General features: G+C 63.2%; 44 protein-coding genes. 30 read left to right on the forward strand and 14 right to left on the reverse strand.

Going from position 1 to position 57,671, the window contains the following annotated elements:
- Positions 1 to 313 (forward strand): autotransporter outer membrane beta-barrel domain-containing protein (locus NTD88_RS01535; RefSeq protein ID WP_262155907.1); only part of this gene is annotated, 313 nt, incomplete at its 5' end.
- Between the two features lie 95 nt (positions 314 to 408).
- On the opposite strand, the gene dmpG is transcribed toward NTD88_RS01535, so the two are convergent.
- From dmpG to NTD88_RS01555, 4 genes are all read right to left on the reverse strand, one after another.
- Entirely contained in the window at positions 409 to 1,431 is a 1,023-nt protein-coding gene (gene dmpG / locus NTD88_RS01540) for a 4-hydroxy-2-oxovalerate aldolase (RefSeq protein ID WP_095158401.1), read from the reverse strand.
- A gap of 10 nt (positions 1,432 to 1,441) precedes the next feature.
- Positions 1,442 to 2,365, reverse strand: a complete 924-nt coding sequence (locus NTD88_RS01545) for an acetaldehyde dehydrogenase (acetylating) (RefSeq protein ID WP_262155906.1) — start codon at positions 2,363 to 2,365, stop codon at positions 1,442 to 1,444.
- A 22-nt stretch (positions 2,366 to 2,387) separates the two neighbouring features.
- Entirely contained in the window at positions 2,388 to 3,179 is a 792-nt protein-coding gene (locus tag NTD88_RS01550; RefSeq protein WP_095158403.1) for a fumarylacetoacetate hydrolase family protein, read from the reverse strand.
- A gap of 77 nt (positions 3,180 to 3,256) precedes the next feature.
- Entirely contained in the window at positions 3,257 to 4,030 is a 774-nt protein-coding gene (locus tag NTD88_RS01555) for a glucose 1-dehydrogenase (RefSeq protein ID WP_262155904.1), read from the reverse strand.
- A 174-nt stretch (positions 4,031 to 4,204) separates the two neighbouring features.
- On the opposite strand from NTD88_RS01555, the gene NTD88_RS01560 reads away from it, so the two are divergent.
- From NTD88_RS01560 to NTD88_RS01585, 6 genes are all read left to right on the forward strand, one after another.
- Complete coding sequence (locus tag NTD88_RS01560) at positions 4,205 to 4,660, forward strand: REP-associated tyrosine transposase (RefSeq protein WP_262155903.1); 456 nt, start codon at positions 4,205 to 4,207, stop codon at positions 4,658 to 4,660.
- A gap of 231 nt (positions 4,661 to 4,891) precedes the next feature.
- Positions 4,892 to 6,079, forward strand: a complete 1,188-nt coding sequence (locus NTD88_RS01565; RefSeq protein WP_262128613.1) for an acyl-CoA dehydrogenase family protein — start codon at positions 4,892 to 4,894, stop codon at positions 6,077 to 6,079.
- 65 nt (positions 6,080 to 6,144) lie between these two features.
- The gene (locus NTD88_RS01570) at positions 6,145 to 7,167 is read left to right on the forward strand and encodes a ferredoxin--NADP reductase (protein WP_262155902.1); all 1,023 of its coding nucleotides are present in this window, start codon (positions 6,145 to 6,147) and stop codon (positions 7,165 to 7,167) included.
- 14 nt (positions 7,168 to 7,181) lie between these two features.
- Positions 7,182 to 8,789, forward strand: coding sequence for a FadD3 family acyl-CoA ligase (locus NTD88_RS01575; RefSeq protein ID WP_262155909.1), 1,608 nt, complete (start codon positions 7,182 to 7,184; stop codon positions 8,787 to 8,789).
- 87 nt (positions 8,790 to 8,876) lie between these two features.
- Complete coding sequence (locus NTD88_RS01580) at positions 8,877 to 10,529, forward strand: DUF1302 domain-containing protein (RefSeq protein ID WP_262128612.1); 1,653 nt, start codon at positions 8,877 to 8,879, stop codon at positions 10,527 to 10,529.
- Between the two features lie 61 nt (positions 10,530 to 10,590).
- On the forward strand, positions 10,591 to 11,820 hold the full coding sequence (locus NTD88_RS01585) for an NADH:flavin oxidoreductase (RefSeq protein WP_095158409.1): 1,230 nt from the start codon (positions 10,591 to 10,593) through the stop codon (positions 11,818 to 11,820).
- A gap of 329 nt (positions 11,821 to 12,149) precedes the next feature.
- Here the strand turns inward: NTD88_RS01585 and NTD88_RS01590 are convergent, their stop codons facing one another.
- Positions 12,150 to 13,136 (reverse strand): ribonuclease T2 family protein, encoded by a 987-nt coding sequence (locus NTD88_RS01590; RefSeq protein WP_262155900.1) that lies wholly within the window; start codon positions 13,134 to 13,136, stop codon positions 12,150 to 12,152.
- A gap of 137 nt (positions 13,137 to 13,273) precedes the next feature.
- Positions 13,274 to 14,107, reverse strand: a complete 834-nt coding sequence (locus NTD88_RS01595) for an alpha/beta fold hydrolase (protein WP_262155898.1) — start codon at positions 14,105 to 14,107, stop codon at positions 13,274 to 13,276.
- Positions 14,108 to 14,362: 255 nt separating this feature from the next.
- Between NTD88_RS01595 and NTD88_RS01600 the strand changes: the two genes are divergently transcribed.
- The 3 genes from NTD88_RS01600 to NTD88_RS01610 are packed head-to-tail and all read left to right on the forward strand — an operon-like array spanning position 14,363 to position 16,512.
- Positions 14,363 to 15,097 carry an SDR family NAD(P)-dependent oxidoreductase gene (locus NTD88_RS01600; RefSeq protein ID WP_095158412.1) on the forward strand — a complete coding sequence of 245 codons (735 nt, stop codon included), beginning with the start codon at positions 14,363 to 14,365 and terminating at the stop codon, positions 15,095 to 15,097.
- Positions 15,098 to 15,106: 9 nt separating this feature from the next.
- Positions 15,107 to 15,880: an SDR family NAD(P)-dependent oxidoreductase gene (locus NTD88_RS01605; protein WP_262155896.1), complete on the forward strand. Its 774-nt coding sequence runs from the start codon at positions 15,107 to 15,109 to the stop codon at positions 15,878 to 15,880.
- Positions 15,877 to 16,512 carry a nuclear transport factor 2 family protein gene (locus tag NTD88_RS01610; protein ID WP_095158414.1) on the forward strand — a complete coding sequence of 212 codons (636 nt, stop codon included), beginning with the start codon at positions 15,877 to 15,879 and terminating at the stop codon, positions 16,510 to 16,512. Before NTD88_RS01605 ends, NTD88_RS01610 begins: the two co-directional genes overlap by 4 nt.
- Positions 16,513 to 17,090: 578 nt before the next feature.
- Here the strand turns inward: NTD88_RS01610 and NTD88_RS01615 are convergent.
- Together NTD88_RS01615 and NTD88_RS01620 are read right to left on the reverse strand one after the other, a co-directional pair.
- Positions 17,091 to 18,278 carry an acyl-CoA dehydrogenase family protein gene (locus NTD88_RS01615; RefSeq protein WP_262155894.1) on the reverse strand — a complete coding sequence of 396 codons (1,188 nt, stop codon included), beginning with the start codon at positions 18,276 to 18,278 and terminating at the stop codon, positions 17,091 to 17,093.
- Positions 18,275 to 19,441, reverse strand: coding sequence for an acyl-CoA dehydrogenase family protein (locus tag NTD88_RS01620; RefSeq protein WP_262155893.1), 1,167 nt, complete (start codon positions 19,439 to 19,441; stop codon positions 18,275 to 18,277). Before NTD88_RS01620 ends, NTD88_RS01615 begins: the two co-directional genes overlap by 4 nt.
- 361 nt (positions 19,442 to 19,802) lie before the next feature.
- On the opposite strand from NTD88_RS01620, the gene NTD88_RS01625 reads away from it, so the two are divergent.
- The 15 genes from NTD88_RS01625 to NTD88_RS01695 all read left to right on the forward strand — a co-directional run bounded on the left by NTD88_RS01625 (position 19,803) and on the right by NTD88_RS01695 (position 42,820).
- Positions 19,803 to 22,106, forward strand: a complete 2,304-nt coding sequence (locus NTD88_RS01625; protein ID WP_262155892.1) for a M66 family metalloprotease — start codon at positions 19,803 to 19,805, stop codon at positions 22,104 to 22,106.
- Between the two features lie 125 nt (positions 22,107 to 22,231).
- Positions 22,232 to 26,275 carry a hypothetical protein gene (locus tag NTD88_RS01630; RefSeq protein ID WP_262155891.1) on the forward strand — a complete coding sequence of 1,348 codons (4,044 nt, stop codon included), beginning with the start codon at positions 22,232 to 22,234 and terminating at the stop codon, positions 26,273 to 26,275.
- Complete coding sequence (locus NTD88_RS01635) at positions 26,272 to 30,624, forward strand: RHS repeat-associated core domain-containing protein (RefSeq protein WP_262155890.1); 4,353 nt, start codon at positions 26,272 to 26,274, stop codon at positions 30,622 to 30,624. The genes NTD88_RS01630 and NTD88_RS01635 overlap by 4 nt, the downstream gene beginning before the upstream one ends.
- Before the next feature lie 622 nt (positions 30,625 to 31,246).
- Positions 31,247 to 32,221, forward strand: coding sequence for a hypothetical protein (locus NTD88_RS01640; protein ID WP_262155889.1), 975 nt, complete (start codon positions 31,247 to 31,249; stop codon positions 32,219 to 32,221).
- Positions 32,222 to 32,283: 62 nt separating this feature from the next.
- On the forward strand, positions 32,284 to 33,051 hold the full coding sequence (locus NTD88_RS01645) for a sulfite exporter TauE/SafE family protein (protein ID WP_262155888.1): 768 nt from the start codon (positions 32,284 to 32,286) through the stop codon (positions 33,049 to 33,051).
- Positions 33,052 to 33,152: 101 nt separating this feature from the next.
- Positions 33,153 to 34,049, forward strand: a complete 897-nt coding sequence (locus NTD88_RS01650; RefSeq protein ID WP_262155886.1) for a VOC family protein — start codon at positions 33,153 to 33,155, stop codon at positions 34,047 to 34,049.
- Position 34,050: 1 nt separating this feature from the next.
- Positions 34,051 to 34,926 (forward strand): CoA transferase subunit A, encoded by an 876-nt coding sequence (locus NTD88_RS01655; RefSeq protein ID WP_262155884.1) that lies wholly within the window; start codon positions 34,051 to 34,053, stop codon positions 34,924 to 34,926.
- 12 nt (positions 34,927 to 34,938) lie between these two features.
- The gene (locus NTD88_RS01660; protein WP_095158426.1) at positions 34,939 to 35,736 is read left to right on the forward strand and encodes a CoA-transferase subunit beta; all 798 of its coding nucleotides are present in this window, start codon (positions 34,939 to 34,941) and stop codon (positions 35,734 to 35,736) included.
- Between the two features lie 15 nt (positions 35,737 to 35,751).
- Positions 35,752 to 36,669, forward strand: a complete 918-nt coding sequence (locus NTD88_RS01665) for an enoyl-CoA hydratase (protein WP_262155872.1) — start codon at positions 35,752 to 35,754, stop codon at positions 36,667 to 36,669.
- A complete protein-coding gene (locus tag NTD88_RS01670; protein WP_262155869.1) occupies positions 36,666 to 37,781 on the forward strand; it encodes an NAD(P)H-dependent flavin oxidoreductase in 1,116 nt (371 codons plus the stop codon). Before NTD88_RS01665 ends, NTD88_RS01670 begins: the two co-directional genes overlap by 4 nt.
- A complete protein-coding gene (locus NTD88_RS01675) occupies positions 37,778 to 38,530 on the forward strand; it encodes an enoyl-CoA hydratase family protein (protein WP_095158429.1) in 753 nt (250 codons plus the stop codon). Before NTD88_RS01670 ends, NTD88_RS01675 begins: the two co-directional genes overlap by 4 nt.
- A gap of 9 nt (positions 38,531 to 38,539) precedes the next feature.
- A complete protein-coding gene (locus NTD88_RS01680) occupies positions 38,540 to 39,703 on the forward strand; it encodes an acyl-CoA dehydrogenase family protein (protein ID WP_262155867.1) in 1,164 nt (387 codons plus the stop codon).
- A 9-nt stretch (positions 39,704 to 39,712) separates the two neighbouring features.
- Positions 39,713 to 40,771 carry an acyl-CoA dehydrogenase family protein gene (locus NTD88_RS01685; protein WP_262155865.1) on the forward strand — a complete coding sequence of 353 codons (1,059 nt, stop codon included), beginning with the start codon at positions 39,713 to 39,715 and terminating at the stop codon, positions 40,769 to 40,771.
- A gap of 3 nt (positions 40,772 to 40,774) precedes the next feature.
- Entirely contained in the window at positions 40,775 to 41,926 is a 1,152-nt protein-coding gene (locus tag NTD88_RS01690; RefSeq protein WP_262155863.1) for an acetyl-CoA C-acetyltransferase, read from the forward strand.
- Positions 41,927 to 41,941: 15 nt separating this feature from the next.
- On the forward strand, positions 41,942 to 42,820 hold the full coding sequence (locus NTD88_RS01695) for an SDR family oxidoreductase (protein WP_262155862.1): 879 nt from the start codon (positions 41,942 to 41,944) through the stop codon (positions 42,818 to 42,820).
- A gap of 141 nt (positions 42,821 to 42,961) precedes the next feature.
- Here NTD88_RS01695 and NTD88_RS01700 read toward each other — a convergent pair whose 3' ends face one another.
- The gene (locus NTD88_RS01700) at positions 42,962 to 44,113 is read right to left on the reverse strand and encodes an acyl-CoA dehydrogenase family protein (protein WP_095158434.1); all 1,152 of its coding nucleotides are present in this window, start codon (positions 44,111 to 44,113) and stop codon (positions 42,962 to 42,964) included.
- 16 nt (positions 44,114 to 44,129) lie between these two features.
- The gene (locus NTD88_RS01705) at positions 44,130 to 45,215 is read right to left on the reverse strand and encodes an enoyl-CoA hydratase/isomerase family protein (protein WP_262130341.1); all 1,086 of its coding nucleotides are present in this window, start codon (positions 45,213 to 45,215) and stop codon (positions 44,130 to 44,132) included.
- A 340-nt stretch (positions 45,216 to 45,555) separates the two neighbouring features.
- Between NTD88_RS01705 and NTD88_RS01710 the strand changes: the two genes are divergently transcribed.
- From NTD88_RS01710 to nahK, 3 genes are all read left to right on the forward strand, one after another.
- A complete protein-coding gene (locus NTD88_RS01710; protein ID WP_095158436.1) occupies positions 45,556 to 46,737 on the forward strand; it encodes a porin in 1,182 nt (393 codons plus the stop codon).
- Between the two features lie 193 nt (positions 46,738 to 46,930).
- A complete protein-coding gene (nosP, locus tag NTD88_RS01715) occupies positions 46,931 to 48,094 on the forward strand; it encodes a nitric oxide-sensing protein NosP (protein WP_095158533.1) in 1,164 nt (387 codons plus the stop codon).
- Positions 48,024 to 50,669 carry a hybrid sensor histidine kinase/response regulator NahK/ErcS' gene (nahK, locus tag NTD88_RS01720; RefSeq protein ID WP_262130343.1) on the forward strand — a complete coding sequence of 882 codons (2,646 nt, stop codon included), beginning with the start codon at positions 48,024 to 48,026 and terminating at the stop codon, positions 50,667 to 50,669. The genes nosP and nahK overlap by 71 nt, the downstream gene beginning before the upstream one ends.
- On the opposite strand, the gene NTD88_RS01725 is transcribed toward nahK, so the two are convergent.
- Complete coding sequence (locus tag NTD88_RS01725; RefSeq protein ID WP_095158438.1) at positions 50,647 to 51,654, reverse strand: aldo/keto reductase; 1,008 nt, start codon at positions 51,652 to 51,654, stop codon at positions 50,647 to 50,649. The two genes, nahK and NTD88_RS01725, sit on opposite strands and share 23 nt — an antisense overlap.
- 122 nt (positions 51,655 to 51,776) lie before the next feature.
- Positions 51,777 to 53,105: an MFS transporter gene (locus tag NTD88_RS01730; RefSeq protein ID WP_262155860.1), complete on the reverse strand. Its 1,329-nt coding sequence runs from the start codon at positions 53,103 to 53,105 to the stop codon at positions 51,777 to 51,779.
- Between the two features lie 161 nt (positions 53,106 to 53,266).
- Here NTD88_RS01730 and NTD88_RS01735 point away from each other — a divergent pair, with 161 nt between their 5' ends.
- Together NTD88_RS01735 and NTD88_RS01740 are read left to right on the forward strand one after the other, a co-directional pair.
- The gene (locus NTD88_RS01735; RefSeq protein ID WP_095158440.1) at positions 53,267 to 54,364 is read left to right on the forward strand and encodes a sugar diacid recognition domain-containing protein; all 1,098 of its coding nucleotides are present in this window, start codon (positions 53,267 to 53,269) and stop codon (positions 54,362 to 54,364) included.
- Positions 54,365 to 54,533: 169 nt separating this feature from the next.
- Positions 54,534 to 55,673, forward strand: a complete 1,140-nt coding sequence (locus NTD88_RS01740; protein ID WP_262155858.1) for a glycerate kinase — start codon at positions 54,534 to 54,536, stop codon at positions 55,671 to 55,673.
- Position 55,674: 1 nt separating this feature from the next.
- On the opposite strand, the gene NTD88_RS01745 is transcribed toward NTD88_RS01740, so the two are convergent.
- Positions 55,675 to 56,631, reverse strand: a complete 957-nt coding sequence (locus NTD88_RS01745; RefSeq protein ID WP_262155857.1) for a site-specific integrase — start codon at positions 56,629 to 56,631, stop codon at positions 55,675 to 55,677.
- Entirely contained in the window at positions 56,628 to 57,521 is an 894-nt protein-coding gene (locus NTD88_RS01750) for a LysR family transcriptional regulator (RefSeq protein ID WP_095158443.1), read from the reverse strand. Before NTD88_RS01750 ends, NTD88_RS01745 begins: the two co-directional genes overlap by 4 nt.
- Positions 57,522 to 57,671: the final 150 nt, after the last annotated feature.

Here is a 57,671-nt window from a genome sequence, read left to right on the forward strand (position 1 = left end):
CTTCACCACTGTCGGCCTGCGCGCTGGCAAGCAATTCACCTTGGGTAACGGCACCACCCTGACCCCGCGCGGCAGCCTCGGCTGGCGGCATGCCTTCGGCGACACCACGCCGGACGCCGACCTGCGCTTTGTCGATGGTGGTGCGGCGTTCAGCACCCAAGGCGTACCGATCGCCAAGGATGCGGCGGTGGTCGAGGCGGGGCTGGATGTGAGTGTTGGCGCAGCGGGCAAGCTGGGTGTTGGCTATTCGGGACAATTGTCCAGCGATAGCCGGGACCATGCAGTGACCGTGAGCTTCAGCATGGGCTTCTAGGGCCTAAATCGCTGGCAAGCCCGGCTCCCACAGATTCAGCACTGAACTTGAGACTTGTGCAGTATCTGTGGGAGCCGGGCTTGCCGGCGATGCTCTTAACCGCGCTGCCGCGCCAGCGTCATCGCGGTGTCTTCGATCATGTCTTCCTGCCCGCCGACCATCCCGCGTCGGCCCATCTCCACGAGAATCTCCCGCGCCGACACGCCGTATTTCTTCTCGGCACGCTTGGCAAACAACAGGAACGAACCGTAGACCCCGGCAAAGCCCATGGTCAGGGCATCGCGGTCGCTGCGGATCGGGAAGTCCATGATCGGCACCACCAAATCCTCGGCCACGTCCTGGATCTGGAACAGGTTGACGCCGGTCTCGATCCCCATGCGTTCACACACCGCGACCAACACTTCCATCGGCGTATTGCCGGCACCGGCACCAAGTCCGGCGCAGGCGGCATCGATGCGGGTAGCGCCAGCGGCGATGGCGGCGATGGAGTTGGACACGCCCATCGACAGGTTGTGGTGGCCGTGGAAGCCGATTTCGGTTTCCGGGTTGAGCGCGGCACGCAGGGTGGCGACGCGCACGCTCACGTCCTCGGGCAACAGGTAACCCGCCGAGTCGGTGAGGTAGATGCAGTTGGCACCGTAGCTCTCCATCAACTTGCCCTGTTTCGCCAGGCCCTCGGGGCTGTTCATGTGGGCCATCATCAGGAAACCGACTGTATCCAGGCCCAGCTTGCGGGCGTGGGTAATGTGCTGCTCGCTGACATCGGCCTCGGTGCAGTGGGTGGCCACGCGAAGGGTGGAAACCCCGAGTTCATGGGCCATCTTCAGGTGATCGACGGTGCCGATGCCGGGCAGTAGCAGGGCGGAGACTTTCGCTTGCTTCATCAGCGGGATCACCGCGGACAGGTAGGCTTCGTCGCTGTGGGCCGGGAAACCGTAGTTCACCGAGCTGCCGCCGAGGCCGTCGCCGTGGGTGACTTCGATCAGCGGGATGCCGGCGGCATCGAGGCCGCAGGCGATGTCTTTCATCTGTTGCAGGCTGATCTGGTGACGCTTGGGGTGCATGCCGTCACGCAGGCACATGTCGTGTACGGTGATGCGCTTGCCACGAAGGTCCATGGTGTTCTCCTTAGGCGTGGGCGGGCTGGACGGCGCGCAATTGCAGCTCGCCCTTGAGGATGGCTTCGGCGTACATCTCGGCGGTGCGGGCGGCGGCGGCGGTCATGATGTCGAGGTTGCCGGCGTACTTGGGCAAGTAGTCGCCTAGGCCCTCGACCTCCATGAACACCGAAACCCGGTTGCCGTCGAACACCGGCCCGTTGACCAGCTTGTAGCCCGGCACATAGCGCTGAACCTGGGCGATCATCGCGTCGATGGCCGCGCGGATGGCGTCCTGGTCAGGCTCGTCTTCGGTCAGGCAGTGCACGGTGTCGCGCATGATCAGCGGCGGCTCGGCCGGGTTGATGATGATGATCGCCTTGCCTTTTTTCGCGCCGCCGACCTGTTCGATGGCACTGGCGGTGGTGCGGGTGAATTCATCGATATTCTTGCGCGTGCCCGGGCCCACCGATTTCGACGCCGCGGTGGCGATGATCTCGGCGTACGCCACCGGCTGCACGCTGGACACCGCCGCCACCAGCGGGATGGTGGCCTGGCCGCCGCAGGTGACCATATTGACGTTCATCGCGCCCAGGCCGAGGTTGGCCTTGAGGTTGACCGGCGGCACGCAGTACGGGCCGATCGCCGCGGGCGTCAGGTCGATCATCAGCACGCCGAGTTCATTCAGCTTGCGGCTGTTTTCCGCGTGGACGTAGGCCGAGGTGGCGTCGAAAGCGATCTGGATGTTGTCGTCGAGCACGTGCGGCAGCAGCCCGTCGACGCCGTCCGCGGTGGTTTTCAGGCCCAGTTCGCGGGCGCGCGCGAGGCCTTCGGAGGTGGCGTCGATGCCGACCATCCACACCGGTTCCAGTACCTCGCTGCGCTTGAGTTTGTACAGCAGGTCGGTGCCGATATTGCCCGGCCCGATCAGCGCGCATCTGATTTTCTTGCTCATCGTCTGTGGCTCCCCAGGGTGCTCAAGGTATGAAGCGCAGGCTGGACTGGCCCAGCCCGCTCATGGAAAGGCTGATGCGATCACCGGCGGTGACCGGCACCAGCGGCGCCAGAGCGCCGGAAAGAATGATTTCGCCACGGCGAAACGGAATGCCCAGCTCGCCCAGGGTGTTGGCCAGCCAGGCCACCGCCGCGCAGGGATGCCCCTGTACCGCCGAGCCGAAGCCGCTGCCGGCGGGTACGCCGTTCTTCAGCAGGTGCATTTCGACGCGGGCCAGGTCCAGCTCGCGCGGGTCGATACGCTGGGTGCCGAGGGCGAATACGCCGCAGGAGGCGTTGTCGGCGACCGTGTCCTGGATGCGGATCTGCCAGTTGTCGATCCGCGAATCGACGATCTCGAAGCACGGCATCACCGACTCGGTCGCGGCGAGCACGTCGTCGGCGCTGATCCCGGGACCGTGCAGGTCCTCGGCGAGGACAAAGGCGATCTCGCCCTCGGCCCGGGGCTGGATCAGGTGGTAGCGGGCCAGGCTGACATCGCTGCCATCGGCCACTTGCATGGCGTTGGTGAGGAAACCGAAATCGGGCTGATGCACGTCGAGCATCTCTTGCACGGCGCGGCTGGTGACGCCGATTTTCTTGCCCACCACCTGCTCGCCGAGGGCTTCGCGACGTTGCAGGAAACGCAGGGAAATACGGTAGGCGTCATCCAGGGTGATATCTGGAAAGCGCTCGCTGAGCGGCGCGAGGGTCTTGCGGCTGCGTAGCGCGTGGAACAGCTCGGCGCCGAGGGCATCGATCAAATGGGCGTCCATGACGTGGCTCTTTCTGAAGGAAGAAAAAAGGCCGGCCCCAACGGGTTCAAGGTGCCGGCCAAAAAGGGGAAGCGGTGTCAGCCGACCCAGACGCTGGAGTCGGCGCCGCCATCGACATCGATGATCTTGCCGGTGACCCAGGCCGAGGCCGGGCTCGCCAGGTACAGCGCGGCGGCGGCGATGTCCTCGGGGGTGCCCAGGCACTTGAGCGGGGTGTTGGCTTCCATGCTCTGGCGCATGGCGGCGGGCATGACCCCGGCGAGTGCGTCGGTCAGGGTCGGGCCCGGCGCCACGGCGTTGACCCGCACCTGCGGGGCGAAATCCTGGGCCAGTAGACGGGTCAGGTGGCTGAGGGCGGCCTTCGCGCTGCCGTAGGCGCTGAAGTGACGCTGCGAATAACGCGCCGCCACCGAACTGACGTTGATGATGTTGCCGCCGCCGGCCTCGCGCATCAGCGGCACACAGAGCTGGCAGAAGGCGTAGGCAGTGGACACGTTGAACCGCAGGATCTCGTCGAACTGTTCCGGGCTCAACTGCAGCGGGTCATTGGGCCCGCCGCCGCCGACGTTGTTCACCAGATGGGTAATGCGGCCCAGTTGCTCGTGGCTCTGGCGGACCAGGGCCTGGCGTTGTTCGCTGTCGTTGACATCGCAGGCGATGGCCAGGGCGCGCCGACCGAGGGCGCGGACCTCCGCGGCGACCGCCTCGACGTCCGCCAGCGAGCGCGCCGAGCAGACCACATCGGCCCCGGCCTCGGCATAGGCCAGGGCAATGGCCCGCCCGATTCCACGGCCACTGCCGGTGACAATGGCGACGCTACCGTCCAGTTGGAATCGCTTGAGGATAGTCATGGGCTGTCCCTTCTCCTGTGGTTTGGATGATGGAAGGGACTATGGCCGGGGCGGGGATTTGGGGGCATCGTCTCAATGGACTAGCGGGATGGCGCGAAATAGCTGGAACCACTGATTTGGGGCAGGTGAGTTGTTGGCGCGCTAGGTTGAGGTCTCTATTGGCAGGAGGCTGATATGGATCGTCCACACAACAAGCGTTTACGACATGGCCGTTTTTCCGAACAGGGGCGTTTGTATCTTCTGACCACTACGGTTGCGAACAGGGTCCCGATTTTTCGGGAGATGTGCCTGGCGAGACTGGTAATTGGACAGTTCCGGCAAGTGCAGGATGAGGGGCTGGCGAATTCGTTGGCCTGGGTTGTAATGCCTGACCATATTCACTGGTTGATAGAACTGCGGCAGACCAGCCTAAACACGCTGATGCAGCGCTTCAAGTCGCGTAGTGCGCGCAGCGTCAACGCGGCATGCGGGCGACAGGGCCGGCTGTGGCAGCCGGGCTTTCATGATCGGGCGTTGCGCCGGGAGGACGATATTCTCGAGGTTGCGCGGTACATCGTGGCCAATCCTTTGAGGGCCGGGCTTGTGCAGCGCTTGGGTGATTATCCGCATTGGGATGCAGTGTGGTTGTAGGGCCATCGCGAGCAAGCTCGCTCCTACAGGTTTGGGGGTGGGGGGGTAGGAGCGAGCTTGCTCGCGATGCGCCGCGCGGGCGGCGCTCGATCTCAAGAGCACTGAAATCCCCCGCCATGCCCTCGATACCAAAAAGCCCTAGTCCGCTTTGACGATGAACGACCCCGCCCGCGAATCCGATCATCACCCTCAGCTTGCGCAAGGGCGCAACCAGATCGGGAGAGTCGAGCGATGTACAGCATGCGTGACAAGAATGAAGAAGAAGTCGAGCTGATCGAGCGGGCACGACGCCTGGTGCCGTTGCTCAAGGAGCGCGCCGCGCAGGCCGAGCGCGAGCAGCGGGTGCCGGACGAGAGCATCATCGAGCTGCAATCCGCCGGTCTGTTGCGCGCGCTGCAACCCCGCGCTTTCGGCGGCTACGAGGTCGACCCGCGGACCTTTTTCGAAATCCAGATGATCCTCGCCGAGGGCTGCATGTCCACCGCCTGGATCTACGGTGTGATGGGCGTGCACCCCTGGCAATTGGCGCGCTACCCGATCGAGGCGCAACGCGAGGTCTGGGCCAATGACCACGGCGCGCTGATTTCTTCCACCTACATGCCGGCGGCCAAGGTCACGGTGGTGGAGGGCGGCTACCGCATCAGCGGGCGCTGGGGCTTCTCCAGCGGCAGCGAGCACTGTCAGTGGGTGTTCCTCGGCGGCATCCTGCCGGCCGACGGCGATTTCACCAGCGAGCACGGCACCTTCCTGCTGCCGCGCCAGGACTACCGCATCGAGCACAACTGGGACGTGTTGGGCCTGCGCGGCACCGGCAGCCACGACATCGTGGTCGAGGACGCGTTCGTTCCGGCGCACCGCGTGCAGCGCACCAACAACTGGCGGATCGAAGCCACCCCGGGCCGCCTGGTCAACACCAACCCGATCTACGCCATTCCCTTCGCCCAGGTGTTTTCCCGCGCGGTTTCGACTTCGGCCATCGGCGCGCTGCAAGGGGCGATCAACGAGTTCCGCGCCAATGCCGCCGCGCACATCGGCAAGCACGGTGCGCGCACCGCGGACGATCCGGTGGCGCAAATCTCGGTGGCCGAGGCGGTGATCACCGTCGATGCCCTCAAGCTGGTGCTGGAGCGCAACTACGACCACCTGATGAGCCTGGCCTGCGCCGGCGAGTACCCGGACACCGAAACCCGCCTGCTGTATCGCTATCAATCGTCCTATGTGACCAACGTCTGCGCCGACCGGGTCAACGACCTGCTGCGCAGCATGGCCGCGTCCGGGCTGTACAACAGCAACCCGGTGGCGCGGCTGTTCCGCGACCTGCACCAGGCCCGCGGCCACATCGCCAACAACTTCATGGCCTACGGGCGCAGCTTCGGCGCGGTGCAACTGGGCCTGCCCAACCCGGACCCGTTCGTCTGAGGCCCATCCCATCGCGCGTTCGCCTGCCTGTGCCGCACAGGCAGGTCGCCCGGAGTACCTGAACCATGAATGACTATCTGAGCTTGCGCGTGGCGCGGGTGATCGAGGAAACGGTCGACGCCCGCTCGCTGGTGTTCGACATCCCCGAGCACCTGGCCGAGCGTTTTCGTTATCAACCCGGGCAGTTTCTGACCCTGCGGGTGCCGTTCGAAGGCGGCTGGCTGCCGCGTTGCTATTCGCTGTCGAGCACGCCGTTGCTGGACGAGCCGTTGCGGGTGACGGTCAAGCGCGTGCGCGAGGGCCGCGCCTCCAACTGGCTGTGCGAAGAACTGCAGGAAGGCCAGACCCTGGAAGTGCTGCCGCCCGCCGGGGTGTTCGTGCCGCGCTCGCTGGACAGCGATCTGCTGCTGTTCGGCGGCGGCAGCGGCGTGACACCGGTGCTGTCGATCCTGCGCTCGGCCTTGCTCGCCGGCACTGGCAGGATCCTGCTGATCTACGCCAACCGCGACGAGCAGTCGGTGATCTTCCGCGACGAGCTGCGCTTCCTCGCCAACGCCCATCCGCAGCGCCTGCAGATCGTCCATTGGCTGGACTCGGTGCAAGGCGTGCCGGCCACGGCGCAACTGGCCGAACTGGCGCGTCCGTTTATCGATGCCCAGGCCTTTATCTGCGGCCCGGCGCCGTTCATGGATGCCGCGGTGGCCGCGCTGAAAAGCCTCGGCATGCCCACTGGCCGGGTGCATGTCGAGCGTTTCGTCTCGCTGCCGGGCGAAGGCGAAGCGTTGTCGCTGGTGGTCAGCGAGGCGGCGATGGCCGCGCAACTGGCGGTGCGTCTGGACGGCGAGGACTACGAGTTGCCCTGCGACAGCGGCGAAACCGTGCTCGACGCCATGCAGCGCGCCGGTCTCAACCCGCCCAGCGCCTGCCGCGTCGGCGGCTGCGCCTCGTGCATGTGCACCCTGGAAAGCGGCGCGGTCGACCTGCTGCACAACGATGCGCTGGACGCAGGCGAGCTGGCCGAGGGCTGGATTCTCGCCTGCCAGGCCGTGCCCACCACCGCGCAATTGCGTATCCGCTTCCCCGAATGATGAGCGAGTCGATGATGATCCCGAGCCAGAACCCAGTCGCAGCCGATACCGGTGCGCCCGCCAGCATCGCCCGGATGCTGTTCGACAGCGCGCGGCGTTTCGCCGGGCGCAGCGCCATCGAAGAAAACGGCGAATGCCTGGACTATGCCGACCTGCCCGAGCAGGTCCTGACCATCACCCGCGGCCTGATGGCCCTGGGCATCCAGGCCGGCGACCGCATCGGTCTGTGGGCGCCGAACAGCCGCCAGTGGATCCTCGCGGCGCTGGGTATTCACTGCGCCGGCGCGGTGCTGGTGCCGGTCAACACGCGCATGAAGGGCGCCGAGGCCGCCGACATTCTCGAACGCAGCGGCTGCCGCGTGCTGTTCGTGCAGCGGCAGTTTCTCGATGTCGATTACACCGCGCTGCTCGAACCCCATCGCCCGGCGAGCCTGGAGCATCAGGTGATCTTCGATGTCGAGCGCGCCACCGACGCCCGTGACCTCGGCTTCGGCCAGTTTCTCACCGGCGCCCTGACCATCGAAAAACTCACCGCCGAGCGCCGCGCCTTGTCGATCGGGCCGGAAGCGATGTGCGACCTGCTGTTCACCTCCGGCACCACCGGCAAACCCAAGGGCGTGATGAGTGCCCACGGCCAGAACCTGCGGGCGTTTGGCGAATACGTGCGGGTCATCGGCCTGGTGCCGGGGGACCGCTACCTGATCGTCAACCCGTTCTTCCACGCCTTCGGCTACAAGGCCGGCTGGCTGACCTGCCTGATCGCCGGGGCGACCATCCTGCCCCATGCGGTGTTCGACGCCGACGCGGTGTTCCAGCGCATCGCCAACGAACGCATCAGCGTGCTGCCGGGGGCGCCGACCCTGTACCTGTCGCTGCTGGCCCACCCACGGTTGGCCGAGACGGACCTGTCCAGCCTGCGTATCGCCGTGACCGGCTCGGCGAGCATTCCGCCGAGCCTGATCGAGCGGATGCGCAACGAGCTGGGCTTCAGCGTGGTGACCACCGCCTACGGCCTGACCGAATGCGGTGGGCTGGCGACCCTGTGTGACCCCGGCGACAGCGCCGAGACCATCGCCGGCACCAGCGGCCGGCCGCTGTCCGGCACCGAAGTGAGCATTCGCGACCCGCAGAACCAGGCGCTGGCCCAGGGTGAAACCGGCGAAATCTGCCTGCGCGGTTTCCACGTGATGCAGGGGTATTTCGAGAACCCCGAGGCCACGCGCGAGGCGATCGATGCCGACGGTTGGCTGCACACGGGCGACGTCGGCCGGCTCGACCCGCAAGGCAACCTGGTGATCACCGACCGCCTCAAGGACATGTACATCGTCGGCGGCTTCAACTGTTACCCGGCGGAAATCGAGGCGGCGTTGATCGCCCATCCGGCCATCGCCCAGGTCGCGGTCATCGGCATCCCCGATGCGCGCATGGGTGAGGTCGGCTGCGCCTGCGTGGTGTTGCGCGAAGGCCGGCAACTGGAGGAGGGCGAGCTGATCGCCTGGAGCCGCGAGCGCATGGCCAATTACAAGGTGCCTCGCAGCGTGCGGCTGTTCCCGGCGCTGCCGCTCAACGCCTCGGCCAAGGTGGCGAAGAACGAACTGCGTGCGTTGGTGGGCAACGGCTGATTTTCACCAAACGGACGATGTGCCGGCGCGGGCGCTGTTCCAGGCTGCGCCGGCAAGCCCCAAAACAACAAGAAAGGAGAAAGGAGCATGTCTTTGCCCAAGCGGATCGCCACCCGTGATGTTCGTCGTCGCAGCCTGCTGGCACTGGCCGTCGGCCTTGCCAGTGGCGCGGCCAGCGCCGGCCCGAGCTTCGAGCTGGGGGACAACACCACCCTCGACACCTCGCTGACGGTCAACTACACCGCCTCGATGCGTACCGGCAAGCCGGCCCACGAGTACCTCAACGACCTCAACAACGACGACGGCACGCGCAACTTCAAACGCGGCGCGCTGATCAACAACCGCGTCAGCCTGTTTGGCGAAATGCTGCTCAAGCACGACAACCTCGGCGCGGTGCTGCGCGGCAGCCACTTCTACGACGACGTCTATCACCAGCGCAACGACAACGACTCGCCCGGCACGGTGAACAAGGTCGGCCGCGCCGACGGTTTCAGCGACGACACCCGCCGCCTCAGCGGCAGCAAGGCGCGGCTGCTGGACGCCTATGTCTACGGCAACTTCGACATCGGCGACACCCAGTACCTGTCGGTCAAGGCCGGCCGCCACCTGGTGGCCTGGGGAGAGAGCCTGTTCTGGGCCAACATCAGCCAGGGCCAGGCGCCGGTGGACGCCACCAAATTCAACGTGCCGGGCACCGAGGCCAAGGACTCCTACCTGCCGGTGGGACAGGTTTCGGGGTCCTGGTCGCTGAACGAAGACCTGGCGCTGGTGGGCTTCTACCAGTACGAGTGGGAAAAGACCCAGCTCAACCCGGTGGGCGACTACTTCGGCAGCGACACCTTCGGCCCGGGCGCCGAGTTCTTCCGCCTGGCGCCCGGCGTGATCGCCAACCTGCCGGACAAGAGCTTCACCGGGGTCAATTACGCCGGCGAACTCAAGCCGCGCGATAGCGGCCAATGGGGCCTGGGCGTGCGCTACCGGATCACCGAGAACACCGAAGTCGGGCTGTTCCACTACCGCTACCACGAGCGCGTCGGCTCGATGTTCTTCGACTTCAGCGGCACCACCGAATACTCGTCGCTCAAGCGCCTGGCGCGGCACAGCGGCGTGGAGTCAGCGCCGGCCTATCGCCTCGGCTACTTCGAGGACGTCGCGCTGACCGGTATCAGCTTCAGCTCGAAGATCGGCGACTCGGTGCAGTACGCCGGCGACCTCAGCTACCGCGACGGCGCCTCGGTGTACCTGGACAACGGCGCGCCGACCACCGGGCAAATCTGGCAGGGCAACCTCAACGCGTCGTACATCCTCGGCCCGAGCTTTATCGCCCAGCAGACCACCTTCATGGGTGAAGTGGTGCACCAGCGCATCGAGAGCGTCGACAAGCTGGTGGTCAGCGGCGGCGGGGCGGGCGTCGATGGCGTGTACGACAACTTCGAGTCGGCCACCCAGACCCGCGGCTCGACCCTCCTCGGGATCGGCGCCTACATGGACTACCCGTCCATCGCCAACGGCCTGGACCTGACCACCAAGGTGGTGTGGACGCAGAACGTCGACGGCAGCGCCTACCAGGGCCTGGGCCGCGACGAGAAACGCCTGACCGTGGGCGGCGATTTCAAGTACTTGGGCAACTTCCAGGTCGGCCTGACCTACGTGGCCTACCTCAGTTCGCCGGATATCGCCCAGGGCCGCCTGATGGCCGACCGCGATTACCTGTCGTTCAACGCCAAATACACCTTCTGACGCAATCGGCCACGCCCTGGCGGCGTGGCCGGTTTTGTTCGTCCAAACGTCGAGGCCTGTCATGCAAACCCGTTCCGCTCCATCGCCGTTCAGCCCCGTCACCATCGGCCCGCTGACCCTGAAAAACCGCTTTATCAAGGCCGCCACCAACGAAGGCATGAGTGCCAACGGCGTGCCCTCCAAACAACTGGCGGCGTTGCACGCCAACCTCGCCGGCGGCGGCGTGGCCCTGACCACGGTGGCCTACTGCGCGGTCAGCAAGGACGGCCGCACCTTGCCCAACCAGTTGATCCTCGAACCGTCGAGCCTGCCGCACTTCAAGGCCCTGACCGAGGCCGTGCACGCCAAGGGCGGCCTGGCCAGCGCGCAGATCACCCACGGTGGTTGCTTCACCTTCATCCGCGAACGCTCGACCAAACGACCGCTGTCGGCCAGCGGCGGCTTCAACAAGATCGGCATGATGAGCGGCATGTTCCTCAAGCAAGCCATGACCGAGCGCGACATGCAGCAAGTGGTCGAGGACTTCGCCCAAGGCGCGCGACTGGCCCGCGAGGCCGGCTTCGACGCGGTGGAAATCCACATGGGCCATGGCTACCTGCTCAGCCAGTTCATCTCGCCGCTGTACAACAAGCGGCGCGATCAATACGGCGGCAACCTGGAAAACCGCCTGCGCTTCCCGCGCCGGGTGCTGCGCGCGGTGCTCGACGCGGTGGGCCACGAGCTGGCGGTGATCTGCAAATACAGCATCACCGAAGGCGTGCGCGCCGGTAACAGCGCCGAAGACGGCGCCCGCATCGCGCGCCTGCTGGAAGAAGAGGGCGCGCACCTGCTGGTGCTCAGCGCCGGGATGAACGCCGAATCCATCACCACCATGTTCGGCTCGTCCTTCCCCAAGGAAAACCGCGTGCAACAGAAGAACCCGGTGATCGCCCTGGCCATGGCCATCCAGCGCATGACCGACCCGGTGGTGGAGTTCCGCGAGCTGTACCTGCTGGAACACGCGCGCAAGGTCCGCGCCGCGGTGAAAATGCCGCTGGCGTACCTGGGCGGCGCCAAGAGCCTGGGCAGCATTGAACAACTGATGAGCGAAGGCTTCGACCTGGTTGCCATGGGCCGGGCGCTGATCGCCGAGCCGGGGTATGTCAACAAACTGGCCAATGGCGAGGGGCGCAGCAACAAATGCACGGCGTGCAACCGTTGCGTGGCGATGATGTATACGCCGGGCGGGACCTCGTGCGTGTTGGGGCAGCCGGGGGATGCTGCGTTGAATCGGGTGCCGGCGGCGGGCTAGGTGGTGGGGCTGGGGCTGTGGGCTTATCTATTCGATAAAGTCTGGGGAAGCTGAGGACGCTATCGCCGGCAAGCCGGCTCCCACAGGGGGGCCCGGAGCGCAGCGTAGGGCCGGATGCAGGAGCCAGCGGTTTTCGTCTATTTTGCCAAGACAAAATGGACTCGCCGTAAAGGCGAAAGGGGCCGGCGGCTTCGCCACATTGAATGGATAAGCTCACAGCCCTAGCGCCAACACCCAGGCCCAAGGTGGTCGCCTTATCGCGAGCAAGCTCGCTCCTACACATACATGCATATGCATGCACATGCATGCGCGTTCAGGCGCTGCGGCTATCAAGCGCCCGAACCACTGGCCTCGATCCGGATCCGGTCCGCTCGGCACTCACCGCGGTCAGTCGCCTGGCGGGGCAGGAATGCCTGGCCGATAACGCCCTTCAACGTGCGCTCGCCCTTGAAGTCCTTCGGCAGCGACACCCGGATCTCCTCCAGGTAGTCACCGCTGCAGATCAGCAGAAAATTATTGCCCACGTCTTTGCTGCCAAACTCATCGGCCAGTTTCGAATAGAACTGCTCCCTGGACACTTCTCCACCCACGTTGCCACGGATGTATTCACCGGCCTGGGAGTCATTGAAGGATTTCAGCAAGTCCACCGCGAACCGGAAGTACGCGTCATCGGTCATGGCCGTCTGGCACACGCCGTGTTTCTTCCATTCGTAGTTGCCGAACTGCGTGCCGTAATGAAAGTTCGGCATCCACGGCGTGATGTAGTCCACGGTGTCGGCGGTCAGATCGAGGTCGGCGCCGTCGCATTTGCCGTAGTCAATCCCGCATTCCTGCTTGTTCGGCCACAGCCCGTGCAAGGTGAAGTGGTTGACCGTCAGCGCGCCGTCTTTCATGGCCTCGCACTCCGGTTTCGCCGGGCCGCCCTGGTCATGCTCGCAAAAGCCCGGCTGCCAGGTCACGGCGAGCACATAGCTGTCGTATTGGTCGGGAATCCGGCACGCCTGCGATCCCGCTTCGGAGATCACCAGCCCGTCGACCTGGCCACAGTCGGCGGAAACCCAGCGCAGGTCGTTCTTCCCCGCGCCGACCTTGACCCTGATCCACTGGTACTGCTCGCGGTTGACCTCGGCGATCTGGTAGGTCTGCCCCGGCTCGACGGAAAGGTCGCCAGGGTTGGTCCTGTTCTTGAACGATTGAAAGGCTTCGCAGCGCTGCGAGACGGAAAAGGTGCCCGCGCTGGTTTCCACGGCCAGGGCGTTATCGACGTTGACGAAGGTGAGCAAGGTTGCGAGGGCGAGTAAGGCCAGACGATCCATGGTTAGGTCCTGTGTCAGCAAACGGGTGCCTGTTGACGCGGGAGATTACCGTAGTCGTGGCCTGATGGCGCGGAGAAACCAAGGGGAAAAGGGGTGTGCCCGAGAGCAGTGTTTGCTGCTCCGGGCGGTGTCCTGACTCAACCGAACTGGAGGAATTCCACGCAACTGCGGTTGAACAACGTCCGGTGCTCGACCTGCACCCAGTGTCCGCACTGGTTCAGCACGATAAAGCGTGCCTTGGTTGCGCCATCGATGATGCGCTGGGCGCCGCTGACCGGGTTGAAGTTGTCGTTGCTGCCCCAGAAACCGAGGATCGGGCACTGGATCTCGCCCAGCCGGCTTTCCATGTTCGGCACCATCATGGTGCTGAACAGGTTTTTCGGCTGAGTCACTGCCACCGCCACCCGTTCCTGCAGCAGGTCTTCCGGCAGGATTGAAGGGTCGAACAGTTGCAGGCTCATCATGCTGCGCATTTCTTCCATGCCGATCGGGCCGGCATTGAACAGGCTGACCATGCGCAGGATGCCCGGCATCTGGAAGTAGGTTTCGCGCTCTTCGACGCCGCCTGGCGCCAGCAGGATGAGTTTTTCCGCCAGCTCCGGGTGACGCAGAGCCAGGCCCAGGGCGATGGCGCCGCCCAGCGAGTTGCCGAGCAGGGTGCAGCGACTGACGCCGATCTGCTGCAGGAACGTCCCCACGCAATCGACGAAGAAATCCAGGTTGTACTGCACGTCATCAGGCTTGTCGGAGCGGCCGAAGCCGGGCAGGTCGAGGAGGATGTTGCGGTAGCCGGCGGCGACAAAGTCCGGCGCGTTGCCTTTGAAGTTGCTGTAGCCGCTGGCACCCGGGCCGCTGCCATGCAGCCAGAGCACCACGGGACCTTCGCCCTGGTCCAGGTAGTGCAGGCGCAGCCCGCCGGGCAGGGTCTGGTAATGGCCGACGGGCAAGGGCAGGTCTACGGATTGGTTCATGAGGTTCTCCAGGTCTGCGGATGGACGCGCAGACCGGCCGGGTGTGGTGGATGAGCGAAGGGGTAAGCCACACCCGGCCAGTGTGCGCCAGGGGATGCTCGGCCCTGCGCGGCGTCGCCACATCGTCCGTTCAGACCACATGGCCCGACGGCGGCGCTAGTCCTGTTGGACGATGTTCGCCCCGGGCGCCGGGCCAATCATGCCGGGGAGGGCTCGCTGTCTGCGGGTCGCGTCGAACATTCCAAGGAGAACGCTATGAAGCTGCAGAACAAGGTGGCCTTTGTCACCGGCGCCGGGCAGGGCATGGGCCAGGCCATCGTGCGCCGGTTCGTCGCCGAAGGGGCGAAAGTGGTGGCGGTGGACCTCGATCAACAGGCCCTGGCCGCCAGCCTGGCGGACCTCGGCGAGAACGTCCTGGCGCTGTCCTGCAACGTCGCCGACAGCGCGTCGGTGGCCGATGCGATGGGCCAGGTCGAGGCGCGTTTCGGCGGCCTCGATATCGTGGTCAACAACGCCGGCGTCGGCGCCCTCGACAGCTTTCTCGATACCCCCGACGAAAGCTGGGCGCGGGTCATCAACGTCAACCTCGGCGGCACCTTCCTGTGTGCCCGCGAAGGCGCGCGGCTGATGCTCAAGGGCAAGCGCCAGGGCGCGATCATCAACCTCTCCAGCACCGCCGCGCTGACCGGCGAAGGCCCCAGCCATTACTGCGCGTCGAAGGCCGCGGTGATGGGGCTGACCCGCTCCATCGCCCGCGAACTCGCGGCCAGCGGCATCCGCGTCAACACCCTGGTGCCGGGCCCGACCAACACGCCGATGATGGCCGGCATCCCTGATGAACACATGCAGGCGCTGCTCAAGAACGTACCGTTGGGGCGCATGTGCGAAACCGACGAGATCGCCCGGGTGGCGGTGTTCCTGGCCAGCGAAGACGCCAGTTTCATGACCGGCCAGAACATCGCCGTCAACGGCGGCATGGCCTTTATCTGAGGAGTTTCCATGAGCAAGCGTCTGCAAGGAAAAATCGCCTTCGTTACCGGTGCCGGCTCCGGCATCGGTGAAGCCACCGCCCTGCGTTTCGCCGAGGAAGGCGCCACCGTGGTGCTTTGCGGGCGGCGTCCCGAACCACTGCAGGATCTCCAGGAACGAATCCAGGCACTGGGCGGCCAGGCCGAAGTCGCGGTGGCCGATGTCAGCGACGAGCACGCTTATGTCGCCGCGCTGGAAGCCACGGCCAAGCGCCATGGCCGCCTGGACATTCTGGTCAACAACGCCATGGCCTACACCTGGGGCGGCATCGACAGCATGACCACCGCCGACTGGCACGCCAACTTCAGCACCACGGTGGACGGCACCTTCTGGGGCACCCGCACCGCCATGCGCCTGATGCAGGCCAATGGCGGCGGCGCCATCGTCAACATCGCCTCGATCTGCGGCCTGTTCGGCACCGCCTGGATGGCCGGTTACTCGGCGGCCAAGGCGGCAGTGATCAACTTCAGCCGCGCCGCTGCCAGCGAAGGCGCGCCGCACAAGGTGCGTTGCAACGTGGTCATCCCCGGCGTGGTCGACACCCCGGCCACCGCCGGCATGCTCAGCGATGCCCGGACCCGCGCCAATACCGAGAAGGTCATCCCGATGAAACGGGTCGGCCTGCCGGTGGAGCTGGCCAACGCCATCCTGTTCCTCGCCAGCGACGAAGCGTCCTATGTCACCGGCGCGAGCCTGAGCGTGGACGGCGGGCGCAGCTCCGACCTGTACACGGTGCTGGAATGAGCCAGGACGACGCCTCGCTGCTGCAGCGCATCGACCGCCTGGAATCGCTCGACGCCATCCGCCAGTTGGCCGGCAAGTACGCGCTGGCGCTGGACATGCGCGACATGGACGCCATGGCCAACTGCTTCGCCGCCGACGTGCGGGTGGGCCGCGACAAGAGCGGCCGCGCGCACCTCAAGGCGTGGCTGGACGAAACCATGCGCAAGCAGTTTCACGGCACCTCGCACCACCTGGGCCAGCACATCATCGAATTCAGCGACCCGGACCATGCCACCGGCGTGGTCTATTCGAAGAACGAGCATGAGACCGGGCCCGAGTGGGTGATCATGCAGATGCTCTACTGGGACGATTACGAGCGCATCGACGGACGCTGGTGCTTCCGCCGTCGGCTGCCGTGCTACTGGTACGCCACCGACCTCAACAAACCACCGATCGGCGGCCTGAAAATGCGCTGGCCGGGGCGTGAACCCTATGCCGGCACCTTCCATGAACTGTTCCCGTCGTGGGACGGGTTCTGGGCCAACCGGCCGGACAAGGACGCCTTGCCACAGATCGCCGAGCCAGCGCCGCTGGAGGGGTTCTTGCAGACAATGCGACGGGGGGCGGGGGACCCGAAGATTCGGGTGCGGTGAGAGAAGAGCAGAAAAGCCGTCGCTGGCTTGCCAGCGATGGCCATGGGCACCTACACAATCTATGCATGTGTCAGCCGACATGCCTTCAGCGCCCTTGAGATCGAGCGCCGCCCGTGCGGCGCATCGCGAGCAAGCTCGCTCCTACATCGGTTGCAACGTACCTATGCCTGTCAGGCCATGGTTGAACGCCTTGTTTGTACGATGCGGTATCGAGTCGACTTCAACAGCCTCCCCGCGATTCATCGCCAAGCGCCAAGGGCGGGCAACACCTCTCTGTCAGGCCATGGCACGTTGCAACCGATGTAGGAGCGAGCTTGTCGGGGCGCCGAACCGTCGCGATGCGCCGCGCGGGCGGCGCTCGATCTTGAAAGCGCTGAAAACCGAACCTGTGGGAGCCGGTCTTGCCGGCGATGAGGCCAGCCGAGGCAACGCTGTTGCCAGGGCGGGCGCCATCGCTGCATGGGTATCTACACTCTTTTCGATCATGTGGTGACTGGAAGGCGCTTGTCATAAGACCAAATAATGGCCACCAAGACCCAGGAGGCCACGTTGCAGTTGCCTCCTGGATTTCCACACCGCTACCTGCGCATCTCCCGCGGCATCCCCAGCGCCCGCTCGGCAATTACATTGCGCTGGATTTCGTTGCTGCCGCCGTAAATGGTGTCCGACCGGGTAAACAGGAACAGCGACTGCAACCGGCTCAACTCATAAGGCGCGCCGTCGAGAACCTCCGCTTGCGGTCCCAGCACATCCATCGCCAACTTGCCCAGTTCGGCATGCCAGGTGGACCAGGCCAATTTGTAGATCATTGCTTCGCGCGCCAGGCTGCCGTCCTGCGGACCGGAGAGCATGCGCAGCGAGTTGTAGCGCAGTACTTTGAGCCCGGCCCAGGCGCGGGCGATGCGCTGGCGCAGCAACGGATCGCGGCTGGCGCCGTTGTCGCGGGCGATGCGAATGACCTCGTCCAGTTCGTTGTGGAACTGCATCTGCTGGCCAAGGGTGGAGACGCCGCGCTCGAACCCGAGCAGGGCCATGGCGATCTTCCAGCCATCGCCGGGCTCGCCGACCAGGTTGGCGATCGAGGTCCGCGCCTGGTCGAAGAACACTTCGTTGAACTCGCTGGTGCCGGTGAGTTGCTGGATTGGCTGCACGCGAATCTGTTCCTGGGCCATCGGCACCAGCAGGAACGACAGCCCGTGATGACCTCTGCTGCCCGGTTCGGTTCGGGCCAGCACAAAGCACCAATCGGCTTCGTGGGCCAGCGAGGTCCAGACTTTCTGCCCGCTGATCAGCCAGTACTCGCCGCTGTCGTCGAGGCGCGCGCGGGTCTGCACATTGGCGAGGTCCGAGCCGGCGCCGGGCTCGGAATACCCCTGGCACCAGAACTCACGGCCGCTGAGGATGCCTGGCAGCAGCCGGCGTTTCTGATCAGTGTTGCCGAAGGCGGCGAGGGTCGGGCCGACCAGCCCTTCGCCGATATGGCCCATGCGTCCGGGGCCGCCGGCGCGGGCATATTCTTCGTGGAAGATCACTTGCTGGCTGATGCTCAGGCCGCGACCACCGTGTTCGGTGGCCCAGCCGACGCCGGTCCAACCGCCCGCGGCGAGTTCGCGTTCCCAGGCTTTGCGTTGCTCCGGAAAGCTGTGCTCGTCGCCCGGCCCGCCGCGAAAACGCAGGGGCTCGAACTCGCCGCGCAGGTGTTCGGCCATCCACTGGGCGACGTCTTTGCGGAAGGCTTCGTCCGCGCTGTTGAATCCGATCTTCATGGGCGTTGCTCCAGGAGTTGCGCGGCCAGGCGCTCGGCGTGCCAGGCCGGGGTGCCAAGCCACTGTTCGCCGGCCCGGGCGCGTTTGAAATACAGGTGCGGGTCGTATTCCCAGGTGAAGCCGACCCCGCCATGCAACTGGATGGACTCGGCCGCGCAATGGAAGAAGGTTTCGCTGGCGTGCAGCTTCGCCGTGGCGGCGGCGGCGAGCAGTTCACTGGCCAGCGCCGGGTCGCCCTCGACGGCAAGACGTTCGCCGGCGACACAGGCGGCGTACCAGAACGCCGAGCGTGCGCACTCGACTTGCAACATCATGTCGGCGCAGCGGTGCTTGATCGCCTGAAAGCTGGCGATAGGGCGGTTGAATTGCTTGCGTTCGGCGACGTAGGCCAGGGTCAGGTCCAGCACCTGCTGGGCGCCGCCGGTCTGTTCCGCCGCGAGGCCAATGGCGGCGATGCTCAGCACATCGCGCAACAGCGGCCAACCCTGGCCGGCGACGCCGAGCAACTGGGCATCAGCGGCGCGCACGCCATGCAGTTCGACCCGTGCCAGGCGGCGGGTCTGGTCGAGGGTGGGCAGGGCGTTGCGAATGATGCCCGGGGTATCGGCGGGCAGGGCGAACAAGCTGATGCCGTGTTCGCCCTGGCTGCCCGGTTCACGGGTGGCGACGATCAGCAGGTCAGCCAGCGCGCCGTCGAGTACCTGCGCGCAAAGCCCATCGAGGACATAGCCGCCGGCTTCGGCGCGGGCCGTGATCCGCACGCTGTCGGCGTCCATGCCCGCACCCCACGCCAGGGTGGCGCGGGTGTCACCAGCGGCGATCGCGCCGAGCCAGTGGGCCTGCAACGGTGGGTTATCGGCCAGCAGCAGGGCCGGGGTCGCCAGGCACGCGGTGGCGAACAGCGGCGAGCCGAGCAGGAAACGCCCGCACTGTTCCTGCAACACGGCCAACTCGACGAACCCCAGGCCCATGCCGCCGTACGCTTCCGGCACCATCAGCGCCGGCCAGTACAGCTCCTGAGCGATGCGCTGCCACAGCGCCGGGTCATAGTCATCGACACGCGCCATGCCCGCGCGTACGGCGGACGAGTCGCTGGCCTGGGCCAGAAAGCGCTCGGCGCTGTCGCGGATCATCAACTGCTCTTCGGTAAAGGCGAACTCCATGAGGACGGATCTCTGCGGGACGAAAGGATGCCGCAGTCTAGGGGTGGCGCTTTTACGGGCGAATCATTGAAACGGACTAGGCGCTTTGTGAAGTACGGTGATGGCGTTCCGCGGGTGTTGAACAGGCACCGCTACTAATGTGGGCCTTATGAAGTTTCAGTGTCCTCAAGTTATTTGCTGCAAGAAAAATCATTACGATGACAGTCGCCCGGTATTCCGACAACTGACAAAAATGCCAGGTAGCGTGCCGGCCATATTATTACCAAAAATTCTAAATATCAGAAGTTTGCCGGGCTAGGCTGAAACAAGCAGCGTCGCCATCAAAGTAGTTACTCTTTTCGTATGATTAACGAGGTGCGTCATGGAACGTGTCGAACCCACTGTATTTTTTAATCAGCGGCCTTTGAAAAATGATTTGGTAAATGGAATGCAAGCCAGCATAGAGTTTGCCCAGTCCATAATCATACCCTCGCAGTCGACGTCATTACCGGGTGACAAGAAGCCGAGGCTGGTTGCGCTCAGGAATACGCTGGTGATGTTCAGGCCAATAGGCACTGCTATCGATTTTAAAGAAGGAATTATAATGAAGGTCCTTCTCGAGAATAATCCATTGTATTCGGTCAAACTGCATGACTTCATGGCGAGACCAACAATGGCCGGGAAAGTTGAAGGGTTTGGTCAGGCGGATTTCATCGAGCCAGGGCAGTATGATCGGCTCATCGAAACCCAGGCAGAAATCGATTTGATCGCGCATGATCCTGAAGCTAGCCACTTCAAGACACTGCTCTCGACGCACAATACCCTGAACGTGAAACTTGCAAATGAACGTTGGGCTTCGGACTTCTATCTGCCAGGACACTCCACGTCACTGAAGGGTAAAAAGATAGTGTTTCACTCCGATGCGGTGTTTGAATCGCGGGTGCATTATGGTGGAAGTACGGTGCGCTTGAGAAGAGGCGAGACGTTGGTTTTTTTCAACAGACAGGGCGTGTGGGGGGAACGAATCGATCTTGAGTTTCAAACCATCGATTACGCGCCTGACCTCCGGAGCTGCATTATTCCCTGGCAGCATGTAAAACCCGGGATCACGCTACGCTTTGACGCCGCTAATATTAGCGGGTCGTACAACTCTATCAATATTGGCGCGCCAAGCGAACTTCTGCTGAATACGATCGATATTGGCATGTTGACACCCAATAACGATGTGTTTTCATCCCGCTTCAGCGCTGAACTTCAGCGTCAGTATTTTCAGCAGACGCCCATCAGCCGGCTGGTGGTCAACCAATATGAACCGGTGTATTGGAAGGAAATAAAGTTGCCCAGTGGCGAGGTGATAAGTGGCGCCTCCACCGATAAAGGCGATGTTCATAACGGTGACCTCAGGCAGTACACGGGAAAAGAACTGATTTCCCTGGGCATCAATAATGCCAGCTACGGCATTCACAGTTCACCGGGTTCGGGAGAGGATGGCCTGAATAAACATTTTGCGGCGGCGCAATTCACGGCGCACACGTCTGTCGGTAATTACAGTAATGGTCGGGTTGTCCATGGTCTGTCGGGCGGCGGCAGTATCGTGACGCTGGTCGATTGCGTGGGCAATGAATTCAGCCATGAGCTGGGTCATAACTACGGGATCGGTCATTACCCTGAGAAGTTCACCGGGTCGGTACACCGTTCTTCTGAAGCAATCAATTCAAGCTGGGGCTGGGATAGTAACAAACATTACTTCATCCCTAATTTCGAAAAATCATGCTTCAACCTGCCTACCTGTTATGAAGGTACATGCCAAGCGCCGTTTCACGGGCATAGCTTCGGCACCGACACCATGGCGGGTGGGTTCCCGATGTGTACGCCGACTAATGGCTATACACTTTGCACACCGCATACCCACCATCACATCCAGCAGTTTATGGAAAGCAAGGCGATCTTTGATAAAACCTCCAGTACCGGCTACCTGAAGTGGAATGAAACATCAAAAAAACTGGAGGAATGGGGTGAGTTCCATAGTGCTGCCGCTGACGAGTTTGATTTGAGTTCCATGACACGGTTGCTCAACGACTACCGACTGGTTGAAATACCCTTGTACGATAACCACCACGCACATGACGTATTCATTCCGGCCGCGGCGGCCGCCAATAAGTCCAAAGGCATACACGTTGTGCATTACGCGAGTTGGGGCGCCACGTTGCGTATAAATGGCACCTCCGTGCCGCTGGTCAGAGGGACGGTATTGAATTACGAGTCCAACGGCTCGACGTGGGTCGAGGTCAAGGACTTCTCTTTCAATGTTGTCCGCAAGCCTGCCCAACAGGGCATCCCGGTCACAACGCTGCTTGGCTACTATGACCCTCGGGCCGGATACAACAACTATATATTTCCTGCACTTCATTGCGCGTACGGGAACAGTTATTCGGCGGATCGGGACGTCGAGATAAATGCGGCCAAGTGTTATCTGGAAGTCAGGAACGCTAATAACCAGACGCTGAAGTTCGTGCTGAGGTCATCCCGTGTACAAGCCACCACACCGAACCGGTTCCATGTGAACGTCCCCTCATCCTTTTCGCCGACCAAGGCCGCTCTCTATCGAGATGGCGGTTCAGTGTGGTCAAGGAACCTCAACCCGCCCAACGGAAACACGCGCGTCACGATCACCGGGCGACAGTAGCCGTGTTCGACCTGGCGGGTTGTAGATGAGCATTTCGACGGGGCTCACCCATGAGCCCCTTTTCTACGCTGCATGGGCGAGTGCGGATGCATGTCGTACAGCGCCTGAAACGCGGAGTGCAATACATGTTGAATCATGACGCTGATGACTTCCTGCCTTCGATGGTCGGTTTCGAAGTGAGTAGTGTAGGGGCAGGTGAACACCGCTGGCGGAGCCCGGGTTATCTTTTGGCGGACCGTGACCTGAGTGTCGGAGAACGCATACATGCCTGGGTTATCAGGGAGCGTGACGGGCGGGTCATGAAAACCGTTGCCTTTACCGCAGATAAAGACAACCGGGTAGTTGCCAAATGGCCGGCCGCCTTTCTCAATGCCATCAACGCCGCGCCGGTACCCAGTGGCGAACCGCGTTATTTGATCGCGGGGAAATTCAGCAATAACGGTGCGCTTGAAGTTTCCGCCACCGGCAGCCCATCTTCAAAAGCATTCTCCGATATGACATCCGCGCAGAAGGCCGAAGTCAATCGGCTCTGGTACTACGATAGTGGTTGTCGGGTCTTTACGTCCGCGCCGTTCATTGCCAACCAGGTCATTGCAACCCCGATGCCGGACCTTGATCTGGCGGCGGGTGAAAGTATTGCGGTTCAAGTGCGTGACAGAACCAACCTGCATTTATATGAAACTTTTTTGTTTGCCCCGGCAGACACGCTACGCAAGGCAACTGACTGGCCAGAGGCACTCTGCAAGCATATCGACGAAATCAAAAAGAAAGCCGACAGTACATATGGCATGTTGCGCGCTGGTAAACAGGGCGACGACAAGGTGTCCGTTTCTCCCGGTAAAACGGGCAATACACTCTGGATACCCCAGTATTCAAATCTGTCCGTGGAACTGGAGCCTGTTACCTGGCAAAAATACAAAGCCGTGGAGACATTCAAACCCACTGACGGCGCCGTCATTCAGTTTTTCGTTTATGACCGTTATTCCAATGCGCAACTGCCAGGTTCACCGTTCAGTCACACGGTGAAGGGAAGCGACTTTGCAAGCTGCATGACCTCGCTTGCAGCCGGACTGAAGAGCTCGCCCTTGGGGAGTTACCTGCGACTGGGCGGAGCAACTGCCACTGCCGAGCCAGACTTCGGCAAGCCCAATAGTTCAAACCTATGGGTCATGGGGCTGCCCGTCAGGGTGGTGACACTGGGACTACCCGGTATCACCTCGGCACATGAAAAAGCCTTGGAAAACCTGGACGGTACAGCACTGACGCTGGGTGAGTTGTTTGACAAGTACAAAGACGGCGTACGTATCACGCTGTGTGATCGGTGGAGTGGTCAGATCGCACAGGCTTGGGCATTTGAACCGAGCGTTGCCGACAAGGCAACAAAGGATGCCTGGGTTAGGGCGCTTTGTGTATTCCTCGGTTCGAAATTCGCCACCGATGCGCCGTTTGTGGGGTGCGGTGAGAACAACGCTCAACCGAGTGTGCCCATTGATACAGATAAAAAGTTTGAAACCTGGACCCTGTGGCTGCCGCCGGAGACAGAGGGGGTACTGCATGCAGAACTGTGGGTCGCTAGGGTAAACAAAAATAAGGTAGTCCCTGTTCAATTGGGCACCAAGCTGATGTTTCTGAGAGACAAGTTGGTGGCTGAAGAAGTGTTGATTATGGGGGAAATACTAGGCCTCGCTGAACCGTATGACAGAGCGAAGTACTCGGCGGCGCACTACTTTCGTCAGCTGCACGCGTGGAGCGGTGATGAAGGATTTATACACTATGGCAAGGGCATTGCAGGGCTTAGGGTTGAAAAGATAGTCAAAGAAGCCTTGGGTGGTGATGTCTGGACAACAAAAGCTCTTTCAGATATATGGTGGAACTGTGTTTCGAATGAAATATATGCTAAGGGTATCTTTAGGTCCGAACTGGCTGAGCAAAATACTTCTGCATTGCCAGCCTCTCGCGTTGCGCGTGAAGATATCCCCTCCGAGGAAGTGGAACTTTGGCAGTTGCGGTTGCCTTCTGCATATCGGATTAAAGAGTGTCTATCTTGTACTGAGAGCCATATGGTACTGAGCGTTACTGTTTCTCATGGGCTGAGTGTTAGCGCGCTGGAACAAAGTGTCGAGATCCCGGGGGAGGATTCGCTTACACCAATAAAGTGCACACTAAGGAAAGCACTGGTAAAGTGCGCACAAAGTCAACTGTACGCGATACTGTCAAGGCTGAAATATCGCAGGGAAGAGATGATTCAATACGAGACTCTGAAGTTATTCCTATGGCTGAAGGAAGATGTTCTGCAAAGGCTAAGTGTAACCGAGATACTTGAGATGCTTGAACTTGGTTCCGTAGGGTTTAATGCCGATGGTGGTTTAAAAGGTTTCGAGGTGACGACCACGCCTGCAACGTTAGAGCTTATTCGAATTCTCAAGAAATTTGAGTTTTTTGAAACAATCACGCTGGACCTGCAATTGCTGCCAAATATCGTTGAGTCGGGCATCCGGTTTGCTTTCTGTGCTCCCGAATTGATACCAGGAACAACACCTATCAAAGTACTTCCCTTGCAGGAGAACTACCATCGAAGTGGTGGCATTCACCTCCATATCCCTGACGGGATGACGATAACGTCAAACCATCCGCTCGCGTGCGCAAATTACATCAGCGAGGCTGGTATTACCCGCGCTGCTGCTTCAGCACTTACTATCGATCCACCCATCACGGGCAAACGCTTTATTCCCAGTGATTCGCTCTGTGCCGACTACGCCAACACCCCCGGCTCAGAGGTTTATGACGTCAGTGGGGCTGTCGAGAACGGTGTCGATCCCAGAACCGGGCTGTTTCACGCGCATTATCCGGTGGGGGTGATCCGCGGGCTTTACGACACAGGCCCCAACATCGACCTCACGTTGCACTATTCGGCCACCCGGGCCAATGAAAGCGCTCTTGGGGACGGCTGGGCGTTTCGCTTCTCCTCTTATGACAATCGTCTGCACCGCCTGACGCTTGCCACAGGCCAGACGCTGACCTTGACCGCGGCCAATATCGCTGATGCGACAGATAAAAAGCGCCTGCCCATCAACGGCGTGACCTTGACGGGTGCGAAAGGCTCGTTCGACAAACTGACCGACCTCACGGTGATATTCCCTTCCGGACGACAGGAGGTGCTAGCCGTACCGGGTACCCACGACAACAAAGAGGCCAGTGAGCACTACAAGATGGCGTATGTGGAAAAGCTGGATCGCTACCGAAAGAATCTGGAGCAATGGCAGAGGGAGAGCGGCGTCTCAAGCGAATCCACTCAGGAGATCAAAGACGAGATCAAAGCACTCGGCAACCTCAAGTCAGAGATGAAGCGCACGTCCCTGATACTGGTGCCGTCCACTATCACGTCACCACAAGGCAAAAGCCTGTACCTGGCGTGGGAAGGAAAAGACGGCCATGTCCGGCTGAACACCATCAGTTACTACGGGGTCAACCTGTTGACTGCCACGCATGGCGCCCCCGTCGCCAGCGGAAAGTACACCAGCACGTTCACCGTTTGGCCGGGCACGGAGGAGGAGTACAGCGTCACGCTGGATATCACCGATTGCCTGCTGACCAGACTGACCCGCAAAGGCAAAAACGATGCCTTGCCAACGCAAACCGTAGTCTTCGGCTATTGCGATGACCCGGTACTGGACCGAGTGCTGAACTCGGTGGCTGAGGAAGACGGCTCGCTGGAGGTGGTGAGCTATGTAACGGCCTGGAAAACCTGGGATCCCAGTAAGAGTCTTCACATCCCGCTGCCACAGGTTGGGCGCCATACCCTGGTGCCGGGGGCCGGTCAGGCCGTGATCAGTCACACCTGGCAGTGGAGGGGCATTAATAACGCGCTGCAAGCAGAGGGCGATTCATTTTCCTCTACGCAAACCCTGGACCTGGGTGATGGCGTCAGCGGCCCGTTCACTCGACGCACCTGGACGCTCAAGAACAGCCATTGCCTTGAAACGGAGATTGTGGAGGAAGTTCCGGGAAGTTCCCGCACTACAACCCGCATGGAATACCCGGACAAGGTCAGTGGCGACACCTTGGCGGCCAAATACCGTTGGGCTACCCAGCCCGTCAAAGTCAGCGTGACCACGGAAGATCTGCAGACGACACCCTCGGCTCCCGCTGCGCAGGAGAAACTGTCATGAGTCAGACAACAGCAAGCACTTCAGTAACAGAAACCACCCTCGTGACCTGTGATCCTGCGCTAGGACTGCCGACGAAGGTCGTGGCAGGAGACGGCCAGACGACTCATTTTTGCTATTACCCCGTGGCTGCCACTGCGAGTAAGCCGGATCACAGTGACAAGGCCCCCCAAGTGTCAGGCCTGATCACTGGCCTGCAACTGGAAAACAGTGACGCAACGCCCTTGTCAACGGCCATGGCGCTGACGTGCCCGGTGATCCATGACACAACGCAACCGCCGCTGATGGCGCAGTATCAGTTTCTGGCATTTCCTGACGGCAGCGTGTCCGACGCTACGCTGACGGTGTACGGGTATGCCAAGGCAAGCCTGAACCAGGAAGGCGTGCTGATTCCGGATACGATTTTGAGTCTGGAGGGGGTGACAGTAGATACCACTACCGTGCCCTGGACCGTGACAAAAGCAACGGGACGAGCAGGACTGTCGGTCGGCTTGCAGCAGGTCGAGCGTAAAAAAGACGACGACGTGCGGACAACCGTGAGCACCGCCACTGCCTGGTACAAGGACAACGCGGCTCGCCAGACCCGGAAATTGGTGGAGACCCTGACAGCAGATCACGACGAAGGGACGTTGCGGGCGAAAAGTGCAACCACATTGAAGGTTGAAAATCTTGAGTTGAGCCCCGTCTTGTCACACCACATCCGGTCTGCGCGCAGCGGTCGGACAGTGCGCGAAACGCAGCAGGATGACCTGGGTCGCCCGGAAAGAATGCTATTTCACACCTACGATGCCCGAGACCGGTTGCTCGGCAGCACAACCTGTCCTTATGACGAAGAAAGCTTTCTGGACGGTTCAATGCCAGAGGAAGGGCAAACCGTCGAGACAATCACGTGGACGGATACCCACAGCGGCACCTGGGTCAGTACGACCGGCCCGGACGGTCGTTGTGGCCGAGTGCTGCTGGACGGCCTGCAGCGCCCGGTACGCTGGGAGTTGCAACGCACGGCCGGCGCTGATCACGCTGACAGCAACTATGTCTGTCTCCAGGAAATGACCTACGGTGCCGATGGTGAAGTCGCACAGCAGTGCGTGTATGACTATTTCCCCGGAGGGTTATGCCTGCGCAGTGACGGCATCGCCTTGCCGGACAACCTGCGCGACTGGTTCTGGACGTCCGAAAAAACTACCGGCAAGACCGATGCGGAGCAGGGCGATAGCCTGACGACCGAAAGGCTGACCGGCACCGTGCTCAAAGGCCCGCAGCACGCGTTGGAGACGAAGCAGCGCAATCACCGGGACGGGCAGGTGACGTTGACGCAGACCCAGAAAAGCTGGGAGGCGGGCACCGATAAATTGAAAGGCACCGGCGTGGTCACCGAAGAGGTCGTCAATGCCAAGGGGCACCGTGTCAGCCTCACGGAAACCCTGCCTGGAAGCGGTACTGAGCCAGTGACGCGTAAATGGACCACCACGTTTGACGAACTTGGGCGGCGAACAGAAGTCATTGCGCCTGATACCCGGGGGGTGCAATGGGCATATGAGGGCCTGAGCACCACGCCTACCAAAATCAGCATCAAGGGCTCCAGCGGCTCGATAGTAGTGATGGGCAAACAAACCCTGCGCGGCGCAGGTAATCAGGGCGACGAGATCAAGACACGGACGGTGGGCGCAGAGGGCTCACCACTGACTTTCGAATATGACGACGAGGGACATGTTCGCCCGGACAAAACGCGCCTCTATTGCGGGAGCAGTGAAGACGGCAACACGACCTACTGGTATGCCCAAAAACATAACGAATCAACGCTGCTGGTCAAATTCGAATACACCCCGCTCACGCGGGGGATCAAGGCTAACCGACTCGCCACCAAGGACAATCTACAAAGCGCCATTACCAGTGAATGTTTGTCGCCGCAGCTTTTGGGGCTACACCGTACCAACCGGGTGGTGCGTGGCGTTACACAATCGAGGTGCAGCCAGCATTCGCTGCGTGGGAGTGAGGCGGGAGGCTTGCACCCCAGCGGTGTTTTCAGTCGGGCCTGGACGGATAGTCAGAACCGGCGCAGCCGGGTGCGACGCGGCCAACTGGAATACCGCTACCGGTATGGCGCGCAAGGTGAGTGCGAATATGTCGCCGTCGAGGACATGCGTACCGGGCGTAAACAAACCATTGCGTACCGTTACGATGAACACGGCCGGGAGGTGGAACGCACTTACCGCCTGGACGGGATCGTCAAAAGTCGCTACGTCCAGACCTGGACCGCGATAGGGCAGTTATCCAGCAAGACGTGGTATCGAAACGGGGAAAGCACCCCTGCCAGAACGGAGAACTTTGCTTATCTGACTTGGCGAGACGAGTTGTGCTTCTGGTCCGTCAATGCAACCGCGGGCCATGAAATCAAGAATGCGCAGGGCGATGTGCTCATTAGCCAGTCGTATACCTATACGACGCTGGGAAGTCTTCTGAGCTGCGTCACAACATTCGCGAATGAAGACAAAGAAGAACAACTTTATAGTTACGGTAATCTCAAACAACCGACTCTGCGAACCCGCGTGACCGTAATACGGACCCCAAAAGATGAACCTGCCAGCCAGTCGATAGAAACGCAGTTGGACTATTACAACAGCGGTAACCAAAAAAATACCGAGCGGAAGCAGGTATTCGCCTATACCCACACGGGGCAACTGCAATCTGTCACCTCAACAGAGAACGGAGCCACGCTTGCAACCTATGAATATGACGAGTTTGGACGCCTGGCGGCCCAGTGGGATGAGGCGAACAAGCAGCGCCGGGTATTGCAATACAGCGACAATCAGTTGTGCGGCGAAGTCTGGCTGGATGCAAAGGGCGATGCTATCAAGCGGCGCGTCCTCGATGAAGAAGCAGGCCTGGTGGTGCAGATGCGTGAAGGTCAGGGTGCGAGCGAAACCACCGAGACCCTGTTCATCCTGGCCGACCCACAGAATGGCGGTGGAGAGGAGTTCTGGTTAAACGCCAAGGGCGAATGGGAAAGCCGCTTCGTCGGCTTTACCCCTTGGGGAGAGGCCCCTCTGGGAGAGCTGAACGCCATGAAAAGCGGCCTGGGCTATAACGGCCAGCGCGTTGATCCGGTGACCGGCAACTACCATCCAGGGCATGGCTACCGGGTCTATGATCCGCAACACCAGGCGTTTTATCAGGGCGACAGCCTGAGCCCGTTCGGCAAAGGCGGGCTCAATGACCGGGCCTACTGCGCCGGCAGAGACCCGGTGAACTGGTGGGACAAGGACGGGCACATCATGATCAACCGCCGGGCCCAGGCGCAAAGCCTGGCCTCACTGGACGACATGATCCTGCAGTCGACGCCACCCACTCATGAGCCGGCGGAGTGGTGGGAATGGTTACTGCTCGGGGTGTTTGGTGCGCTTGCGGTTATCGGCTCGATCATGACCGGCGGTGTGCTGGGTGTGGTGTTGTTGGCCGTTGGCGCGACGGGATTCGCACTGGGCGCAACATCACTGGCACTCAAGCAAAGCAACCCGGCGTTGTCTGACAAGCTGGGGTGGGCATCGACAGCGCTCAGCTTCTTCGATGCTTCGGGGGCGGCCTTTGCGAAAATAGCCGGGCTGATCGCCAAAGGCGTACGCGCGGGCATTCAGGCGCTGCGCAGTTTGCGCCATTTCGTGAAACTCCAGGGCGTCAGTGCGCTGTTTAAAGCGTCGCGTAGCGGGCGTTATCTGGATACTGCTCGACGTACCGGCGGGAAAGTTGCCGCCGGTGGGAGAACCGGCGCCTCGGTAACTGTATATGAAAAGATGGGGCGTGACGGCAGGAATGCCCGGCTCGCTGGTGACCTGGGGTATATATTTGAAGATACATACAAAGGGGCTCCGCGGTTGAATATACACGCCCATGGAGGCCTGGTTGGTAACAGTGGGATGATGGCGCTGGATGATGGCTTGAAGTTGGCGGATGACGTATATAGAAAGCTCAGGGGTTTTGTCAATTTTGAAAAATATCCCAATATTCGATTGATCATGTGCCATTCGGCCGATGGATTGAATAATTCCTTTGCCCAGCGCTTTGCTGACCTCACGCGTTCCAAGGTGAAAGGGTATGTGGGGGGTGTGTATTCGAACTATACGGCGAATGAAGTCGGTCAGGGGTTTGCTCTCGGGGAGTTTGGAGGTGGAAAAGTAATTAATGGATTAATTGCCAACATGGATTCGCTCAGGATTACAAAAGTGAATCCTTTTAATCCGATTAACCAGTCTCATATGTTTGATCCGGTGCAATATGACCTGTGGTTGAATTTCAGATACAGTCCTGTCAAGTTTTTTCCGCGTCCCGGCGCTTCCGGACTACATGGCGTTTAAATTAATAATTCAAGAGGTTTTTGCATGTGTCGCAATGGTTGCCAGGGCGCTGCCCTGGTAACCATATCCTGCAGGTATATTGCGTCTGCATGCTCGATAGCAACTGCTGTCGCCCCCTAAAAAACCGGTTGTTGTCGACTTGCAAGAAGCCGGCCTCGATGTAGCGCACCAATCGACTCCAGTCCCTACAGCGTATTGACCATTGTCAGGCGACATCGGCTCGCCCGGTCTCAGTCTTGGGCCAAGAGCTCTGCGTCCGTCATGACATAACCACAGGCATTGTCTGATGCGTCTCCGGATCTCGGTTACCGTCGTTGTCCTTGGTCGATCCAGGCGCAAGAATCAGCGTGTACTTCTCCTGCAGGGCGCAAGTTTTATTAAACCGCTCCGGCACTTCGACCTTGCATAAGATTCTTCGCAATCTCTCGATGGAGAAGTCTCCTACGTGATTGCGAGACATTTCATTGGTTTTTGTTCTTGTTCTCATCTTGGAGTTGGCTAGTGTTGACGCAGTATTGATGCGGCACTCTGAAGGTTTGTTAATCGTGCGGTACTGGCTTTAATGCCAGGAGTTCGAATCTTCTGCGGGTCTCTCTTTTCGATTCACTTCAAGGAGATAAGCATGAGTTCCATGTTTGAAGGGCACGGCGTTGAGGGCTTTGTGGGCGCCAAATCCATGCACGGCTTTGGGCTGAGTTTCATCAAGACGCTTCCCCAGCATATCGCCCATTTAAAAATTCCAGGACGGGCAATAACGGAAGGCATGCGCAGAGGACCCTTGCGTGCACAAATTGAGCATGTGACGAGTATCAAACAGGCAATGCGCAATGTTCTTGACGCCCCCATCACGCAGACTGCACAACGCTATGCCGAGACCGCATTCAGGGCCTTCCTGAACAAGACCGACGCTGACGACGGTGTCTTGAAGTTCTTCAATGGCTGGAATGAACTTCATAAAACGACCAGCCTGGTCTCGGCAAAAATCATCATGCGTCTATCCGCGGACGCAGTGTCCGTGCCGGTGAATGAGCAAATGAACCACAGCCTCGTAATGGCGCACATGCATGAGGTCGCCAAAGATGACTTTGGCCTCGGGCATGAGGGGCATGATGGAATGTACGCTCACATGACAGCCGCTTTTGGCGCTTCGGATTGGGTCGCCAGTCGTTACACCGTTGAGGCGTGCAACAGGTTTTCCGGTTTTCTTTATCAAACAGGGGTGGCGGCGCATGGCGCTCCAGTGCAATCCGCCAGGTATCAGCAATCGATGATGGACGCCATGCTGGTCTCCGTCGCGTCAGAGCTTTGGAATGGCCGTGAATACAATTTCCTTGCGCAGTACATCGAGGAAAAGCTGCACACCCTCAATGCCTCGTTTAGAGCGGATGCCAAAGGCATTCGTAATGCCAGGGCTTATGTCACCGGGCACTCTGGTGACGTGGAAAACAGGCATGGTCTTCATGCGCTTGCCGCCGTCCAGGCATTTGGCCGGCAGGCCGGTCTTCCCTTCGAGACTGATCGGATGCAGAACATAATGCTGGATTACAACAAACGTGTCGGAGCGGCTTTTTGCGCTTTGTGCGATGTGCTTATGTAATCCGCAAATAGCTCGGAACGTTAAAAAAGGTTTTCGTATTCCCGCGTTTGAACGAGGTTTTGATGGCGTTTGAAAATGCCCTGGTCATTCTGGCGTTATTTGCTTTCTGCGGAGGCCTGATCGATGCCGCGGTAGGCGGAGGCGGGCTGGTACAGGTTCCCGCACTCCTGCATGCGCTACCTCAATACAGTCTGGCTACCGTCTTCGGCACCAATAAGCTGGCGGTGCTGGCGGGTAACCTCGCTTCGATCTTCAGCTACGCGAAGCGCGTCAGGATCGTCTGGTGGCTCTTGATTCCCACCATGGCGTCGGCGTTCGCAGGCTCGTTTCTCGGCGCCTTTTCGGTGTCGCTGATTCCCCGATCGGTCATGGAATACGCGGTGTTCATCGTGCTGGTACTGATGGCCGTGTACACGTTTGCCAAAAAGGACCTCGGCAGGACGCATGCGCACGTTCACCGCAGCGGGCGAACCGTCGCGTGGGGCATCTGCCTCGGCGCGCTGATCGGCTTTTATGACGGCGTCTTCGGTCCCGGCAGCGGCAGCCTGCTGCTATTTGCCTTCGTGAAGGTCTTTGGTTTCGATTTCCTCAACGCCTCCGCGTCGGCGAAGCTGGTCAATCTGGCGACGTTCTGCGCGGCGCTGCTGTTCTTCATCCCGTCCGGCCATGTGCTGTGGGCCATTGGCGGGTTGGTGTGCCTCAGCAATATGGCCGGGGCTTTCGTCGGCACCTTTCTGGCGCTGCGCTATGGCAGCGGCTTTATTCGCGTGTTCTTCCTGATCCTGCTGGTCTTCCTGATCGGCAGGATGGCCTTGTCCATTTTCAGCTAGTCCGCCCGCCCAACCCGCTTAGTCTCAACGGACGATGATGCCCCCAGTGCCGCTGCGCACAATGACCTCGATACCGAATTCAGCCATCGAGGAACAGGGGCATGATCGAGATTCGCGGTTTGGGCTATTTCGTCGCACAGGTCGAAAACCTCAGCCAATGGCAGCGCTACGCCGAGGATGTGCTCGGCATGCAGGTCCGGCCGGCGCCGGCGGGCGGGCTGTATGTGAAGATGGACGAGCGGCCGTTTCGCATGCTGATCGTCGAAGGCAGCGCGGCGCGCTATGTCGCGTCGGGCTGGGAGCTGGCCTCGGAGCAGGCGTTCAACGCCGCCTTGCGCCATCTGGACGAGCAGGGCGTGGAATGGCAGGCCGGCAGCGCCGAGGACATCGACCAGCGCGGCGTGCAGGCGCTGGCGTCGGTGGTCGATCCATCCGGCAATCGCCATGAGCTGAGCTGGGGCCATCGCTCCGACTGCCTGCCATTCGTCTCGCCCCTGGGCGTGCCGCGTTTCATCACCGGCGATATGGGCCTGGGCCACACGGTCCTGCCGGCGCCGAACTTCGACGCGACCCTGGCATTCGCCAAGGATGTGCTCGGCTTCGGCCTGTCGGACATCTTCAATTTCCGCCCCGACCCGTCGGCCCCACCGGTGCGCATCCACTTCCTGCACTGCGGCAACGCCCGCCACCACAGCCTGGCCCTGGCCGAGTACCCGGTGCCGTCGGGCTGCGTGCACGTGATGGTCGAGGTCGATTCGATGACCGAAGTCGGCCGCGCCTATGACCGCCACCTGGCCCAGGGCGTGAAGCTCTCGGCCACCCTCGGCCAGCACCTCAACGACCGCATGACCAGCTTCTACATGCAGACCCCGTCCGGCTTCGACCTCGAATACGGCTTCGGCGGCCTGCAAGTGGACTGGGCGCAACACTCGGCCTTCGAGTTCACCCGCGTGAGCATCTGGGGCCATGACTTCTCGGTCGGCCAGCAAGGAGCCTGACATGAACAAACAACTGACGGCGGCCGATGCGGTCGCCCAACTGCGCGACGGCATGACCATCGGTTTCGGTGGCTGGGGCCCGCGGCGCAAGCCGATGGCGATCGTCCGCGAGATCCTTCGTTCGCCAGTGAAAGACCTCACCGTGGTCGCCTACGGTGGCCCGGAAGTCGGCATGCTCTGTGCCGCCGGCAAGGTGCGCAAACTGGTGTTCGGCTTCGCCACCCTCGACGCCATTCCGCTGGAACCCTACTACCGCAAGGCCCGCGAAGCCGGTGAGCTGGAGCTGATGGAACTGGACGAAGGCATGTTCCAGTGGGGCCTGCGCGCCGCCGGCATGCGCCTGCCGTTCCTGCCGACCCGTTGCGGCCTGGCTACCGACGTGGCGCGGCTCAACCCCGAGATCAAGGAAATCCGCTCGCCCTACGCTGACGGCGAGGTACTGCTGGCGATGCCGGCGCTGAACCTGGATGTCGCCTTCCTCCACGTCAACGTCGCCGACCGCCTGGGCAACTGCCTGGTCACCGGTCCCGATCCGTACTTCGACCACCTGTTCGCCCGCGCCGCGCAGCAGTGCTTCGTCTCCTGCGAAAAGCTCGAGGAGCGCCTGGAACTGACCGCCGAAAACGCCCGCTTCAATACCTTCGAGCGCTACCTGGTGACCGGCGTGATTCACGCACCGCTGGGCGCGCATCCGACCTCATGCCCGTCCGACTACGGCTGGGACCTGCAGCACCTCAAACGCTACGTCGCCAGTGCCAGCGAGGAGGGCGGCTGGGCGCAGTACCTGCAGACCTACGTGGCCGGCGGCGAGCAGGCCTATCAAGCGCAAAACGGCGGTGCCGAGCGCATGGGCGCGTTGCCCCTTCCCGTGTTCTGAGGAGAGCGAAGAATGTCTGCCAATTGTGATTTCACCCTCGCCGAACTGCTGATCGTCGCCGCCGCCGAAGCCTGGCGCGGCAACGGCGAGCTGATCGCCTCGGGCCTCGGCGTGATTCCGCGCCTGGGGGCCAGCGTCGCCAAGCTCAGCCACAGCCCGGAACTGCTGATGACCGACAGCGAGGCCTTCCTGGTGGAAGAGCCGGTGCCGCTGGGTCCGCGCGGGGATTATCAGCCGCGCTACTCGGGCTATATGTCCTTCGAGCGGGTCTTCGAATGCGTCTGGGGCGGGCGCCGCCACGCCATGATCGGCCCGACCCAGATCGACCGCTGGGGCCAGACCAACCTGTCCTGCGTCGGCGACTACCACAAGCCGAAGACCGCGATCCTCGGTGTGCGCGGCCTGCCGGGCAACAGCATCAACCACCTCAATTCGTTCTTCGTGCCCAATCACAACACCCGGGTGTTCGTCAGCGGCGAAGTGGACATGGTTTCCGGCGTCGGCTTCAAGGCCGATCGCTGGCCCGAAGGCGCGCGCCGCGACCTGATGGATATCCGCGTGGTGGTCAGCGACCTCTGCGTCCTCGACTTCGACGGCCCCGAGCGCGCCGTGCAGGTGCGCAGCCTGCACCCGGGCGTGAGCTTCGAACAGGTTCAGGACAACACCGGCTTCCCGCTGCTCAAGTCACCGCACCTGAAACAGACCGCGCACCCGACCGCTGAACAACTGGCGCTGATCCGCCGGCTCGATCCCCACGACCTGCGCGCCAGCGCGCTCAAGGGCAACCCGCCCGGCATCCGTACCGCCTGAGACAGGAGCGCGAACATGCACAGCAACGACAGCGAATTCGTCGTGCGCCAGGACCGGTCGGCCTACGAGACCGACGAGCCGGTGCTGTACGGGGTGGCCGACGGCATCGCCAGCGTCACCCTGAACCGGCCCAACTTCAACAACGCGCAGAACTCGCAGATGACCTACGCCCTCGACGCCGCCCTGCGCCGGGCGGTGGACGACGACGGGGTCAAGGTGATCGTGCTGCGCGGCGCTGGCCGGCACTTTTCCGCCGGCCACGATATCGGTACGCCGGGGCGCGACATCGACAAGCCGTTCGAACGCGCCCACCTGTGGTGGGACCACACCAACAAGCCTGGCGGCGAGCAGTTGTACGCCCGCGAACAGGAGGTTTACCTGGGTATGTGCCGGCGCTGGCGCGAGTTGCCCAAGCCGACCATCGCCATGGTCCAGGGCGCCTGCGTCGCGGGCGGGCTGATGCTGGCGTGGGTCTGCGACCTGATCGTCGCCAGCGACGACGCCTTCTTCCAGGACCCGGTGGTGCGCATGGGCATTCCGGGGGTCGAGTACTTCGCCCACCCCTATGAACTGAACCCGCGCATCGCCAAGGAATTCCTTTTTTGCGGCGACCGCATGAGCGCCGAGCGCGCCTACCAGATGGGCATGCTCAACCGCGTGGTGCCCCGCGACGACCTCGAAAACACCACTTACGCCATGGCCGCGACCATCGCCCGCCAGCCGCGCATGGGTCTGGCCCTGACCAAACAGGCGATCAACCACGTCGAAGACCTGCAAGGCAAGCGCACGGCCATGGACGCGGCGTTCGCCTGGCACCACTTCGCCCACGCCCATAACGAATTGCTGTCGGGCGACAAGCTCGGCGGCTTCGACGCCAAGGGCATGGCCCAGGCCAACAAACAGGCGGTCGCCGCCGGGAGCGATGGCGCATGAGCGGCTGGCTGCAGACTCCGTTGACCGAAGCGCTGGGCTGCCGTTATCCCATCGTGCAGACGGCCATGGGCTGGGTCGCCGACGCCAATCTGGTGATCGCCACCACCCGCGCGGGCGGCTTCGGCTTTCTCGCCGGGGCGACCATTCCCGCCCATGAGTTGGAGGGTGAAATCCGCAAGGTGATCGACGCCACCGGCGGCAGCAACTTCGGCCTGAATTTCCATATGTTCCAGGACAACGCCGCGCAGTGCGTCGACCTCGCCATCGCCTATCGCCTGCGGGCGGTCAGCTACGGCCGCGGCCCGGACAAACAGACCATCGCTCGCTTCAAGGCCGCCCAGGTGCTGTGCATTCCCACCGTCGGCGCGCTCAAGCATGCGATCAAGGCGGTGGAGTTGGGCGCCGACATGATCACCATCCAGGGCGGCGAGGGCGGCGGTCACACCGGCGGCGTGCCCAGCTCGATCCTGTTGCCCCAGGTGCTGGACGCGGTAAATGTGCCGGTGATCGCCGCCGGCGGTTTCGCCACCGGGCGTGGCCTGGCCTCGGCGCTGGCGGCCGGCGCGGCGGGCATCGCCATGGGCACGCGCTTTCTGATGACCCGCGAATCACCCACGCCGAAAGCGACGCTGGAACGCTACCTGAAGGTCAATGACCCGCAACGGGTGCGGGTCACCACGGCGGTGGACGGCATGCGCCACCGCATGATCGAAAACCGCTTCATCAATCACCTCGAACAGGCCGGGCCGTTTGGCCGCCTGCGTATTGCCCTCGGCAGTGCCTGGCAGTGGAAACAGCACACCGGCATGAGCCTCGGCCATATGGCCGGGGTGTTCCTGCGTGCGCTGCGGGAAGACCCGTCGGCGCTGTCGCAAGTGGTCATGGCCGCCAACCAACCGGTGCTGTTGCAGCGCTCGATGGTCGACGGCCAGCCCGACGACGGCATCCTGCCCAGCGGCCAGGTGGCCGCTGCCATCGGTGAACTGCTCAGTTGCCAAGAGGTGATCGAAGGCATCGCCCGCGAGGCCGAACAGTGCTTCGACAGCCTGTTCGCCCGACAAGGCAGCCAACGCCCAGCGAATCAGCCCATCAGTATTGGAGAACCCCTGTGACCCAGGCATTCAGCACTCAGCTTCAACAGGGGATCGCGGAACTCGTGATCGCCAAACCCCCGGTCAACGCCCTCGACAGCCAGGAATGGAACGCCCTGGCCCGTGAAATCGACAGCCTTGGGGCCAACCCCGAGGTGCGGGTCATCGTCATCCGTGCCGAAGGCCGCGGCTTCTGCGCCGGCGTCGATATCAAGGAACTGGACGCCCATCCCGAGCGCATCGTCGAGGTCAACGCCGGCAACTACGCCACCTTCAAGGCCGTGCACCGTTGCCCGGTGCCGGTGATCGTCGCGGTGCACGGCTTTGTCCTCGGTGGCGGCATCGGCATCACCGGCGCGGCGGATATCGTCGTCGCCGCCGAATGCGCGACCTTCGCCTTGCCGGAAGTGGACCGCGGTGCCATGGGCGGCGGCGCCCACCTGCAACGCTTGTTCCCGCTGCAGAAGGTTCGCTACCTGTTCTTCACCGGCGACACCATCGGCGCCCGCGAAGCCATGCAATACGGCTTTATCGAGCGCTTGGTCAGCAAGGAGCAACTGCGCGAAACCGCCCTGGAAATCGCCGCGCGCATCGCCGCGAAAAGCCCGGGCATGATCCGCATCGCCAAGGAGGCCCTTAACGGCATCGAGGACGGCAACCTGGAAGACAAGTACCGCTGGGAGCAGGGTTTCACCCTGCAGGCGTACACCAGCCCGGACTCGGCGGAAACCCGTCGCGCCTTCGTCGAAAAACGCGAAGCGAAGTTCTGAGGAGGCGCCATGGAACTGACCTATACCCCCAAACAACAAGCCTTCCGCGCCGAAGTGCGTGCCTGGCTGGCGAATAACCTGCCACGCGAACCGCTGGCCAGCTACGACACCCGCGAAGGCTTCGAACAACACCGGGCCTGGGAAGCGAAGCTGTTCGACAGCCGCTGGTCGATGGTGATGTGGCCGGCCGAACTCGGCGGGCGCGGCTGCGACCTGATCGAGTGGCTGATCTTCGAGGAAGAGTATTACGGCGCCGGCGCGCCGATGCGGGTCAACCAGAACGGCCAGTTGCTGCTGGGCCCGACCCTGATGGAATTCGGCACCGAGGCGCAGAAAAAACACTTCCTGCCGCGCATGGCCGCCAGCGTCGACATGTGGGCCCAGGGCTGGTCCGAGCCCAACGCCGGCTCGGACATGGCGGCGATCACCAGCAAGGCGGTGCGCGACGGCGATCACTACGTGATCAACGGCCAGAAGACCTGGTCCACCCGCGCCACCTTCGCCGACTGGCTGTTCGGCCTGTTCCGCAGCGAGCCGGGCTCCAGCCGCCACCATGGCCTGTCGTTCCTGATGGTGCCGCTGAATGCCGAGGGCGTGAGCATTCGCCCGATCAAGGCGCTGAACGGCAAGGACGCCTTCGCCGAAGTGTTCTTCGACGATGTGCGGGTGCCGGTGGGCAACCTGATCGGCGCCGAAGGGCAGGGCTGGCACGTGGCGATGGCCACCGCCGGTTTCGAGCGCGGCCTGCTGCTGCGTTCGCCCGCCCGCTTCCAGTACACCGCGCGCAAGCTGGTCGAACTGTTCAAGGCCGAGCCCGCCGCCGCCGAGCGTGATCCGGGGCTGCGCGACGCGGTGCTGGAATGCTGGATGGGCGCCGAAGCCTACGCGCTGTCGGCCTACCACACCGTGGGCCGGCTGGGCCGCGGCGAGCAGATCGGCGCCGAGTCGAGCATCAACAAGATCATCTGGTCGGAACTCGATCTGAAGATGCACGAGACCGCCATGCGCCTGCTCGGCGCCCGTGCCGAACTGATTGCCGGCGCACCGGCCGCCGGCGACGCGGCGCACTGGCTGGAGGGCTTCTTGTTTGCCCAGGCCGGGCCGGTCTACGCCGGCACCAACGAGATTCAGCGCAACATTATCGCCGAGCGCATGCTCGGCCTGCCGAAGTAAGGAGCGGCCATGGACTTCACTTTCAACGATGACCAGCTCGCCTTCCGCGAGGCCATCAGCCGTTTCCTGATGACCGAAGCCGCTCCGGAAATGCTCCGCGAGATCTGGGAAACCGACGCCGGGCGTTCGCCCGACCTGCGCAACAAGATTGCCGCCCAGGGCCTCACCGCCCTGTCGATCCCCGAAGAGGACGGCGGCCTGGGCATGGACGACGTGGCCTGGGCACTGATGACCCAGGAGCTGGGCTACTACGCCATTCCCGATTCCCTGGCCGATACCGCCTACGTCGCCGTTGGCCTGCTGGCCGCGCTCGACCCGGGTCATCCGGCCCGCGCCAGCCTGCTGCCGCGTATCGGCGAAGGCAGCCTGCGCCTGGCGATCGGGCATTCGATCAACCCGTTGGTCAGCGACGCGCAATTGGCCGAGGTGCTGATCCTGCCCCATGGCGATGAAATCCACCTGCTGCAGCGGGCGGCGGTGGACGTCGAGGCCAACCCGAGCATCGATGCCTCGCGCCGGCTCGGCCGAGTCACCTGGAACCCGACGCCGGTGACCTTGCTGGTCGGTGGCGCGAAGGGCAGGGCAGTGCAGGCGCAACTGCTCGATCGCGGCGCGTTGTCGGTGGCCGGGCAACTGCTCGGCCTGGCCCAGCGCATGCTCGACCTGTCGGTGGACTACGTCGCCCAGCGCAAGCAGTTCGGCAAGCCGATCGGCAGCTTCCAGGCGGTCAAGCACCACCTGGCCGACGTTGCGCGGCAGATCGAACAGGCCAAGCCGGTGCTCTACCGCGCCGCCCACGGCCTGGCGCGCGGCGATGCCTCGGCCTCGCTGTGGGTGTCGCAGGCGCGCCTGGCCTGCTGCGAAGCCAGTTGGCTGGCGGCGCGCAAAGGCATCCAGGTGCATGGCGCCATGGGGTACACCTGGGAAGTCGACTTGCAGATGTTCATGAAGCGCGCCTGGGCCCTCGATGCGTCGTGGGGCGATCGCGGTTTCCATAAATCCCGCGTCGGCGAATACCTGTTCGCTGACGCCGCCCGGCTGGGTCCGGGCCACACCTTCGAGGACTGAGCGATGCCAGAAGCCTATATCGTCGATGCCCTGCGCAGCCCCACCGGCAAGCGCAAGGGCGCGCTGTCCGAGGTGCACGCCATCGACCTCGGCGCCCATGTGCTTAAGGCGCTGGTGCAACGCAATGCGATCCCGGCGGAAGACTACGACGACGTGATCTTCGGTTGCGTCGACACCATCGGCGCCCAGGCCGGCGACATCGCCCGCACCAGTTGGCTGGCCGCCGGCCTGCCGCTGTCGGTGCCGGGCACCACGGTGGATCGCCAGTGCGGATCGTCGCAGCAGGCCGTGCATTTCGCCGCCCAGGCGGTGATGAGCGGCACCCAGGACGTGGTCGCCGTCGGCGGCGTGCAGACCATGACCCGCATCCCGATTTCCTCGGCGATGCTGGCCGGCCAGCCGCTGGGCTTCGCCGATCCGTTCTCCGGCAGCCACGGCTGGCGCGCCCGTTTCGGCACGCAGCCGGTGGACCAGTTCTACGCCGCGCAGCGGATCGCCGATCACTGGGGAATCAGCCGCGAGCAGATGGAGGCCTTCGCCCTGGAAAGTCATCGGCGCGCCCTGGCGGCCCGGGACAGCGGACGCTTCGCCCGCGAGATCGTCGCCTGTGAAGGGCTGAGCGAAGACGAAACACCACGACAGACCAGCCTGGCGAAAATGGCCGAGTTGCAACCGGTGGACCCGCGTTTCCCGTCGATCACCGCCGCGGTATCGAGCCAGACCTGCGACGCCTCGGCGGCGCTGCTGGTGGTGTCGGAGGCGGCGCTAAAACGCTACGACCTGACCCCGCGTGCGCGCATCCATCACCTGACGGTGCTGGGCGACGACCCGATCTGGCACCTCACCGCGCCGATCGCGGCGACCCGCCGCGCCCTGGCAAAGACCGGGCTGCGCATGAGCGACATCGACCGGGTGGAGATCAACGAGGCGTTCGCCTCGGTGGTCATGGCCTGGGCCAAGGAACTGGATTACGACCCGGCGCGGACCAACGTCAACGGCGGCGCCATTGCCCTCGGTCACCCCCTGGGCGCCACCGGTGCGCGGCTGATGACCACGCTGCTCAACGAACTGGAATGCAGCGGCGGTCGCTACGGCCTGCAAACCATGTGCGAGGGCGGTGGCCAGGCCAACGTCACGATCATCGAACGTCTTTGAATCAAGGAGTCAGACATGGCTATCTGTAACGGCCGGACGGTGATCATCACCGGTGCCGGCGGCGGCCTCGGCCGCGCCTACGCCCTGGCCTTCGCGGCCGAGGGCGCCAATGTGGTGATCAACGATATCCGCGCCGAGGCGGCGCAGGATGTGGCGGGCGAAATCGTCGGCAATGGCGGCCGCGCCATCGCCAACAGCGACGACATCACCAGCCTCGACAGCGCCCAGCGCATCGTCGACGCGGCGCTGGCGGCGTTTGGCGAAGTGCACGTGCTGGTCAACAACGCCGGCGTGTTGCGGGATCGCATGTTTATCAGCCTGTCGGAAGAAGACTGGGACCTGGTGATGCGCGTGCATTTGAAAGGGCATTACTGCCTGGCGAACATTCTTGGTCGGCGCTGGCGCGACCAGGCCAAGGCCGGCACGCCGGTGGCCGCGCGCATCATCAACACCAGCTCCGGTGCGGGTTTGCAGGGTTCCATCGGCCAGTCCAACTACTCGGCGGCCAAGGGCGGGATTGCCGCGTTGACCCTGGTGCAGGCGGCGGAACTGGCGCGTTACGGCGTCACCGCCAACGCCCTGGCCCCGGCGGCACGCACCGCAATGACCGAAAGCGCCATGCCGGACGTGGTGCGCAAGCCCGATGACGGCAGCTTCGACGCCTGGGCCCCGGAAAACGTCGCACCGCTGGTGGTGTGGCTGGGCAGCGAACAGTCGGCGCATGTCAGCGGCCAGGTGTTCGAAAGCCAGGGCGGGCGGATTTCGCTGGGGGATGGCTGGAGGACCGGCGTGACCCGGGACAAGGGCGCGTTGTGGCGAGTGGACGAGGTCGGGTCCGCGGTGAATACCATTCTCGCCGAGGCGCCCAAGGCGCAGAAGGTGTGGGGGAGCTGAGAACGCTATCGCCGGCAAGCCGGCTCCCACAGGGATCTGCCCCGTGAGAGCTGGCTTGCCAGCGATGAGGCCATCAGCAACACCGCCGCTGATGGCGAATCGCGAGCAAGCTCGCTCCTACCGGGAGGGGGGAGGTCGCGGTCACAGCGGATAGTTTTTCAACTCCCGCGCAATCAACATCCGTTGAATCTCGCTCGAGCCTTCATAGATCTGGGTAATCCGCGCATCCCGGTAGTAACGCTCCACCGGGTAATCCTCCAGATAGCCGTAACCACCATGCACCTGGATCGCCATGGAGCAGACCCGTTCGGCCATTTCCGAGGCGAACAGCTTGGCCTGGGAGGCTTCGCTCAGGCAGGGTTTGCCGGCGCTGCGCAGGCGGGCGGCGTGGAGGATCAGCAGGCGGGTGGCGTTGATCTGCACCTGCATGTCGGCCAGCAGGTTGGCGATGCTCTGGTGTTCGTTGATCGGTTTGCCGAACTGGATGCGCTCGCGGGAATACACCAGCGCCGCTTCGAACGCGGCGCGGGCGATGCCCAGTGCCTGGGCGGCAATGCCGATGCGGCCACCCTCGAGGTTGGACAGGGCAATCGCCAGGCCCTTGCCACGCTGGCCGAGGATGTTGGCCTCGGGAATACGGCAGTTGTTCAGGGTCACCGCGCAAGTATCGGAGGCGCGGATGCCCATCTTGTGTTCGCTGCGATCGACCACGAAACCGGCATTGTCGGTCGGCACGAGGAAGGCCGAGATGCCTTTCTTGCCCAGGTCCGGGTCGGTCACCGCGAAGACGATGGCCAGCTTGGCCCGGCGGGCATTGCTGACGAACTGCTTGGCGCCATTGATGACCCAGTGGCCATCCTGCAGTTCGGCGCGGGTGCGCAGGTTGTGGGCTTCGGAACCGGCCTGCGGTTCGGTCAGGCAGAAGCAGCCGATCACTTCACCGCTGGCCAGGCGTGGCAGCCAGGCCTGTTGCTGTTCATCGCTGCCGTAGGCGAGCAGCGGGCCGCAGCCCACCGAGTTGTGGATGCTCATCAGTGCGCCGGTGGCGCCGTCGCCGGCGGCGATTTCTTCCACCGCCAGGGCGTAGGCGACGTAGTCGGTGTAGCTGCCGCCCCAGTCTTCCGGCACCACCATGCCGAGCAGGCCCAGCTCGCCCATTTTGGCGACCACGCCATCGTCGATCCAGCCGGCCTTTTCCCAGGCCTGGGCATGGGGCGCGATCTCGCCACGGGCGAAGTCCCGCGCCATGTCGCGGATCATGATCTGTTCTTCAGTCAGTTCCAGGTCTTGCATGTGCGTACTCCAGCCCTCACAGGCCTTCGAAGAATTGGTCTACCCGCTGAGGCTTCAGACCGGCGACAGTGGCGGGGTTCCAGCGCGGTTGTTTGTCCTTGTCGATGAGCAGGGCGCGCACGCCTTCGATCAGGTCGCCGTGATCGAACCATTGCTGGTCCAGGTGCAGCTCCATTCTGAAGCACTCTTCAAGGCTCAAGCGCCGGCCCCGACGAAGCAGCTCCAGGGTCACCGCCATGCCCAGCGGCGAGCGGGTCTCCATCAGGTCGGCGGTCTTCAGCGCCCACTCATGGCTGTCGCCGACGGTCACGCTACGCAGTTGTTCGATCATGCTGGCGACATCGGGCAGGGCGAAGAAGTGGTCGATGGCCGGGCGCAGGTCGGCCAGCGGCGGATCGACCAGGGTCTGGGTGCCAAGGCTGGCGAGCACGCCTTGCAGGTCCTTGAGCGGGTATTCGCTCCACTTGATGCCATCGAAACCCTGGTCGAGGGCGCCCAGTTGGTCACTGTCGACGTACCAGTCGGCCAGGCCGCAATACAGGGCATCGGCGGCCTGGACCTGCACGCCGGTGACGCCCAGATAGGTGCCGAGTTCGCCGGGAATGCGCGACAGGAAATAGCTGCCGCCGACATCCGGGAAGTAGCCGATACCGACTTCCGGCATCGCCAGGCGGCTGCGTTCGGTGACCACGCGCAGTTCGGCGCCCTGGGCCAGGCCCATGCCGCCGCCGAGGGTGAAGCCGTCCATCAACGCCACGATCGGCTTGCGGTAGTGGTGGATGAACAGGTCGAGGTCGTATTCCTCGATGAAGAAGTCGCGGTGCAGCGTGGCGCCGCTTTTATAGCTGTCGTACAGCGAGCGGATATCGCCACCGGCGCAGAAACCCTTGGGCCCCGCGCCGCGCAGCACCACGGCGTGGATCTGCGGGTCGATGGCCCAGGCTTCCAGTTGCAGGCGCAGGCTGCGAACCATCTGCAGGGTCAGGGCGTTGAGGCCGGCGGGGCGGTTGAGGGTCAGGTGGCCGATATGGTTGCGGACGTCGGCCAGTACCTGGGCGTTGTCGGTGTCTGAAGTGGCCGGTGCTTGAGCTTGCGCGGTCATCGCTGTCTCCCTGCTTTGTTATTGATTTTCCACGTGATTTGTCACGGTGTGGACGAGCGGTCAAGGATCGTCCGGATCGTAACAGTGCAAATTTGCCGAGTTCAATCCGCAAAACTGCAATAGCAATCTGCATTTTTGCATGTGCAACCGCGACCTTCGTCAGCGGTGTCGACACTTTAGCCTTGTGACCCGCTAGCACAGGGGATTAGTTCCCTCGGCCGGCGCGTTCCCGGCCCCGGCCAAAGCAGCGCCCGCTTGCGTCCAATGCAGCGTAGGGCACCGGCTGTCGGCTTTCGATAATCCCTCCCGACAACCGTCCCCAACGTTCGCGGAGAGCGTCATGCACAACAATAAGAATGCCAATGCCCGTTTCCTGCCCTTTTTGGCTGGCCTCGCCACCTTTGGCCTGGTCCCGCTGGCTCAAGCCGAAATCATGCTGTACGACAAGGATGAGACGACCTTCTCCACCGACGGCTACGTCAACGCCTTCTACGTCAACAGCGATGTCGACCGTGATGGCGAGCAGTACGACCGTCGCCAGTCGCGGGTGAAGATGGGCTTCCTGCCCAACTACCTGGGTTTCAACATGACCAAGCAGATGGGCGACCTGAAGCTGGGCGGTCGCGCCTCGTTCTGGGTAACCATCAACGACAGCGAACAGAACGGCACCGACACCGCCATCGACGTTCGTCAGTTCTACGGCACCGTGGCCAACCCCGAGTGGGGTGAAGTGCTGATCGGTAAGGACTTCGGCCTGTTCGCCCGCTCCAACATCCTGCTCGACGAACTGCTGGCCGGTTATGGCCAGGTCAGTGACACCCTCGGCCTGGTGGACGGCGGCGGCGTGTCCTTCGGCAATATCGGCAGCGGCTACCCGTACCCGTTCCCGACGTCGCAGATCACCTACCGCACACCTGTGATGGAAGGGTTGCGGGTCGCCGTGGGCATCATGGACCCGGTCGATACCAACGACGACAGCGCGGTCGGCAAGGCTTACCAGAAGAACCCACGCACCGAGAGCGAGATCACCTACCAGTTCGATCTGGGTGGCGCGAAGATCTATAGCTGGCTCAACGGCAGCTACCAGACCTCGGACAACACCGACCACAACGTCGACAGCGTGACCTCCAAAGGCGTGGGTTACGGCGTGCAGGCCAAGATGGGTGACTTCTCGCTGACCGGCTCTGGCTTCACCGCCAAAGGCATCAACCCGTTCTTCACCAACAACGCCGGCGAAGCCACGCTGCGCGAAGTGGACAGCAAGGGCTACCTGCTGCAGGGCTCGTACACCCTGGGCAAAAACCGCCTGGCACTGTCCTACGGCAAGACCAAGGACGACGGCAACGGCGCGGTGAACACCGGCGCCGACTACGAAACCCGCGGTATCGCGCTGTTCCACACCATCAACGACAACCTCAAGCTGGTGGCCGAGTACAACCAGTTCGAAATCAACGGCCATGAAGGCAACACGCAAAACGAAGACACCGACACCTTCGCCGTCGGTGCTGTTCTGACCTGGTAAACCCCACCACCGCGGGACAGGGCTTCAGCTCGGCAAGGCGCATCCTGCCGGCTGGAGTTCTGTTGCGCGGTGTTTTTCCTGGCCGCCGCTCTACAACCAATGCCACCACCACCCCCTACCCAAGTAGCATTCGGCCCCATCCCCTCGCTTCGTACACTGCCGGCATCCATTCCCAATACGCTGGAGGCTGCTTATGTCGCAGTCCAACGCCGAAGGCGTCCTCAGTGCTGTATCCCGTGCCATTGACGCCGAGGAGGCTGCCCAGGACCTCGCCCGGCAATTGATGCACCCGCACCTGGGCTTCGTCCTGTTCTTCTGTTCCGCCGAATACGACCTGCCGGCCCTGGCCCAGGCGCTGCAGGAAAGTTTTGGCGGGATCCGCCTGGCCGGCTGCACCAGCGCCGGTGAAATCACCCCGGAAGGCTATGGTCGCGGCTGCATCACCGCACTGGGCTTCGACCATCGGCAGTTTTCCATCGCCGCTGAACTGATCGCGCCGATGCACGACTTCAGCCTGATCGACGCCCAGCGCTGCGTCGAACGACTGGTCAACGAGTGCCGTGGCAACACCCTGGCGCCGATCAAAGGCCACAGCTTCGCCCTGACCTTGCTCGACGGCCTGTCCAGTCGCGAAGAAATGCTCCTCGCCGCGCTCAACGCCGCCCTGGGCGACATCCCGCACTTTGGCGGCTCGGCTGGCGACGACAATTACCTCAATCGCACCCACGTCTACTACGACGGCGTCTTCCACAACAGCGCGGCGGTGGTGCTGCTGGTCAACACCTGGCTGGATTTCGAAGTGTTCACCACCCACCACATCCAGCCGCGCGCCGAAAAACTGGTGGTGACCCGCGCCGATCGCACCCTGCGCCGGGTCTACGAACTGAACGCCGAGCCCGCCGCCCTGGAATACGCGCAACTGATCGGCGTGCCGGTGGACCAGCTCGACCTGCGCACGTTCGCCGCCCACCCGCTGGCGGTGCGGATCAACGAGCGCTATTACGTGCGCGCCATCCAGCGGGTGCACGACGATTTCAGCCTGAGCTTCTACTGCGCCGTGGAGAACGGCATCGTCCTCACCGCCATGAGCCCCGGGCCGCTGGTGCCGAACCTGAATACCTTGTTCGACGGCCTCTGCGAGCGGCTCGGCGACCTGTTGCTGACCATCGGCTGCGACTGCTTCCTGCGCCGCCTGGAACTGGACGGCACGCCGCAGACCGACCACGTCGAGGCGATCCTGCGCAAGCACGCGGTGGTGGGTTTCAACTCCTACGGAGAACAGTTCAATGGCATGCACATCAACCAGACCTTCACCGGCGTTGCCATCGGACGGTCCCGTGCCCGGCGATTTGACTGAAGCGCGGTTGCTGATCGAGCAACTGCGTCACGAAAACCACAAGCTCAGCCGCATCAACGCGGCGTTGATCGAGCGCCTGGAGTCGGGGGCGGCGCGCCCGGACGACTCCTACGCGGCGTTCCAGCACTCGGTGACCCTGGCCGAGCAAGTGCGCGAACGCACTGACGCGCTCAACCAGGCCATGGCCGAACTCAAGGCCAGCAACCACCTGCTCAGCGATGCGCGGATGCGCGCCGAGACCGCGCACCAGTACCTGGTGGACGCCATCGAGAGCATTTCCGATGCCTTCGTGCTGTTCGACACCGACTTGCGCATCGTCCTGTTCAACCAGCGCTTCAAGGCGCTTTGGGCCAACAGCCGGATCCGCATCATCAGCGGCATGCACCTGTCGGAGGTGCGCCGGCTGATGCTGCGCACCGGGCTGTTCACCGAAGAGTCGCGCAATATCAACGACGAAAACCTGCTGTACCGGCTCAAGGACGGGCGCTGGCTGCAGGTCAGCGAACGCCCGACCCAGGGCGGCGGGCGCGTGGTGCTGCTGACCGACATCACTGAGGTCAAGCACAGCGAAACCCAGCGCCGCGAGCAGGCTGTTGCGCAGAAATCCCACCTGTTGCAGCGCGCGGTGGACAACCTGTCCCAGGGCGTGGCGATGGTCAATGCCGACGGCGTGCTGGAGCTGTGGAACCGGCGCTTCCTGGAACTCAGCGGGCTGGCGCCGATCGCCGCGCACCGGCAGTTCGCCGACGTGATCGGCGACAGCGAGCTGGCCTTGCTGACCCCGGCCACCCGTGACTGCAACGGCCGGCCAACGCGGGAACTGGAGCAGCGCCTGTACGACGGACGCATGCTGGAAATCCGCACCCATCCGCTGCCCACCGGCGGCTTCGTCAACACCTTCACCGACATCACCGAGCGCTACCAGCACGCCGAGGCCCTGAGCGAAAGCGAGCGCTGGATCCGCCTGATTACCGACCAGGTGCCGGCGCTGATCGCCTACCTCAACGCCGATCTGGTCTACGAATTCACCAACAAGGTCTACGAGCAGTGGTACTGCTGGCCGCACGCGGCGATGCTCGGCCAGCGCCTGCGCGACGTGCACAGCGCCGAGCATTACCAGCGCCTGGAAACCTACATCGGCCAGGCCCTGGCTGGCGAGAGCGTGACCTTCGAGTTCGCCGAGACCAACGCCCACGGCCAGGAGCGCTACATGCTGCGCTCCTATGTGCCCAACAGCCTGCCCAATGGCGAGGTGGTCGGGATTTTCGTGCTGATCCGCGATATCACCGAGCGCCGCCGCACCGCCGAGGCGCTGCACCAGGCATACCAGCACCTGGAGGTGCGGGTACGCGAGCGCACCACCGAACTGACTCAGCTCAACCAGCAATTGCTGAAGGAAATCGAGGAGCGCCGGCGCGCCGAGGCGCGGCTGCGCGATGCCAAGCAGGAGGCCGACCAGGCCAACCTGTCGAAAACCAAATTCCTCGCCGCGGTCAGCCACGACCTGCTGCAACCGCTCAATGCCGCGCGCCTGTTCACCAGCGCCCTGCAGGAGCAGAGCAACAGCCCGGCGCTGGTGCGCAACGTCAGCAACGCGCTGGATGATGTGGAATCGCTGCTGGGCACCCTGGTGGACATCTCCAAGCTGGATGCCGGGGTGATCAAGGCCGATGTCGCCACCTTTGCCGTCAGCGACCTGCTCGACAACCTCGCTGCCGAATACGCCGCCACCGCCGCCAGCGAGGGCCTGCGCCTGCACTATGTGCCGACCGGCCTGCGGGTGCGCAGCGATATCCAGCTACTGGCGCGGATCCTGCGCAACCTGCTCAGCAACGCCATTCGCTACACCCCGCAAGGCCGCCTGCTGCTGGGCTGCCGGCGGCGGGGACGGCGTTTGTGGATCGAAGTCTGGGACACCGGCATCGGCATTCCGCTGGACAAGCGCGAAGAGATTTTCCAGGAGTTCAAGCGCGGCGACTCGCAGCGCCCGGACCAGGACCGCGGCCTCGGCCTGGGTCTGGCCATCGTCGAGAAGATCGCCGGGATTCTCGGCCACCGTATCCAGGTGCGCTCGACGCCCGGCAAGGGCTCGGTGTTTTCCATCGAAGTACCGCTCAGCCGCCAGGTGCCACGGGCCCGGGAGCCGGTGCCGGAAGTAATGCCGCTGCTGGAGCGTCTGGAAGGCGCGCGGATTTGGGTGCTGGATAACGACGCGGCCATCTGTGCCGGCATGCGCACCTTGCTGGAGCAATGGGGCTGCCGGGTCAGTACGGCGTTGAACGAGGAAGACCTGGCCGGGCAATTACCGGCGGACGAAGCCGAAGCCGGGCTGCTGATCGTGGATTACCACCTGGACCACGACCGCAACGGCCTGGAAGCGGTGGCGGCGATCAATGCGCGGCGGGTTTCGCCCTTGCCGGCACTGATGATCACCGCCAACTACAGCAACGAACTCAAGCAGCAGGTGCGTGAACTGGGCCATACCCTGATGCACAAACCGGTGCGGCCGATGAAGCTCAAGGCCGCGATCAGTCACCTGCTGGGCAGCGAGCTCAGCGTGGCAGGCGTCCACTGACGAAGTGGGCGACGTCGTTGAAACCGTGGGTCGACGGGTGGCCCGGAGTGACCAGCGAATCGATGAAGGCTTCGTCCTCGGCGCTGATCTTCACCTCCAGCGCGCCGCCGTAGGTGTCCCACTGGGCTTCGGTGCGCGGGCCGACGATCGCTGAACTGACCGACTGGTTGTTCAGCACCCAGGCGATGGCGAACTCGACGATGCCAACGCCTTTGGCCTGGGTGTAGGCCTGGATTTTCTGGGCGATGGCCAGGGATTCAGCCCGCCATTCCACTTCGAGGATGCGCTTGTCCTGCCGCGCCGCGCGGCTGCCGGCCTCGGGTTCGGCATTGGGCGCGTACTTGCCGCTGAGCACGCCGCGGGCCAACGGACTGAACGGCACCACGCCGAGACCATGAAACGCCGCCGCGGCCAGTTGCTCGGTCTCGACCTGGCGATTGACGATGTTGTACAGCGGCTGGCTGACCACCGGCTTCGGTACGCCGAGACGCTCGGCCAGGTTGCAGATTTCAGCGATGCGCCAGCCACGGAAGTTGGACACGCCCCAATGACGGATCTTGCCCTGGCGCAGTAGATCGCCGATGGCCGAGACGGTGATGTCCAGCGGCGTGGCGTGGTCTTCGCGGTGCAGGTAATAGATGTCCAGGTAGTCGGTGCCCAGACGGGTCAGGCTGGCTTCGATGGCGTTGAAGATATGCTTGCGCGACAGCCCGCTGCGGTTCGGCACGCCGTCTGCCGGGCCATAGCCGACCTTGGTGGCGAGGACCCAGTCGTGGCGGTGGCGGGCGATGCCTTCGCCGACGATTTCTTCCGAGCGACCGGCGTTATAGACGTCCGCCGTGTCGATGAAATTGACGCCCTGGTCCCAGGCCTTGTCGATGATGCGCAGAGAATCCTCGGTACGGGTCTGCTCGCCGAACATCATGCTGCCCAGGGTCAGGGCGGAGACTTGCAGGCCACTGCGGCCGAGAGGACGGTAGATCATGGTCGAAAGCCCCTTCGCGGTATGGAAGGGGTGTTGTACAGGGGGAAAAGCATCGCTGGCAAGCCAGCTCCCTACCCGTGGGAGCCGGTCTTGCCGGCGATGAGGCTCTCCTGGATCAAACCCTACCGGGCAGTAACCGCCGCCCCTTGCCGATTCCGCGAAACCCGCAACGCCACCAGGCTGCCAAACACGATCAACCCCGCCAGCGAATACAGCGCCGCATCGGTCGAGCCCGTCTGGTCCTTGATCCAGCCCACCAGGTACGGGCTGAGGAAGCCGGCCATCTGCCCGACCGAGTTGATGATCGCCAGGCCCGCGACCGCGGTGCCGGCGCTGAGCAGGGCGGTGGGCATCGGCCAGAACATCGGCAGGCCGGTGAGGGCGCCCATGGTGGCGATGCTCAGGCCGAGGATGGCGATGACCGGGTTATGGGCGAAGTTCACCGCGATCAGCAGGCCGATGGCGCCCATCAGCATCGGCACCACGAGGTGCCAGCGGCGCTCGTTGCGTAGGTCCGCCGAACGGCCCACCAGCAACATGAACACGCCGGCCAGCAGGTAGGGAATCGCGCTCAGCCAGCCGATCAGCAGGGCATCGCTGAAACCGAGGCTCTTGATGATCGACGGCAGCCAGAAGTTGATCGCGTAGACACCGCTCTGGATGCAGAAGTAGACGAAACCGAAGGTCCAGATCAGCGGGTTGGTCAGCACCGACATCAGGCCATCGCTGACCGTGCCCGGCTTGTTCGCCGCGTCCTGCTGCAGGTCGGCGGCCACCGCCTGGCGCTCGGCCGGGCTGAGCCAGCCGGCCTTGGTGAAGCCGTCACTGAGCAGGAACACCGCCATGCAGCCCAGCGCCACGGTCGGCAGGCCCTGGATCAGGAACATCCACTGCCAGCCGGCGAGGCCGCCCTGGCCCGCGGCGAAATGGTTGAGGATCCAGCCCGAGAACGGCCCGCCAAGCAGCCCCGACACCGGGATCGCCGACATGAACAGGGCCATGATGCGGCCGCGGCGCTGGGCCGGGAACCACTGCGAGAGGTACAGCACGATACCCGGGAAAAACCCGGCTTCAGCGGCGCCGGTGAACAGGCGCAGCACATAGAACTGGGTCGGCGTGGTGACGAACAGCAGACAGGTCGACAGCGTGCCCCAGGTGATCATCATCAACGCGATCCAGCGCCGCGGGCCAAAACGGTTCAGCGCCAGGTTGCTGGGCAGGCCGCAGAGCACATAACCGATGAAGAAGATCCCGGCGCCGAGGCCGTAGATGGTTTCGCTGAAATTCAGGGCATCGAGCATCTGTAACTTGGCGAAGCCAACGTTGACCCGGTCGAGGTAGTTGAACAGGTAGCAGATGAAGATGAAGGGGATCAGCCGCAGGGTGATGCGCCGGTACAGCGCGTCGCGGTTGATGTCGTGGCCGTGGTCAGAGGCAGGGCTGGATGACATGATTCTCTCTCTGTTGTTATGGTTGTGCGGCATCCCGCGGCGAGGCGGGCGCTTCAACGAAGTCTCGACCAGCGCAGGAGCCCTGTCTTTGTGCTTTTGCACAGCATTTACGGCGCACTGCTGTGCTGCCGACCAACCTGTAGACCTTCAAGGAACCGCGCATGTTCGAACTGGACCATGACCTGGCGCAGGACATCGTCGACCGGGCGATGGCGATTCTGCCCCACAACGTCAATGTCATGGACAGCCAGGGCCTGATCCTCGGCAGTGGCGAGCGCCAGCGCATCAACACCCGTCACGAAGGCGCGCAACTGGTGCTGGCCAACGAACGCATCGTCGAAATCGACAGCGTAGCCGCCAAATGCCTCAAGGGCGTTCAGCCGGGGGTCAACCTGCCGCTGATGCTCGATGGCCGGCTGATCGGCGTGCTCGGCATCACCGGCGAGCCGCAGCAACTGCGCACCTACGCCGAACTGGTGCGGATGACCGCGGAAATGCTCCTGGCCCAGCGTCACCTGCAAGTCGAACAGCAATGGCGCCGGCAGCGCTGCGACGACCTGCTGGCCTTGTTGCTGGGCGGCAGCGGCGACGCGCCGCGACTGGTGGACGAAGCCCGGCAACTGGGCCTGAAACCGCAACTGCCGCGGATTCCCTGCCTGTTCGAACTGGACGAAGGTCCGGGCGCGGAAGCGCTGTCGGTGTGGCTGATGCAGCGTTACCCGGACAGTTGGTGCGTCAGCCCGGCGCGGCAATCGCTGCTCTGGTGCCGCCCGGCGACGCTGGTGCTGGATGAAGCGCGGCTGCTGGAAAAACTCCAGGGCCAGGGCTGGCAGGTACAGCGCCTGGCAGTGGGCGGCGTCGCCGATGGCGTGGACAAACTGCGCCGAGGCTACCGCCGCGTGCGCGACCTGCTGGCCTACGGGCAAGACGTCGTGCCTGATGAGCGCCTGCTGACGTTGGCCCGTTTCCGCTTGCCGGCATTGCTCTGGCGCCATCGCCAGGATGACGCTCTGGATGAACTGCTGGAACCCTTGCAGCGCATCCGCGTCAAGGACGTCAGCGGCCAGTTGCTCGCGACCCTGCGCGCCTGGTGTGCCCATGACGGCCAGAGCCAGGCCTGCGCCGAGGCGCTGGGCATTCACCGCAACAGCCTGCGTTACCGGCTGGAGCGGATCGGCGAGTTGAGCGGGGTGGACCCGTTGCGGCTCGAAGGGATGTTGAGTTTGTATCTGGGGTTGCAGTTGTTGGCGGCGGAGTAAGCAGGGGGGCTTGTCAGGGTGTTGCGTATCGCGAGCAAGCTCGCTCCTACACCTCAGGCAGCGGCTGTTGTCCAACTGACCAAACAACCACCGCCGATCTTGTGCACTCGACCGAGGCCCGCCACTGCGGCAACTGGCAGCATGCAGGCATCTGCAAAAGGAGTTCCTCATGAAAATCGTCATCGCCCCTGACTCGTTCAAGGACAGCCTCAGCGCCGAAGGGGTCGCCGCCGCCATTGCCGAGGGCATCGCCGCGGTACTGCCGGACTCACAACTGATTTGCTGCCCGATGGCCGACGGCGGCGAAGGCACCATGGACGCCATCGTTGCCGCCTGCCACGGTGAGCAGCGCGCGCTGAATGTTCGCGGCCCGCTGGGCTTTGAGGTCAGCGCGCACTGGGGCTGGCTGGCCGACAGCCGCACCGCGATCATCGAGATGGCCCAGGCCAGCGGCTTGCAATTGCTGACCCTGGAACAACGCGACGCCTGCCGCACCAGCACCTTCGGCACCGGCCAGTTGATCGGTGCGGCGCTGGATGCCGGCGCCGAGCGGATCATCCTGGCCATCGGCGGTAGCGCCACCAACGACGCTGGCAGCGGCATGCTCCGCGCCCTCGGCCTGCGAACCTTCGATGCCCAAGGCAGCGAGCTGGAGGAGGGTGGTCTGGCGTTGTCGCAGGTCGCTCGCCTGGATGCCAGCGGTCTTGATTCGCGTCTGGCCGTTGTGCGCCTGGAAGTGGCGGCGGACGTCGACAACCCGCTGTGTGGCAGCAACGGCGCCTCGGCGATCTTCGGTCCGCAAAAGGGCGCCAACCCCGAGCAGGTCGAGCTGCTGGATCACGCCCTCGGCCATTTCGCCGATCACTGCGCGCAATTGCTGGGCCGCGATGTGCGGGACTTCCCCGGCTGTGGCGCCGCCGGTGGCATGGGCTTCGCCGCCAAGGCATTTCTCGACGCGCAGTTCCGGCCGGGCATCGAGGTGGTCGCCGAGTTGGCGGGACTGGAAGACGCGGTGCAGGGCGCCGATCTGGTGATTACCGGTGAGGGCCGTTTCGATGCGCAGACCCTGCGCGGCAAGACGCCGTTCGGCGTGGCCCGTATCGCCCGTCGTCACGGCGTACCGGTGGTGGTGATCGCCGGCACGCTCGGCGAGGGCTATCAGGAACTGTATGGCCACGGCATCGACGCCGCTTTTGCCGTCACCAACGGTCCGATGACCCTGCAACAGGCCTGCGCCAACGCCGCGCCGCTGCTGGCGGCCCGGGCGGGCGACATCATCCGCTTGTGGAGCAGCGCTCGGCGCGGTTGATTCAGTCCGGCAACTGGTTCAGCGCCGGCACCACCGGCGCTGACAGCTCAAGCTCACCGAACGAGGCGCTGGCGTCGACATAACGCAGCGCCGATTTCATGTCGCGCCAGCCGACGTGGCTCATCAGCGCCTTGGTGTCCCAGCCGTTGCTGCTGGCCCAGGTGGCGAAGCCGCGCCGCAACGAGTGGGCGCTGTAGGTCTCGGCGGGCAGCCCGGCGCCTTCGAAGATCCGCCGCAACAGCGCGATCAGGCTGCCGCTGTTCAGTGCTTCTTCACCGAGGTTGCCCCAGCGGTCGAGCTTGCGGAACACCGGCCCGCGGGCGATCCCCGCCACGCGAATCCATTCCAGGTACGCCTGCACCGGACACAGGCTTTTCAACGCCGGCATGCGGTGGGTGACGCCGCGTCCCTGGCGATCGCCCTTGCTCTGCGCCAGGTACAGCAACATGCCGCCGCCGGCCTGGGCCTGGATGTGTTCGACGCGCAAGCGCGCCAACTCATCGCCACGAAAGCCGCGCCAAAACCCGATCAAGAGCAGCGCCGCATCCCGGCGGGCGCGCAGCAGCGCTGGCAACGCCTGATCGCGCTGGGCCTGTTCGGCGCACTGTTGCAGGTGGCTGATGGTGCGTTGCAGATGGTCCAGGGTCAGCGGCGCGGCCTGGCGTTCCTGCACCGGGTGCAGGGCGCGGATGCCCTTGAGCATCTGCCGCACCAGCGGCGCCTTGGTCGGGTCGGGAAAGCCCTGGCTGACATGCCACTGCCCCAGCGCGGCAAGGCGCTGGCGCAGGGTGTTGATGGAGTGTTCGCCGGCGAAATCCGCCAGGTAGCGAGCGATGCTGTCGGCGGTGGCGGGCAGAAAGCCGCCCCAGGTCACCTCGAAGTGTTCGATGGCCGAGCGGTAGCTGCGACGGGTGTTGTCGCGAACGGCGGCTTGCAGGTACTGGTCGATCGTGTTCATGGGGCGGTCTCGCGGAATTCACGAAGGATAGTCAGAAATGCCTGCAACACCGGCGACTGGTCGCCTTTGCGGTACAGGCAGATCAACTCGATCAGCGACGGCCGCCGACAGGCCAGCTCGCGATAGACCACCCCCGGCAAGCGCAGGTTGGTCGCCGCCCGCGGCACGACGCTCAGGCCCATCCCGCCGCCGACCAGGGCGATGGCGGTGGTGACGTCGGTGACTTCATGGGCGATGTGCGGCTGCGCGCCGTATTCGCCGAACATCTCGCGGATCTGCAACGCCAGGCTGCTGCGCACGCCGCGCGGGTAGAGAATCATCGGCTGGTCGAGGATCTGCTCCAGGTCGATGCAGTCTTCGCCCGCCAACGGATGGCCTTCGCCGAGGGCCAGCATCAGCGGCTCCTGGCGCACTTCTTCCTGTTCGATATCCGGCTCGACCGGCACCAGGCGATTGAAGCCGATGGTCAGGCGCCGTTCGCGCAGGGCCTGGATCTGCGCGTCCTTGTCCATCGGGTGCAGCGAGATGTGCACGCTCGGGTAGGCCGCGGTGAAGCGCTTGAGCACCTGGGGAATCAGGTCGAGGATCGACGAACCGAAAATGCCGATGGCCAGGCTGCCGCGCTGGCCGGAGGAGAGCAGCCGCGATTCTTCGGCGGCGAACTGCAGCTCGCCGAGGATGCGCTGGGCATGGTGATAGAAGGATTCGCCGGCCTCGGTCAGCGCCACGCGTTTGGAGTTGCGCTCCAGCAACACTGCCGAGACGTTTTCTTCCAGTTGCTGGATTTGTCGGCTCAGGGCCGACTGGGAAAGGTGCAGGCGCTCGGCCGCACGGTTGAAATTGAGCGCCTCGGCAACGGCGACGAAGTAACGCAACTGCCTGATTTCCATCCGCAATGTCCCTGGCTGATTTATGCGACATTCAACAATGCATGAAACGCATCGTTCGGTGACTATACAGTATTGGACTGCATTGTTGCTCCACCGTACCTTGGCTTCACCGCCGCTGACCGCGGCAGGCCCAAAACGGCATCCATGGCA

Origin of the sequence: Pseudomonas sp. 20P_3.2_Bac5 (genome assembly GCF_025466035.1) — a bacterium.
GTDB lineage: Bacteria > Pseudomonadota > Gammaproteobacteria > Pseudomonadales > Pseudomonadaceae > Aquipseudomonas.

What these genes read in the sequence shown, in the direction of transcription:
- NTD88_RS01730 (WP_262155860.1), bottom strand. Translation starts at nt 53,105, where the DNA reads ATGTCATCCAGCCCTGCCTCTGACCACGGCCACGACATCAACCGCGAC.
- NTD88_RS01725 (WP_095158438.1), bottom strand. Translation starts at nt 51,654, where the DNA reads ATGATCTACCGTCCTCTCGGCCGCAGTGGCCTGCAAGTCTCCGCCCTG.
- NTD88_RS01695 (WP_262155862.1), top strand. Translation starts at nt 41,942, where the DNA reads ATGGCTATCTGTAACGGCCGGACGGTGATCATCACCGGTGCCGGCGGC.
- NTD88_RS01590 (WP_262155900.1), bottom strand. Translation starts at nt 13,136, where the DNA reads ATGGATCGTCTGGCCTTACTCGCCCTCGCAACCTTGCTCACCTTCGTC.
- NTD88_RS01600 (WP_095158412.1), top strand. Translation starts at nt 14,363, where the DNA reads ATGAAGCTGCAGAACAAGGTGGCCTTTGTCACCGGCGCCGGGCAGGGC.
- NTD88_RS01685 (WP_262155865.1), top strand. Translation starts at nt 39,713, where the DNA reads ATGGACTTCACTTTCAACGATGACCAGCTCGCCTTCCGCGAGGCCATC.
- NTD88_RS01635 (WP_262155890.1), top strand. Translation starts at nt 26,272, where the DNA reads ATGAGTCAGACAACAGCAAGCACTTCAGTAACAGAAACCACCCTCGTG.
- NTD88_RS01710 (WP_095158436.1), top strand. Translation starts at nt 45,556, where the DNA reads ATGCACAACAATAAGAATGCCAATGCCCGTTTCCTGCCCTTTTTGGCT.
- nahK (WP_262130343.1), top strand. Translation starts at nt 48,024, where the DNA reads ATGGCATGCACATCAACCAGACCTTCACCGGCGTTGCCATCGGACGGT.
- NTD88_RS01565 (WP_262128613.1), top strand. Translation starts at nt 4,892, where the DNA reads ATGTACAGCATGCGTGACAAGAATGAAGAAGAAGTCGAGCTGATCGAG.
- NTD88_RS01750 (WP_095158443.1), bottom strand. Translation starts at nt 57,521, where the DNA reads ATGGAAATCAGGCAGTTGCGTTACTTCGTCGCCGTTGCCGAGGCGCTC.
- NTD88_RS01625 (WP_262155892.1), top strand. Translation starts at nt 19,803, where the DNA reads ATGGAACGTGTCGAACCCACTGTATTTTTTAATCAGCGGCCTTTGAAA.
- NTD88_RS01545 (WP_262155906.1), bottom strand. Translation starts at nt 2,365, where the DNA reads ATGAGCAAGAAAATCAGATGCGCGCTGATCGGGCCGGGCAATATCGGC.
- NTD88_RS01560 (WP_262155903.1), top strand. Translation starts at nt 4,205, where the DNA reads ATGGATCGTCCACACAACAAGCGTTTACGACATGGCCGTTTTTCCGAA.
- nosP (WP_095158533.1), top strand. Translation starts at nt 46,931, where the DNA reads ATGTCGCAGTCCAACGCCGAAGGCGTCCTCAGTGCTGTATCCCGTGCC.
- NTD88_RS01610 (WP_095158414.1), top strand. Translation starts at nt 15,877, where the DNA reads ATGAGCCAGGACGACGCCTCGCTGCTGCAGCGCATCGACCGCCTGGAA.
- NTD88_RS01705 (WP_262130341.1), bottom strand. Translation starts at nt 45,215, where the DNA reads ATGACCGCGCAAGCTCAAGCACCGGCCACTTCAGACACCGACAACGCC.
- NTD88_RS01615 (WP_262155894.1), bottom strand. Translation starts at nt 18,278, where the DNA reads ATGAAGATCGGATTCAACAGCGCGGACGAAGCCTTCCGCAAAGACGTC.
- NTD88_RS01555 (WP_262155904.1), bottom strand. Translation starts at nt 4,030, where the DNA reads ATGACTATCCTCAAGCGATTCCAACTGGACGGTAGCGTCGCCATTGTC.
- NTD88_RS01680 (WP_262155867.1), top strand. Translation starts at nt 38,540, where the DNA reads ATGGAACTGACCTATACCCCCAAACAACAAGCCTTCCGCGCCGAAGTG.
- NTD88_RS01620 (WP_262155893.1), bottom strand. Translation starts at nt 19,441, where the DNA reads ATGGAGTTCGCCTTTACCGAAGAGCAGTTGATGATCCGCGACAGCGCC.
- NTD88_RS01690 (WP_262155863.1), top strand. Translation starts at nt 40,775, where the DNA reads ATGCCAGAAGCCTATATCGTCGATGCCCTGCGCAGCCCCACCGGCAAG.
- NTD88_RS01745 (WP_262155857.1), bottom strand. Translation starts at nt 56,631, where the DNA reads ATGAACACGATCGACCAGTACCTGCAAGCCGCCGTTCGCGACAACACC.
- dmpG (WP_095158401.1), bottom strand. Translation starts at nt 1,431, where the DNA reads ATGGACCTTCGTGGCAAGCGCATCACCGTACACGACATGTGCCTGCGT.
- NTD88_RS01645 (WP_262155888.1), top strand. Translation starts at nt 32,284, where the DNA reads ATGGCGTTTGAAAATGCCCTGGTCATTCTGGCGTTATTTGCTTTCTGC.
- NTD88_RS01670 (WP_262155869.1), top strand. Translation starts at nt 36,666, where the DNA reads ATGAGCGGCTGGCTGCAGACTCCGTTGACCGAAGCGCTGGGCTGCCGT.
- NTD88_RS01700 (WP_095158434.1), bottom strand. Translation starts at nt 44,113, where the DNA reads ATGCAAGACCTGGAACTGACTGAAGAACAGATCATGATCCGCGACATG.
- NTD88_RS01595 (WP_262155898.1), bottom strand. Translation starts at nt 14,107, where the DNA reads ATGAACCAATCCGTAGACCTGCCCTTGCCCGTCGGCCATTACCAGACC.
- NTD88_RS01640 (WP_262155889.1), top strand. Translation starts at nt 31,247, where the DNA reads ATGAGTTCCATGTTTGAAGGGCACGGCGTTGAGGGCTTTGTGGGCGCC.
- NTD88_RS01605 (WP_262155896.1), top strand. Translation starts at nt 15,107, where the DNA reads ATGAGCAAGCGTCTGCAAGGAAAAATCGCCTTCGTTACCGGTGCCGGC.
- NTD88_RS01550 (WP_095158403.1), bottom strand. Translation starts at nt 3,179, where the DNA reads ATGGACGCCCATTTGATCGATGCCCTCGGCGCCGAGCTGTTCCACGCG.
- NTD88_RS01655 (WP_262155884.1), top strand. Translation starts at nt 34,051, where the DNA reads ATGAACAAACAACTGACGGCGGCCGATGCGGTCGCCCAACTGCGCGAC.
- NTD88_RS01630 (WP_262155891.1), top strand. Translation starts at nt 22,232, where the DNA reads ATGTTGAATCATGACGCTGATGACTTCCTGCCTTCGATGGTCGGTTTC.
- NTD88_RS01735 (WP_095158440.1), top strand. Translation starts at nt 53,267, where the DNA reads ATGTTCGAACTGGACCATGACCTGGCGCAGGACATCGTCGACCGGGCG.
- NTD88_RS01665 (WP_262155872.1), top strand. Translation starts at nt 35,752, where the DNA reads ATGCACAGCAACGACAGCGAATTCGTCGTGCGCCAGGACCGGTCGGCC.
- NTD88_RS01740 (WP_262155858.1), top strand. Translation starts at nt 54,534, where the DNA reads ATGAAAATCGTCATCGCCCCTGACTCGTTCAAGGACAGCCTCAGCGCC.
- NTD88_RS01660 (WP_095158426.1), top strand. Translation starts at nt 34,939, where the DNA reads ATGTCTGCCAATTGTGATTTCACCCTCGCCGAACTGCTGATCGTCGCC.
- NTD88_RS01570 (WP_262155902.1), top strand. Translation starts at nt 6,145, where the DNA reads ATGAATGACTATCTGAGCTTGCGCGTGGCGCGGGTGATCGAGGAAACG.
- NTD88_RS01580 (WP_262128612.1), top strand. Translation starts at nt 8,877, where the DNA reads ATGTCTTTGCCCAAGCGGATCGCCACCCGTGATGTTCGTCGTCGCAGC.
- NTD88_RS01585 (WP_095158409.1), top strand. Translation starts at nt 10,591, where the DNA reads ATGCAAACCCGTTCCGCTCCATCGCCGTTCAGCCCCGTCACCATCGGC.
- NTD88_RS01575 (WP_262155909.1), top strand. Translation starts at nt 7,182, where the DNA reads ATGATCCCGAGCCAGAACCCAGTCGCAGCCGATACCGGTGCGCCCGCC.
- NTD88_RS01650 (WP_262155886.1), top strand. Translation starts at nt 33,153, where the DNA reads ATGATCGAGATTCGCGGTTTGGGCTATTTCGTCGCACAGGTCGAAAAC.